49 protein-coding genes and 1 pseudogene (1 of these 50 cut by a window edge) are annotated in these 50,004 nt (G+C 60.8%); 9 read left to right on the top strand and 41 right to left on the bottom strand.

The features are described from left to right. Positions 1 to 508: 508 nt before the first annotated feature. The 3 genes from ASD02_RS12530 to ASD02_RS12520 all read left to right on the top strand — a co-directional run bounded on the left by ASD02_RS12530 (position 509) and on the right by ASD02_RS12520 (position 2,233). Entirely contained in the window at positions 509 to 802 is a 294-nt protein-coding gene (locus ASD02_RS12530; RefSeq protein WP_200951689.1) for a hypothetical protein, read from the top strand. Positions 803 to 1,170: 368 nt separating this feature from the next. Continuing rightward, on the top strand, positions 1,171 to 1,635 hold the full coding sequence (locus tag ASD02_RS12525; RefSeq protein WP_025429754.1) for a mobile mystery protein A: 465 nt from the start codon (positions 1,171 to 1,173) through the stop codon (positions 1,633 to 1,635). Positions 1,636 to 1,639: 4 nt separating this feature from the next. Further along, positions 1,640 to 2,233 carry a mobile mystery protein B gene (locus tag ASD02_RS12520; protein ID WP_025429755.1) on the top strand — a complete coding sequence of 198 codons (594 nt, stop codon included), beginning with the start codon at positions 1,640 to 1,642 and terminating at the stop codon, positions 2,231 to 2,233. Positions 2,234 to 2,765: 532 nt separating this feature from the next. Here the strand turns inward: ASD02_RS12520 and ASD02_RS12510 are convergent. The 17 genes from ASD02_RS12510 to ASD02_RS12430 form a co-directional block, all read right to left on the bottom strand. Further along, the gene (locus tag ASD02_RS12510; RefSeq protein ID WP_025429757.1) at positions 2,766 to 3,044 is read right to left on the bottom strand and encodes a type IV secretory system conjugative DNA transfer family protein; all 279 of its coding nucleotides are present in this window, start codon (positions 3,042 to 3,044) and stop codon (positions 2,766 to 2,768) included. 152 nt (positions 3,045 to 3,196) lie between these two features. Next, positions 3,197 to 4,354: an iron-containing alcohol dehydrogenase gene (locus tag ASD02_RS12505; protein ID WP_057213354.1), complete on the bottom strand. Its 1,158-nt coding sequence runs from the start codon at positions 4,352 to 4,354 to the stop codon at positions 3,197 to 3,199. A 38-nt stretch (positions 4,355 to 4,392) separates the two neighbouring features. Further along, complete coding sequence (locus tag ASD02_RS12500; protein ID WP_057213325.1) at positions 4,393 to 4,692, bottom strand: putative quinol monooxygenase; 300 nt, start codon at positions 4,690 to 4,692, stop codon at positions 4,393 to 4,395. Between the two features lie 3 nt (positions 4,693 to 4,695). Further along, on the bottom strand, positions 4,696 to 5,301 hold the full coding sequence (locus tag ASD02_RS12495; protein ID WP_198956874.1) for a glycerol-3-phosphate responsive antiterminator: 606 nt from the start codon (positions 5,299 to 5,301) through the stop codon (positions 4,696 to 4,698). A 4-nt stretch (positions 5,302 to 5,305) separates the two neighbouring features. Then, complete coding sequence (locus ASD02_RS12490) at positions 5,306 to 6,856, bottom strand: FAD-binding oxidoreductase (protein WP_025429761.1); 1,551 nt, start codon at positions 6,854 to 6,856, stop codon at positions 5,306 to 5,308. Positions 6,857 to 6,858: 2 nt separating this feature from the next. Further along, positions 6,859 to 8,538: a glycerol-3-phosphate dehydrogenase/oxidase gene (locus ASD02_RS12485; protein ID WP_057213323.1), complete on the bottom strand. Its 1,680-nt coding sequence runs from the start codon at positions 8,536 to 8,538 to the stop codon at positions 6,859 to 6,861. A 67-nt stretch (positions 8,539 to 8,605) separates the two neighbouring features. Beyond that, entirely contained in the window at positions 8,606 to 10,129 is a 1,524-nt protein-coding gene (locus tag ASD02_RS12480) for an FGGY family carbohydrate kinase (RefSeq protein WP_025429763.1), read from the bottom strand. Between the two features lie 14 nt (positions 10,130 to 10,143). Next, the gene (locus tag ASD02_RS12475) at positions 10,144 to 11,559 is read right to left on the bottom strand and encodes an MFS transporter (RefSeq protein WP_057213321.1); all 1,416 of its coding nucleotides are present in this window, start codon (positions 11,557 to 11,559) and stop codon (positions 10,144 to 10,146) included. Between the two features lie 572 nt (positions 11,560 to 12,131). After that, a complete protein-coding gene (locus ASD02_RS12470; protein WP_025429806.1) occupies positions 12,132 to 13,259 on the bottom strand; it encodes a saccharopine dehydrogenase C-terminal domain-containing protein in 1,128 nt (375 codons plus the stop codon). A 6-nt stretch (positions 13,260 to 13,265) separates the two neighbouring features. Next, positions 13,266 to 14,039 (bottom strand): amino acid ABC transporter ATP-binding protein, encoded by a 774-nt coding sequence (locus tag ASD02_RS12465; protein WP_081788989.1) that lies wholly within the window; start codon positions 14,037 to 14,039, stop codon positions 13,266 to 13,268. A gap of 17 nt (positions 14,040 to 14,056) precedes the next feature. Continuing rightward, positions 14,057 to 14,722 (bottom strand): amino acid ABC transporter permease, encoded by a 666-nt coding sequence (locus tag ASD02_RS12460; RefSeq protein WP_025429808.1) that lies wholly within the window; start codon positions 14,720 to 14,722, stop codon positions 14,057 to 14,059. A 190-nt stretch (positions 14,723 to 14,912) separates the two neighbouring features. Beyond that, the gene (gene dapA / locus ASD02_RS12455; protein WP_025429809.1) at positions 14,913 to 15,830 is read right to left on the bottom strand and encodes a 4-hydroxy-tetrahydrodipicolinate synthase; all 918 of its coding nucleotides are present in this window, start codon (positions 15,828 to 15,830) and stop codon (positions 14,913 to 14,915) included. 22 nt (positions 15,831 to 15,852) lie between these two features. Next, on the bottom strand, positions 15,853 to 16,596 hold the full coding sequence (locus tag ASD02_RS12450) for a dihydrodipicolinate reductase C-terminal domain-containing protein (RefSeq protein ID WP_057220876.1): 744 nt from the start codon (positions 16,594 to 16,596) through the stop codon (positions 15,853 to 15,855). 12 nt (positions 16,597 to 16,608) lie between these two features. After that, on the bottom strand, positions 16,609 to 18,006 hold the full coding sequence (locus ASD02_RS12445) for an aldehyde dehydrogenase family protein (RefSeq protein WP_057220875.1): 1,398 nt from the start codon (positions 18,004 to 18,006) through the stop codon (positions 16,609 to 16,611). Further along, positions 18,003 to 19,358 (bottom strand): FAD-dependent oxidoreductase, encoded by a 1,356-nt coding sequence (locus ASD02_RS12440; protein WP_057220874.1) that lies wholly within the window; start codon positions 19,356 to 19,358, stop codon positions 18,003 to 18,005. The genes ASD02_RS12445 and ASD02_RS12440 overlap by 4 nt, the downstream gene beginning before the upstream one ends. Next, complete coding sequence (locus ASD02_RS12435; protein ID WP_057220879.1) at positions 19,351 to 19,608, bottom strand: 2Fe-2S iron-sulfur cluster-binding protein; 258 nt, start codon at positions 19,606 to 19,608, stop codon at positions 19,351 to 19,353. The genes ASD02_RS12440 and ASD02_RS12435 overlap by 8 nt, the downstream gene beginning before the upstream one ends. A gap of 5 nt (positions 19,609 to 19,613) precedes the next feature. Continuing rightward, a complete protein-coding gene (locus tag ASD02_RS12430; protein WP_057213311.1) occupies positions 19,614 to 20,795 on the bottom strand; it encodes an FAD-dependent oxidoreductase in 1,182 nt (393 codons plus the stop codon). Between the two features lie 151 nt (positions 20,796 to 20,946). Here ASD02_RS12430 and ASD02_RS12425 point away from each other — a divergent pair, with 151 nt between their 5' ends. The 3 genes from ASD02_RS12425 to ASD02_RS12415 all read left to right on the top strand — a co-directional run bounded on the left by ASD02_RS12425 (position 20,947) and on the right by ASD02_RS12415 (position 24,103). Beyond that, complete coding sequence (locus tag ASD02_RS12425; RefSeq protein WP_057220873.1) at positions 20,947 to 21,876, top strand: LysR family transcriptional regulator; 930 nt, start codon at positions 20,947 to 20,949, stop codon at positions 21,874 to 21,876. 146 nt (positions 21,877 to 22,022) lie between these two features. Continuing rightward, a complete protein-coding gene (locus tag ASD02_RS12420; protein ID WP_057213309.1) occupies positions 22,023 to 22,847 on the top strand; it encodes a transporter substrate-binding domain-containing protein in 825 nt (274 codons plus the stop codon). A gap of 323 nt (positions 22,848 to 23,170) precedes the next feature. Further along, positions 23,171 to 24,103, top strand: coding sequence for a nucleotidyltransferase and HEPN domain-containing protein (locus ASD02_RS12415; protein WP_244494211.1), 933 nt, complete (start codon positions 23,171 to 23,173; stop codon positions 24,101 to 24,103). 225 nt (positions 24,104 to 24,328) lie between these two features. Here the strand turns inward: ASD02_RS12415 and ASD02_RS38180 are convergent, their stop codons facing one another. The 10 genes from ASD02_RS38180 to ASD02_RS12370 all read right to left on the bottom strand — a co-directional run bounded on the left by ASD02_RS38180 (position 24,329) and on the right by ASD02_RS12370 (position 33,835). Then, positions 24,329 to 24,496 carry a hypothetical protein gene (locus ASD02_RS38180; RefSeq protein WP_156407930.1) on the bottom strand — a complete coding sequence of 56 codons (168 nt, stop codon included), beginning with the start codon at positions 24,494 to 24,496 and terminating at the stop codon, positions 24,329 to 24,331. A 24-nt stretch (positions 24,497 to 24,520) separates the two neighbouring features. Continuing rightward, positions 24,521 to 24,736, bottom strand: coding sequence for a hypothetical protein (locus ASD02_RS12410; protein WP_038578024.1), 216 nt, complete (start codon positions 24,734 to 24,736; stop codon positions 24,521 to 24,523). A 75-nt stretch (positions 24,737 to 24,811) separates the two neighbouring features. Further along, positions 24,812 to 25,561 (bottom strand): helix-turn-helix domain-containing protein, encoded by a 750-nt coding sequence (locus ASD02_RS12405; RefSeq protein WP_057213307.1) that lies wholly within the window; start codon positions 25,559 to 25,561, stop codon positions 24,812 to 24,814. Between the two features lie 33 nt (positions 25,562 to 25,594). Beyond that, a complete protein-coding gene (locus ASD02_RS12400; RefSeq protein WP_063978366.1) occupies positions 25,595 to 25,996 on the bottom strand; it encodes a hypothetical protein in 402 nt (133 codons plus the stop codon). A gap of 107 nt (positions 25,997 to 26,103) precedes the next feature. Then, the gene (locus ASD02_RS12395) at positions 26,104 to 27,609 is read right to left on the bottom strand and encodes a tripartite tricarboxylate transporter permease (RefSeq protein ID WP_025429897.1); all 1,506 of its coding nucleotides are present in this window, start codon (positions 27,607 to 27,609) and stop codon (positions 26,104 to 26,106) included. A 10-nt stretch (positions 27,610 to 27,619) separates the two neighbouring features. After that, positions 27,620 to 28,081, bottom strand: coding sequence for a tripartite tricarboxylate transporter TctB family protein (locus tag ASD02_RS12390; protein WP_057213301.1), 462 nt, complete (start codon positions 28,079 to 28,081; stop codon positions 27,620 to 27,622). A gap of 239 nt (positions 28,082 to 28,320) precedes the next feature. Then, positions 28,321 to 29,298 (bottom strand): tripartite tricarboxylate transporter substrate-binding protein, encoded by a 978-nt coding sequence (locus ASD02_RS12385; RefSeq protein ID WP_025429899.1) that lies wholly within the window; start codon positions 29,296 to 29,298, stop codon positions 28,321 to 28,323. Positions 29,299 to 29,554: 256 nt separating this feature from the next. Continuing rightward, the gene (locus ASD02_RS12380) at positions 29,555 to 30,298 is read right to left on the bottom strand and encodes a pseudouridine synthase (RefSeq protein WP_057220872.1); all 744 of its coding nucleotides are present in this window, start codon (positions 30,296 to 30,298) and stop codon (positions 29,555 to 29,557) included. A gap of 110 nt (positions 30,299 to 30,408) precedes the next feature. Next, on the bottom strand, positions 30,409 to 31,971 hold the full coding sequence (locus ASD02_RS12375; RefSeq protein WP_057213297.1) for a D-aminopeptidase: 1,563 nt from the start codon (positions 31,969 to 31,971) through the stop codon (positions 30,409 to 30,411). Between the two features lie 145 nt (positions 31,972 to 32,116). Further along, entirely contained in the window at positions 32,117 to 33,835 is a 1,719-nt protein-coding gene (locus ASD02_RS12370) for an ABC transporter ATP-binding protein (RefSeq protein ID WP_057220871.1), read from the bottom strand. A 234-nt stretch (positions 33,836 to 34,069) separates the two neighbouring features. Here ASD02_RS12370 and ASD02_RS12365 point away from each other — a divergent pair, with 234 nt between their 5' ends. Then, a complete protein-coding gene (locus ASD02_RS12365) occupies positions 34,070 to 34,369 on the top strand; it encodes a DUF6074 family protein (protein ID WP_025429903.1) in 300 nt (99 codons plus the stop codon). An 82-nt stretch (positions 34,370 to 34,451) separates the two neighbouring features. Here ASD02_RS12365 and ASD02_RS12360 read toward each other — a convergent pair whose 3' ends face one another. Genes ASD02_RS12360 through ASD02_RS12350 form a run of 3 tightly spaced genes read right to left on the bottom strand, consistent with a single transcriptional unit; the run spans position 34,452 to position 36,691 of the window. Further along, complete coding sequence (locus tag ASD02_RS12360; RefSeq protein ID WP_057213293.1) at positions 34,452 to 34,952, bottom strand: DUF1097 domain-containing protein; 501 nt, start codon at positions 34,950 to 34,952, stop codon at positions 34,452 to 34,454. A 50-nt stretch (positions 34,953 to 35,002) separates the two neighbouring features. Then, on the bottom strand, positions 35,003 to 35,899 hold the full coding sequence (locus ASD02_RS12355; RefSeq protein WP_057220870.1) for an SDR family oxidoreductase: 897 nt from the start codon (positions 35,897 to 35,899) through the stop codon (positions 35,003 to 35,005). 51 nt (positions 35,900 to 35,950) lie between these two features. After that, positions 35,951 to 36,691 carry an SDR family oxidoreductase gene (locus ASD02_RS12350; protein WP_057213287.1) on the bottom strand — a complete coding sequence of 247 codons (741 nt, stop codon included), beginning with the start codon at positions 36,689 to 36,691 and terminating at the stop codon, positions 35,951 to 35,953. Between the two features lie 114 nt (positions 36,692 to 36,805). Between ASD02_RS12350 and ASD02_RS12345 the strand changes: the two genes are divergently transcribed. Next, complete coding sequence (locus tag ASD02_RS12345) at positions 36,806 to 37,702, top strand: LysR family transcriptional regulator (protein ID WP_057213285.1); 897 nt, start codon at positions 36,806 to 36,808, stop codon at positions 37,700 to 37,702. A gap of 6 nt (positions 37,703 to 37,708) precedes the next feature. On the opposite strand, the gene ASD02_RS12340 is transcribed toward ASD02_RS12345, so the two are convergent. From ASD02_RS12340 to ASD02_RS12315, 6 genes and pseudogenes are all read right to left on the bottom strand, one after another. Continuing rightward, complete coding sequence (locus ASD02_RS12340; protein ID WP_057213282.1) at positions 37,709 to 38,929, bottom strand: adenylate/guanylate cyclase domain-containing protein; 1,221 nt, start codon at positions 38,927 to 38,929, stop codon at positions 37,709 to 37,711. Between the two features lie 91 nt (positions 38,930 to 39,020). Continuing rightward, positions 39,021 to 39,923: an AraC family transcriptional regulator gene (locus ASD02_RS12335; protein ID WP_025429909.1), complete on the bottom strand. Its 903-nt coding sequence runs from the start codon at positions 39,921 to 39,923 to the stop codon at positions 39,021 to 39,023. Between the two features lie 118 nt (positions 39,924 to 40,041). Continuing rightward, positions 40,042 to 40,287, bottom strand: a complete 246-nt coding sequence (locus ASD02_RS12330) for an Atu4866 domain-containing protein (RefSeq protein WP_057213279.1) — start codon at positions 40,285 to 40,287, stop codon at positions 40,042 to 40,044. A gap of 112 nt (positions 40,288 to 40,399) precedes the next feature. Further along, positions 40,400 to 41,134: an SDR family oxidoreductase gene (locus tag ASD02_RS12325; protein ID WP_057213277.1), complete on the bottom strand. Its 735-nt coding sequence runs from the start codon at positions 41,132 to 41,134 to the stop codon at positions 40,400 to 40,402. A 166-nt stretch (positions 41,135 to 41,300) separates the two neighbouring features. After that, positions 41,301 to 43,361, bottom strand: a pseudogene (locus tag ASD02_RS12320) (pyridoxamine 5'-phosphate oxidase family protein). A gap of 59 nt (positions 43,362 to 43,420) precedes the next feature. Beyond that, on the bottom strand, positions 43,421 to 44,032 hold the full coding sequence (locus ASD02_RS12315; protein ID WP_025429913.1) for a glutathione S-transferase: 612 nt from the start codon (positions 44,030 to 44,032) through the stop codon (positions 43,421 to 43,423). Between the two features lie 225 nt (positions 44,033 to 44,257). Between ASD02_RS12315 and ASD02_RS12310 the strand changes: the two genes are divergently transcribed. Then, positions 44,258 to 45,151, top strand: coding sequence for a LysR family transcriptional regulator (locus ASD02_RS12310; protein WP_025429914.1), 894 nt, complete (start codon positions 44,258 to 44,260; stop codon positions 45,149 to 45,151). A gap of 37 nt (positions 45,152 to 45,188) precedes the next feature. Here the strand turns inward: ASD02_RS12310 and ASD02_RS12305 are convergent, their stop codons facing one another. From ASD02_RS12305 to ASD02_RS12285, 5 genes are all read right to left on the bottom strand, one after another. Next, a complete protein-coding gene (locus ASD02_RS12305; RefSeq protein WP_057220878.1) occupies positions 45,189 to 46,136 on the bottom strand; it encodes a DUF817 domain-containing protein in 948 nt (315 codons plus the stop codon). Between the two features lie 258 nt (positions 46,137 to 46,394). Continuing rightward, positions 46,395 to 47,675: a TRAP transporter large permease gene (locus ASD02_RS12300; RefSeq protein WP_082555532.1), complete on the bottom strand. Its 1,281-nt coding sequence runs from the start codon at positions 47,673 to 47,675 to the stop codon at positions 46,395 to 46,397. Beyond that, positions 47,675 to 48,196: a TRAP transporter small permease gene (locus ASD02_RS12295; RefSeq protein WP_025429917.1), complete on the bottom strand. Its 522-nt coding sequence runs from the start codon at positions 48,194 to 48,196 to the stop codon at positions 47,675 to 47,677. The genes ASD02_RS12300 and ASD02_RS12295 overlap by 1 nt, the downstream gene beginning before the upstream one ends. Positions 48,197 to 48,367: 171 nt before the next feature. Continuing rightward, entirely contained in the window at positions 48,368 to 49,342 is a 975-nt protein-coding gene (locus tag ASD02_RS12290; RefSeq protein WP_057206047.1) for a TRAP transporter substrate-binding protein, read from the bottom strand. A 60-nt stretch (positions 49,343 to 49,402) separates the two neighbouring features. Further along, a protein-coding gene (locus ASD02_RS12285) for an amidohydrolase family protein (protein ID WP_057213273.1) crosses the window boundary here: on the bottom strand, positions 49,403 to 50,004 show its 3' portion. Its footprint extends 280 nt past the window's final position; only the last 602 of its 882 coding nucleotides appear in the window; its start codon lies beyond the right edge, outside the window; it ends in the stop codon at positions 49,403 to 49,405.

Genomic DNA, 50,004 nt, shown 5'->3' with positions numbered 1-50,004 from the left:
TCGAAGCGATGAAGATGGAAACGGCCTTGCATGCGGAGAAGGACGGCACGATTGCCGAAGTTCTGGTGCGCGCCGGCGACCAGATCGATGCCAAGGACTTGCTGATCGTCTTTGGAGGCTGAGGGAGCAGTTCGAACAAACAGAAGTGGCGAGCCTTTGCCCGACCGTTTTTTTTTGAGGGCGCGAGGAAGATTCCTTCGGCCTCGGACTTGGTTCGCGACGTTCTTTTCTAGCCGACCCATCTCGCTAAGGGCATGGATCGATCTTCATACGATCAAATCCGACCCATGAAGTGTCGCTTGTTCATGCGGGCATTGACAAGGCTGTTGGCAGCACTTTCGGCTGGACAACTCGATATCGGCTGACCTGACCAATATCGTCGATAACGATCGACAATCTGGACTGCGCCCCTGAGGGTGGAGATATCGGCTTGGTGAATTGACCTGTGGCCCTCGGCATCGTGGATGGACGCCGACGGTTGTGGCATTTGTGACGAGTGCCTGGCGCCATGACGCAGTCGGCGTCCGAGCTGTCGTCTGCGTTTCTGGTTAAGTTCGAGAAGGCGCTTGCGGAGCTTCCCGAGGGCTACGTGCACGGAATTTTCCAGGGCCGCCGATGGAGTGCAACCGTCAGGCGCTCGGCCGATTGGAGGCGAGTGTGGCGGTATGGCGAAGAGCTGGGCGGAGCGGATGTCGTCAGTTTCAACCTCTATGTGCTCTCTGACGCGCGCACCATCCTGAGGCCCTGCGAAATGTCATCGTCGAAGGTTGTCGATTTCGTGCTTGGCTTTGAACGCACCTGAACTGGTGACCTGCTCATCGGCTCCGCGACCTCTCATGACCCGGATGTAGTGATTTCCGACAGGCGTGTCGTTGTAATCGCACCAGTCCTAGAATTGTACCATGCTGCCTCTCCTCAATTCGCGACATGCCGGTTTCAGCGGCTCGGCGCAAGGGTCTCATCGTTCGCCTCTCTGGCGGCGGTGCTTCTCCAACGACAGCTCGGCCGATTGTCCATCGCTGGAAACTCGCGGCTATCAGGACCTAGCTGCTGAGCTATTGCGCATATATTTGTGATCGCTCTAACTCAAGCTGAATACTTTTAAATGCTCAATACGGATATCTTTGCTCATTTTTATATGCTATTTTGTTCGAAAATGGACATAAATAGATGAACAAAAAACAAGCGGCCCTCGCTCGAAAGCAGTTGGAACGACGTCTGGCGCCGGTGCGAGACCTAGAGCTCATTTCGCCGCCACGTGGTTGGATGAAGGCCATCCGCGAGGCCCTCGGCATGACTACGCGCCAGCTCGCCATGCGCATGGGTGCCGCTCCGTCCCGCATACCGGCGATCGAGAAGGCTGAAGTTTCGGGAGCGACAACGATCAGGACGCTACGGGAAGCGGCCGCGGCAATGAATTGCACCTTTGTCTACGCTTTCGTGCCGATCAAGCCGCTTGACGATATCCTTCGCGAGCGCGCGGCCGAAAAGGTCGGTGAGGAGATGACGCGACTCGATCATACGATGCGTCTGGAAAACCAGGCGTTGATCAAGTCGGACCTGGAGGACGAACGTCGCCGGCTTATCGACGCTTTGCTTGCAGACGCTGGGCGACGCCTGTGGGAAGAGGATTGACTCTATGGAGGAGGACCCTCTTTTCCAGGACGACGATGAAGCAAATACGCCGCTAACCGTTGAGGAACGGGAGCAGCTCATTCCCTCCTACATCACCTTGCGGCACGAATTGAACGAGGCCGAGCAAGTTAACATCGGCGAAGGCTTGCGATGGGCGACGTCGCGAAAAAGGGACCTGCTCGACCAGGAATTCCTCAGTGAGTTGCACCGCCGCATGTTTGGGGACGTTTGGCATTGGGCTGGCCAGTACCGGACAACACCTAGAAACATCGGCGTCGATGCCTATCGCATTGCAATGGATGTCAGGCAGGTGGCTGACGACGTGCGCTATTGGGTCGAACACGAGACCTTTCCACCCGACGAGATCGCTGTCCGGTTCAGCCACAGGCTGGTGGCAATCCATCCCTTCCCAAACGGAAACGGCCGATTTTCTCGCCTGGCGGGCGATCTGCTCGGGCGCCAGCTTGGACGACCGCCATTTAGCTGGGGCCGGGCAAATCTGGTCGATGCGGGCAAGACCCGAGCCCGTTATGTTGCTGCACTTCGGGCGGCCGATAACCACGATATCGGACCCTTGCTGGAGTTCGCGCGCTCATGAGTGTTTCGAAAATGGTAGGTGAGCTTCTCAAACTGGAAGCGAGAAAGGACTGACATGAAGACATTCACGCAGTCGCAGTTGCAGTTGCAGGCCATTGCGGATGCGGAGCGCTCCATCCCCCGAGTGAGGGATGGCGACGAAATCATGCATATCAAAAGCGGCCCGCAGCTGGGCTGCGGACCGATCTTCGGACAAGTCCTCAGAGCACGCGAACGTTGCGCGCGCTCCATTGCAATGAGGGCCGGACAAGCCCTTGTTCAAATCGTTGGCCACGCCCCAACGATCAAGCGGAGTGACTTGCCGGGCCTAGGCTTGCCGGATCCCGGCCGTTGGCCGCCGCGATGCTGATCCTCCGAAACGAGGCTCTTAACCGGTCAAGCCACGCGCGAACTGGCTCTGGCCGCGAGGCTGCCGGCGCCTGGTGCGTTCTTTTTTGCTGGCCTCTCGAGGACAGCATTCCGGCGATGTCACGGCCGATGATATCTCGGACCTACAAGGAACAAAAGTTGGCGACGCCGGTCTGTCCCGTCATTCATGACGGATCATACGGGCCTGTGATTTCCGGGTCGTCGTAATATCGAAGCTTCTTGGCCCAGGCCGGCCGCTGCCCCTGTCTCAGCAGGATCATCCTGCCTTCCGGTACGCGCATGATCTCATCCGCGTTGATGAGGTCACTAGGCGAGATGTGTTCGGACGACGAGTTCTTGCCTTCGCTCCATGGCCGGGTGATGTAATTGACATCCGTCTTGCCGACCCTGCGCGCGATCAGCTCGGCCGTCTCGATATCGTTGACGCCGAAAACCTGTAGCACGCCAGGTGGCTGACCGTATTCATCTGGTCCAAAATCTCAGGGCGGCGATCAAGGAGAACTTCGGAAGCTCGCGTCAGGTGCTTTGCGACTGCGCATTTTTTCGATCACTTCGCTTCTCGAGAAAATCGAACTTCTAGGCTTCGAAGTAACTGCTAAAAAGCAGCCTCATAGATCGCCAGCGCGTTAGCTTCGGTAACATCTCGAGGGTTGTTCACGAGCAAACGGGTCTGCTTCATCGCCTCGCGCGCAAGCATAGGTAAGGCATGTCTTGGAATGCCCACCTCCCGCAGTGTCCGTGGAATGTTCAGCTCTCTGCCAAGCTGATCGAGCGCATCGATGAAGGCAGTCGCCCGCGTTTCGAAGGGCAGTTGCGCCAAATCAGGGAAAGCGTAAGCCGCAATTTCAGCGTACGCATTTGCCGCCCGCGGAAGATTGAAACGAAGCACATGCGTTAGTACCAATGCGTTGGAGAGCCCGTGAGGTACGTGAAAATGCCCGCCGATTGGATAGGCTAGCGCATGCACGGCAGCGACCGGCGAGTTAGCAAAGGCTTGTCCTGCAAGCAGCGAACCGAGAAGCATCGCGCCGCGTGCCACAGTATTATGACCATTGAATACAGCTTCGCGAATGTGGGCACCAAGCAATTGCAGTGCCTGTTTGGACAGGCCGCTGGAGATCGGATTGTTCGTGGGGGAAGCAGACGCATAGGATTCGATGGCATGCACCATAGCGTCGATGCCAGTCGCCGCGGTCACCGTCGGCGGCAGGCCAAGTGTCAGTTCGGCGTCGAGAATCGCAATGTCCGGAAGCAGGAGTGGGGAGACAACTCCCTTCTTTTCAGCTCCGTTGGTCGTTATGATCGCGATCGGCGTAACTTCGGAACCGGTGCCGGCTGTGGTCGGCACAAGAACCAGCGGCATGCGCGGTCCCTTCGCAACGTTTACCCCGAATACCTCGTTGAGCGATTGGCCGGTCTTGGCGACCAGTGACGCCACCTTGGCCACGTCCATCGGCGAGCCCCCTCCGATGGCAATCACGCCGGTTGCCCCCCACGCCGTGATGAAGGCCGCGAGATCCTGGACGTTGCATTCTGGTGGGTCGACAGCGATGTCATCGAAAATAGCGACCTCAATTCCAGCTTTCGCGAACGATGCCAGCGCGGGATCGATGAGGCCAAGGCGGCGCAGCCCCCTGTCAGTCACGAGCACGACACGTGGACCAAGCGTCAGTCCGACAATCTCGGCGATGCGCGCATTGGCGCCCGCCTCAAAAACAATTGATTTGGCGGTATTGAAGACAAAGTTTTTCATGATGGTCATTCCATTCGTGTAGACTTGGTCACTGACCGTCAGCGCGAACACACAAATCCCTTGACGTTTCGTGTCTCGAGCATTGGCACGATCTTCTCCAATGCAATCGTTTGGAAATGCGCGCTGCAGCGGTGAGCGCCGAAGGCAGCTTCATCGACGTATTCTTCGAGAATCGCGAAATGATCGGTGTTCTCCGGCGACCGATAAAACGCGTAGGCGATGTTCCCACTCTCGGCTCGGCTGGCCATCGCCAATTCGTGAAGTCTGGCCTCCACAGCATCGCCACAACCGGGTTTGGAGTGATAGTACGCGATTACCTGATAAAAAGTCTTGGGCATGTCCTACCTTTGGCGACCATGAGGTGGCATCTTCGAACGCTTGAAATTCCAGATCGCCTTGTTACTTGAAGAGACGGCGACCGCACCGCGCGATAGAGCGGTCTCGACGTCGGCCTCGTTACAGACGAAGCCGGATGCTACGATCGGCGGCAGCTTCCGCTTCTCATCCATCCCTAGGTAGTCGAGCATCGGCGAGGGCATCAGCTGCACCAAGTTGGGGGCGCTTTGCGCAATCGCTTTAACACTACGAGGCCAGGTGGAGCGGTCTGTCACAAAGACCTTTTGCATGGTGAGAAGGCCGCATTGCGCAGCCTTCTGGATTGTTGGGACGCGGGTCGAAAGCAAAATCGAAATGCCTATGTCGGCAAGGAATTCGATGGCTCCTTTGTCCTGTGACAGGCCCTCGCAACTGTCGATGTTCAGAACGATCAGCTTGTTGCTTTTCTTAAGCGCACTCAGCACCTCCGCAACATGTCGCAAAGCGATGTTGGCGACGATGCCTACCTCCGCCTTGCTGTCCAGAAAAGCCTGAACATTATCGACACCATATAGCGTTGCCATGACTGGCGCCCGCAAAAGCCGCTCGCCAATCGTCCTGTCCAATGTCATTCCGTTAATTCCCGTCTCTTGGCATGTCGAGCGAAAGTCCGAGCTTGCCGGGGTTGAGCAGATTGTCCGGATCGAGTGCCTGCTTCACGGTCTCCAGTAGCGGAAATGCTGATCCCAATGCGTCCTTCATATAGGGCGCTCGCAGCATCCCAACGCCGTGATGATGGCTCAATGCCGCACCATATTTGATGAGTACAGCGTTGGCAGCATCCCATGCAGCTCGATACCACTCGGCTCGTTTTTCCACATCCACGTCGCCGCGCAGCGAAAAGTAGAGGCAGGCACCATCGACATAGGCATGCGACTGGTGCGCCGAACCAGCAAGTGTGCCCGGGACTGCGTTAATGGCGGCAACAACCTCGTCGTAGATTGCGGGAAGATCTCGCCAGCAGCCGGTCATTTCCAGCGTATCTGCAACAAAGCCTCGGCTGCGCTTGAAGCCCTCGGCGCTCTTGCCGGTGAGATAACGCGTATCGAGCCACTTCTCGAAGATAGTATCGCCATCGAGCTTGTCACCGAGTTCGGCGCACACTTTTTCGCTGATCGCCATCACGGCATCGACCATTTCCTTCGCGCCTTCATCGGCAATCAGCAGCACGTTGCTTTCCGGCAAACCGAACTGCACACCGCTTTCCAGCTCGTCATAAAGACGCAACGCTGCCGGATTGGCGCCGCCCTGCATGATACGGCGGCAGGCTTCCAGACCGATGGCAAAGCTCTTGAAGCCAAATGCGATGGCGCGGGCATAGTCCGGCAGGCGATGCAGTTTCAGGCGCGCCCTTACGATGATGCCGAGCGTGCCTTCCGAACCGATGAAGAGCTGCTGCAGATCCGGCCCGACGGCCGCGCGGGCATAGTTTCCGACGGTCACCAGCGAACCGTCGGCCAGCACGACTTCCATGCCGTAGACCATGTCTTCAATCTTGCCGTAGCGAGTGGAAAGCTGGCCCGCGCCGCGGCAGGCGATCCAGCCTCCGACAGTGCTGATACCGAACGAGGACGGCCAATGTCCCATGGTCATGCCGTAGTCGCGCTGGATGGTTTCCTCAAAAATATCGCCGAACATGCCAGCTTCAACTTCAACGATCTGGCTATCGGGATCGAAGCTTACAAGGCGATTGAGTGCGCAGACATCGAGCACGATGCCGCCGCGCAGAGGCAGGGCCGCGCCCGTGACGTTGGAGCGCCCGGCAGAAACCGTGACAGGCACCTTGGCTTCATGCGCAAGGTGCATGACAGCCTGCACCTGCTCAACCGTCGAAACACGGACGAACACGCCATCAACCGTCGCGGGCTTTCCACTCGTTTCCGCGATCATCGTACGGGCCCACCAGTCCCGAGTGTTCACGACGAGATCATCCCGCTCGGTCATAACCTCGTCTGCAATCTCGCGCAGTTTCTTCACGAGAGCAGCTTCGACTGAAACGGCATTCTGAGCCAGATCGGCCTTGGTGCCAATTTCGGTGATGTTACCGGCATAGTGCGGTTGGGTCGGGGCACCGACGACATAATTTCCGCGATTGTAACCGCGCTTGATGGCTTCCTTGCTGATCATGTTCAGTTCGCTCCTGTGAGAATGGACTTTTCTTTTTCGGTCGCGGCAATATAGGCGGCGACCTGTTGGTCGATTTCGGCCTGGGGAAGACCAAGTTCCTCCCCCAGCAAGGCGCCCACCTTCGCGGCCGCGCGGGCCGAGGCATCGCGCGCCATCAGACGGGCACGCATACGGCGCGAAAGCACGTCGTCGATTGTCCGGGCAAGCTCGTGCCGCGCGGCGTAGACGACTTCGCCGCCGGTATAGGGCAAGCCATTCACAACCGGCTTGGCCAGTTCCGGGCGCGCCGCGATCAGATCGCTCACAAAGCGCGCTTCCGTGCCGTAACGCTCGCCCAGATGCGCCTCCATACCGCCAGACGCCACGATTGCTTGCGCGTCATAGCCGGCAGCGCCCAACAGAAATGCCTTCTTCGTGGTACAGCGGCGGCGGTCGCCGAGAACTCTCGCGGCGGCGTCCACCGTCTGTTCGGCCATATGGCGAGAGGTCGTCAGCTTGCCGCCCACGATCGTGACGAGGCCGTCAGGCGCAACATGCACGGAATGGTCGCGTTTGACGTCCATGGTGCTGCCACCTGATGAAGCGGCCACCAGCGGGCGGCACCCGGCAATGCTGCCGACGACATCTTCCGGCGTCAGGTCAATATTGAGCGCGCTGCAGGCGCCTTCGATCAGGAAATCGAGTTCGCGACGCGTGCAATGCACGTCGTCAAGATCTCCCTGGTAATCCTCGTCGGTCGTTCCGAGATAGGAGACATTGCCCCAGCGCGTGATTGTCGCACGGCGGCTGCGACCCGGCACCGGCACCGTTACAGTGCAGTCATTGCGAATCTTCAACCAAGGGATCGCCACGTGAACGCCTTTGGCTGGGCGCACATGCAACGGCTTTTCGCCGTCCTTGCCAAGCCCCATCCAGTCTCGTAGCCACACCCCCGTCGCCATGATGACGGTCTTGGCGTGCACCCTAATTTCCTTGCCCTCAACGGTGTGAACGATTGCACCGTCGACCCGCCCCGAACTGCGGGTAATCTCGGCGACCTTCGAGTGGTTGAGAACCGTAGCTCCATGGAAGCCGGCAGAGCGGGCAAGCGCCAGCGTCAAGCGTGCATCATCAACGCGGGCATCGAAGTACATGAGCCCACCGCGCAGATATTCGTCCTTGAAAGTCGGGCAATGCGCCAGCACTTCGGCGGCGGTCAGCTTCTGGTGCAGAATGCCTTCGCGCCAGCCTCCAGCCAGGTCATATGTCCAGAGTAACCCTTCAAACGCCTTGGCGAAGCGCGCATCGAACACGCCATCCCGTTCAAGAATAGGGAACAGAAAAGGCAAGCGCTGAACCAGATGGCCTGCATTACGCCTGAGGCGCTGGCGTTCAAGCAGAGAATGGCGCACGAGCCCAAGATTACCCTGTTCGATATAGCGCAAGCCGCCATGCACCATCTTGGATGATTTTGACGATGTACCTGATGCAAAATCATCTTTCTCGATCAGCGCGACACGAAAGCCGCGCAGACTTGCATCGAAGGCACAGTAGGCACCGGTCACGCCGCCGCCTACGATCAGAATATCGTAGGTTTCAGCGGCAAGACGGTCTTCCTGTTCCGACCGGTTCAACCTTAGTGGTTCGGTGCGGATCATCCGGGCGCGTTCCTTGTCCGCGCGCCGGGAGCGCAGATTCAGCATTTCAACTCCTGTTGGAGCGCATTCCGAAAAGTGTGATCGTTCCTCGGAAAAATGCGCGTTAAAAAAACTAGCGGTAGTGACCGGATTGAACGCGTGCGACTTCCTCATCCGTAAGGGAATGCCATCGGGCTCGACGGTCCTGTCTTTCCGCTTCGCTGGCCTTGGGGATGAAAAGATTGCCTTCGGGTAGCGTGGCGCGAGCCTCCGCAAGGTCGCTCCAGAGCAATCCCTCGCTGCCAGCCAGAAACGCGGTGCCACGTAGGCTGGCACGATCCTGATCCGCCATGCGCCGCACCGGAACCCCGCTCAGATCAGCCTGTAGCTGCAGCAGCGCATCACTCGAGGAAAGCCCTCCGCCAGCCACTACTTCCCGAACCGGAACGCCTGCTACCTCCGAGCTCGCCTCAGCACAGGAAACAACCGAATGTGCAATGCCCTCCAGAATGGCATGCGCGAGATGCGCCCGGCTGTGGGCCAAAGAAAGCCCGGTCAGCGATGCTCTGCCATCCGGCACGATGTTCGGCTGGCGCAATCCCGTCAGCGTCGGCATAAAGAAGAGACCATCGGAAGACGAAACCGTCGAAGCCAGTTCGCTAACCTCTTTGGCATTCTCGAACCAGCGCATTTCATTGCAAAGCCAGTTGAGCGCCGATCCGGTCGTGGCGGCATAGGTCTCGACCGCGAAATGCGAGAGATTGTCGCTCCGCCAGGCCGTCATGGTGAACGTCGCCTCATAGAGGCCGGGATTTTTGGGCGTCTGCTTTCCGATCACAAGATCGACGAAACTGCCCGTACCGTGCACGCACATGGCCAGACCGGCATCGTGGCAGCCAAGACCGACAAGTCCGCCCAACTGGTCGCCGCACGACGCCTTGATCGGCACGCGAATACCCAGGACTTCCTTTCTCGTGTAGCCGAAATCATCGGCGTCCTGCTTCAGTTCAGGCAACAGTTCCACCGGAAAGCCCTGCGCCTCTATCCAGTCGGTGAAATAGCGATGCTCACCGAGGACATAGGCGCCGGCGGATGTGGCGTTGGTCGGTGTTGTGACGGCTTTCCGTTCTTCAGACAGGTTCCAAAGCAGCCAGCTGTCGACAGTGCCGAAGGCAAGCCTTCTTGCCTTCCATGCCTCACGCACGGCGGGCGTCTTTTGCATATGGCGCGCAGCCCATAGATAGATCGCTCGTCCACCAACCGGGCGCCCTGCGAGCGCCACGAGTTTCGCATCCCAGACAGCTCCAAGCGGCTTCAGCTCGTCGGCATAGCGGGAATCCTGCCAGACCATGGCTGGAACCAGCGCCCGGCCGGACTCGGTATCCCACAAAACACCGGTTGCGCGTTGCGTGGCGATTGCTATTGCTGCAATTTCTAGGCCCGTATCTCGAGCCGCGGCAATCGTTTTGCCGCAGACGTCGATGGTCTTTTGCAAAAGAACATCAGCGTCCTGCTCCACTACGTTGTGACGCGGCGAAGATACGGCAAGCGTAGTGTAGTTGACGGCGGAGACCGAACCGTCGGCCGCGACAAGCGCGGCCCGGGTTCCGGACGTTCCTTCGTCAATGGCCAGAATGACCTGTCTGCGTCCGTTCACATTCCCCTCCCTTGTTACTTGTCGCCTTCGAACTGTGGTGCATCCGGTTCGGCGTCCGGGCTGACCGTGGTGCGGGTCGGATCCCATTGAATGACCGAGCAGATGATGCAGGCAATCAGCGGAACCACCGAAAGGATCAGGAAGGTCGTGCCGAGACCATAGGTCTCACGGAAGATCGGGAAGACCAGCAAGCCGAGGGCCGCCCCCATGGCGCCAAGCGCACCGATAACGCCGTTGGCACCTGCGCGCAGCTCGCTGCGGAACGACAGCGACGACAGGCTCTTGCCATTTGCGCCTGGACCACCGGAGTGGAAAAGGATGAACAGCGAAGGCACGATGATCGCGAGCCAGATCGGCATAGTGTCGTGGAACAGGCCCATGATGACCAGCATGACGAAAACCGCACCAAAGCCGATGGCCGAAGCCTTGCGAAGGCCGAGTACGCGGCCGATGACCGGCGAAGAGAAGCCGCCGATGATGCCGAATACGTTGAACACCAGCGTACCCGTCATGGCATAGAGGAAATCCTTGCCGAAGAGCGCTGCACTGATGAGCGGCAAGTACCAGCCCACGGCAAAATACTGAATCGACTGTCCGATCTGGACGGTCGCGGCAAGAATGGTGCGCGGCAGATAGATGCCACGGAAAATCAGGGCGACATTGGCAATGCCGCGACGGGCCTGATTCAGAACCGGCAAACGGTCTTCGGGCACGGCAGCAATGAAATCACGACGATAGATGCGGGTCATCGCGCGGGCAGCCTCTTCCAGCCGCTCCTTGCGGGCAAGCCAGATCGGGCTTTCAACCATGAACACCAGTTGCAGCATCATGATCGCAAAAGCAAAGACGCCGGTTGCAGCGACGGAATAGCGCCAGATCGAGTCGCCCACGTCCCAGCTGTAAAACAGCATGGCGAGAAGCACATTTGTGCACACGGCGGTGTACCAGATGCCCTGCCAGGTATTGAGGCGACTGCGCAGGCGCGCCGGCGTGAATTCGGCAAGCACAGCCATGGCGATAGCAAAATCGATACCGTAGGCGGCGCCAACAAAGAACCGTCCCAGAAGGATGACTTCATAGGAGTGGGCCGTCATCACCAGTACCGCCCCAATGAGCGCGATCAATTTTGCGAGGATCAGCGGGCGCATGCGGCCCCAGCGGTCGGCCATCCAGCCACCGATCGGATTGAACGCAATCGACACCCACGAGGCGAAGGACGTCATCAGAGCGACCTGCGCCGCATCCAATCCTAGATCGCGTGTCATTGGTCCAAGGCCGGCACTCAGGGCAGAATTGGCAAAGGCATCAAGGAACAGGCCACCGAGGGCGAGCCACCAGATAACACCGGCGCGGCCTCGAATACCGTCATTCGCATCAATGTGGGAAATAATATCTGGAACGCCCCTAAGGGCTATCTTGCTTCCGTGCATTACGGCGTCCTCCCAACGTCGCTATGACATCTGCAAGAGGACACTTTGCCAGGAACCAGACACAGTAAGACCATCTTGCAGATAGTCTTACATCTTTAGTCTGCAAGCGGAATAGAACGCGTCTCGATTGCTTTGTCAAGCGACTACAGATTCAGCCAAACAAATTCATGCGTCGACGGATGCTTTCGCCAGTGTGAACGATATGGCGACGATGTTGCCGCAACAAAATCGCGTAATGTATCAAGGGGAACGCCCTTGTTCGCGCAGAATTAGCTGGGCCGACCTCGACTTATCGCGCGAAGCGCGAATTCGCGAAAGCGAGCGGACCGAGTGGCGAGGTGCCCGGATGGAGCAAAGCAAATTGCGTAAAATCGCATATCCGACCACGGGTCTCCGCATTGGCTGCAGGATTTCGCGATAAGAGCGTTTCCAATCGCGGTCTCGATAAAGGTTCGTCCAATCGAGTGGGGGCCAGAACAAGAACTGTTCCTGCAGGTCTCGCAAAATCGTGCTTAGCAAGTACCGGCTGGGTTCACGGCCAGCTCTGACGACAGACACGCCATCCTTGCGCGTTAGCTAAAGCCGCATGGTCGCATCAAATAGGCTAGTTGGTCTGCAGCAATGCCGGGGTGTATCAATGGCTTAAGAAACGGACTCGACAGGAGTGTCTCGGTATTGATCGCGTGGTGAGGGACGAAGCCGACGGGCGGAATTTCTCCTCTGTACAACATTGCCAACAACGTTGCGGCATACCCCGTGGCAACCGACGTCAATGCGTTCAATCTGCCTGACACCGGAATTGGCGAAAACCGGTGGCAAACAGTGCGTTCGATCGGCCGTTGCCGCTGATATCCACTTGCCGTCACGACCAGCAAGAGCACGTCGTCTTTGACGATCGGCAAACCGTTGTAAAGGAGTGATCTTAACGCGTCGCGACGATTGCGCAGGCCCAGATCATCGAGAAGGAAACGCATGTAATCGAGATGTCCCGGGTATCGGATCGTCTTGAACGTGACGTTCTTCGGACCCGGATCACCGAAGATCGATAGATCGGCAAGACCACCTGATGTCACGAATTCTTCGTAGCGCACTCCATCGATGCTCAGATGCCCGTAGTTCTCGAGCGGCGATAGCATGACTGCCTTGCCGTCGCGAACGGCCGCACTTGGTTGCGTATATTCATCGATGAGGCCATCGACGTTCCATATTTGCCCATAGCCTATGCGGTTTGTGGAAACCTTTGGTATGGCTCCGACCCGAATTGTCAGATCGGTGACTGGCGCAAAGGCCTCAAGAAGGCCGTAGGCGACATTTCCGATAATGCCTGGCGAGACCCCGCACCCCGTGAAGACGGCTCGGTGTTCGGCCAGAGGAGCCAGAATGGATAGCGTCTCCGGCGTCGCGCAAACGAAATCGAGATAGTGCGTGTCCGAACGAGCCGCAGCCGTTGCGATCTGCGGCACAATGCTTTGCGGGACGGCGGCGACAGCCACATCCTGGTCCGAGAGGATTTTCTGCAACTCTTCGTCATGCGTGTAGGTGCGCAGCTCCGCCGCGATGTTCAGGTCTTCCAACCTATCCAGGGCCTCTTCGGAACGGTCGAGGACCTGTATCGAAAATTCCTCAGGTCCGGCCAAGATCGACGCCAGGGCCGACCCGATATTGCCGGCGCCGACGATGGTCACTTTCATTTTGGGCATGGCACCTTATCCCTTGAACCGCGACACGAACGCTTGCAGCCGTGGATTCTGCGGATTGAGAATGACTTCATCGGACGTGCCGGTCTCGGCAATAACTCCCTGATCGAGAAAGAGAACCCGGTCGGAAACATCAGCCGCGAAGGCCATTTCGTGCGTCACGATCGCCATGGTCATACCCTTGTCGGCAAGATTGCGAATGACCGCGAGAACTTCGCCGACCAATTCCGGGTCGAGCGCACTCGTCACCTCGTCGAGCAGAAGAACTTCCGGCTCCATGGCAAGGGCACGGGCGATGGCAACACGCTGTTTTTGGCCGCCCGAAAGATGGTTGGGATAGGCGGCATGCTTGTCGGCAAGGCCGACCTGGCCGAGAAGGTCCATCGCCAGCTCTCGGGCCTCCCGCGGCGGGCGTTTGCACACGATAATCGGCCCCTCGGTCACATTCTGCAGGACGGTCTTGTGGGGAAACAAGTTGAAGTGCTGGAAAACCATGCCGACATGCCGGCGCAGCTTGCCGATGCCGATCTTTGTGCCCCGGTCGTTGAAACGGTCGCCGACTTGTTGCTGGCGGAAGCGGATCTCGCCGGCAGTCGGCGTCTCCATCATGTTGAGGCACCGGATGAAGGTTGACTTGCCCGACCCGGAAGGGCCGATCAATGCCACGACTTCCCCGCGTGCAAGACTGAGGTCCAGCCCCTTGAGGACCTCAAGAGCTCCGTAGTTTTTTCTGAGGCCGCGGGCCTCGAGGATAGGGTCAGATGTTTGGGAGTTCGCTATCATGTTCGGGCTCTCTTCCTTTAGTCGCTGACCCTGAGGCGTTTTTCGATCCAGTCCGCTGCCTGCGTCAAAGGCAGGAGCATGGCGATGTAGAGTGCGGCCATCACGGTGTAGGATTCGAGCGGACGATAGGTCTGGCCGTTCACGACCGCGGCCATATAGGCGAGATCGGCGACGGAGATGACCGAGACCAGCGAGGTGTTCTTGAACTGAATGACTGACTGGTTGATGAAGGAGGGCAGAACGCGTTTCAGCGCCTGTGGCAGGATGATCCGGCTCATAGACTGCATCGGGCTCATGCCGATCGCGGCGGCTGCCTCTCGCTGCCCCTTGTCGATCGAAACGATGCCGCCGCGGAAGATTTCCGCATAGAACGCACCGACATAGAGCGAGAGCGTCAGCATGGCCGCGACACGATTGTCAACGGAGCCCCCGATCAGCAGCGGGAACGCATAGTAGAACCAGAGCAACTGAACCAAAAGCGGCGTGCACCGGAAGATTTCCTGGTAGGCACGGGCCGTGAGGTTCAGGAGTTTCCAGCCAGACAGCCGTGCCGCGCAGGTTATGAAACCGATGATGACGCCGAAAAAGATCGAACTGAAAGTGTAGACAACGGTGATCCAGAGCCCCCAGAGGAAAAGATCGTAATACTGCCAGACGGAATGAAAGTCCCAGTTATAGCTCATCTCGTTCTCCTGTCTGGCCGCCGCGGATGCGTTGAGTTGCCGCGGTCCAAGTCAGGACACCGGCTATCAAGTGGGCTCGCAAACATAGTGTTCCCCTGGTCTGTGGTGTGGGTTCCTGAGATCGGCAGGGACCGACACGCGATACTCGTCTGTCCATTTCGTAGGGACAATGCAAAGCTGATGGTGAGCCTTACCGCATTTCTTGGAAGGCGGTAGCTGCGGACCCGAAGCGATTGAGAATGCCGGAAAGCTTGTTCCGGTTTGCATCTGAAATGGGAACCATCGGCAATCGCATTTCCGGACCTGCGAGATTGGCGAGCGCAAGAGCAGCTTTGACAGGGCCCGGGTTGGATTCAATGAACATGCCGTCCGTCAGCTCTGCGATCAGTTCGTGAAGCGCCAGCGCCTTGACGGTTTCGCCCGCATGCCAGGCATCGACCATCGCCACCATCTCGCGGGGTGCGATGTTGGCAACGACACTTGTCACCCCCACGGCGCCGAGCGAAAGGAAGGGCAACGTCATGCCGTCGTCACCGGAATGAATGACAAGCCGGTCGCCGCAGGCTGTACGCAGCTGGGTTACCCGAGCCGCCGTGCCGCCGGCCTCCTTGATGGCGACGACATTCTCGTGCCTTTCGACAAGCGTTGCGCAGGTTTCGGGCGCGATTTCCACGCCGCAGCGGCCGGGCACCGAATATAGCATCATCGGCAGTGAGGTTGCTGACGCGGCAGCACCATAATGCGCGATCAGTCCAGCCTGACTCGGCTTGTTGTAGTATGGCGTCACGATCAACACGGCATCTGCGCCTGCGGCCTCTGCACGCTTGATCTTGTCGACCGTCTTGGTCGTGTCGTTGGCGCCGGCGCCGGCCATCACCATGACCTGGCCGGCCGCGATCCGAACAGTGCGAGCGATGACTTCGACGGCTTCGTCATCCGAAAGGGTCGCTGCTTCTCCTGTTGTTCCAACGGGAACGAGGCCGGATACGCCGGCAGCAATCTGTCGTTCAACAAGCGCGTCATACGATGCGTAGTCGACGCCACCGTCCCTAAAGGGGGTAACCAGGGCGGTAAATACGCCTTTGAAGCGATCTGAAAGTGCTGTCATTTCGGTTTCCTCTCTCAAATTGTCAGTCGTTCAAGCTGTCTGCCAAAGTGTATCGGCCACGGGAAACGGCGCTCGAGACCAGCCATTGTGCGGCCGCAATGGCCCCTTCGGCGTAGGCAGCGACCGTGTGCACGCGATAGGAGAACACCGCCTCGGCCGCGCCCATGTCGAAGCGAACTTCGTTGATGCCGACGGTGTCGCCCTCGCGGTTAACCGCGATCGGCGGCTCAGGTGCATCGAAGCCCATGACGCGGCTACGCTCGGCTCGCAACTGTGCCGACAGAAGGCGGGATGTTCCCGAGGGATCGGTTTTCTTGCGGGCGTGGTAGGTTTCCAAGACCGTTATCTCTGCGCCCGGCATCCTGGAGGCAAACGCCAATGCCGATCGCTTGAAGGCTTCAAAGCCACATGCGAAGTTGGCGCTGATCATCATCGGGCGATGCATGCTGCATTTGTCCAGCAGTGCATCGTCTTCTCTTGAGAAGCCCGTTGTCCCGATAACCATGGGAATTGCCTTGGTCCCGATGTCTCGCTGCAGCGCCATGCTTGCAGCAGGCGTGGAGAAGTCGATCATGACGTCGCAATGACTTTTCATCGCTGCTTCGGCGGGACGATACTCGATGCTGCCGCCAGCTACAGGGACCCCGACGAGTCGAGATCCCGGTGACACCAGGGCCGCTGCCAATTCGAGCCCGGGACTTTCAAGAACCGCTTCGACGAGCCGTGTTCCCACCCGTCCAGAGGCTCCAACGATTCCGATGCGCATCGCGGCTGTTCCTCAGTCGATGACCACTTTTTGCTCCGACATCTCCCGAAGGGCGATACGAACGCCCTCACGGCCGAGACCGCTGCGTTTGACGCCGCCGAACGGGACGTGCTCCGCGCGGAAATCAGGGCCTTCGTTGACCATGACACCACCAACCATGAGTTCGCGGGAGAACGTCTTGATTAGCGCATGATCGTTGGTGAAAACGCCGGCCTGCAGGCCAAAGGCTCCTGCGTTGACTTCGGCAATTGCAGCGTTTGGATCGGTGAAGCTGCGGATGGCGATAACAGGACCGAACGTCTCGTCGGCGATAACAGCGGAATTCGGTTCGACGTCAGAGATTACGGTTGGCGAAAAGAGCGTGCTTTCGTGATTGCCGCCGGTCAGCAGCTTCGCGCCACCGGCAACGCTGGCCCTGACGCGTTGTGCCACCTCCTGGGCCGCCGGCAGATCGATAACCGTCCCCATGTCTGTGTCGTCGTTCGACGGATCGCCGAACTCGATGGCATCGACGGCGGCGAGGAGGCGTTGTGTGAACACCTGCTCGATGTCTTTATGGAGGTACAGCTTCTTCACCGCTGCGCAGCTTTGGCCGGCGATTTCGAACCGGTGGCCGACCGCAGTCGCGACGGCCTTGTCCAAATCAGCATCGGGTAGCACGAACAGCGGGTCGTTGCCCCCGAGCTCCATCAGGCAACGGATGAGACCACTGGCATTCTTGAGCGCGAGGCCGGCGCGCGGGCCCCCCGTGAAAGAAAGCAGATCAATAGGAGCACGGGCAAGCGACAGGGCGCAGTCCGCGCCACCATGGATGACCTGGAAAAGATCGCGCGGCCAGTTTGCCTTCTGCGTGAGTTCGAAGAGGCGAGCCGCAGCCAGCGGAGCCTTCGGCGAGGGTTTGGCGACGACGGCATTGCCGGCGGCAATGGCCGGTCCGAGCTTGTGGCACAAAAGGTTGAGCGGGTAATTGAAAGGCGTGATGGCGCCGATGACCCCAACGGGCTCGTATGTGATTGTGGCAAGACGATCGGCACCACCTTCAACGATCGCGCAATGCAGTGCCTCACCGTCGAGAAACGTTGCCGCATCTCCCGAGAGCTTCAACGTGTTCTGGGCGCGACGCACCTCGTTGCGCGCTTCGCGGATCGTCTTGCCCATTTCCGATGAAATGATCCGGGCCAGGTTCTCTGCGTCCTTGGCAATCTCGGCTGCCAGGGCGTTCAATAGTGCCCGCCGAACCGCAGGCGTGGAGTATCGGAATTCGCGCTGCGCCGTCTTGGCGCGCAAAACAGTGGCGGCGACCTCCGCTCCGGAATGCTCCGCAATCTCGCCGACGATCTGCCCGTTGAAAGGATTACGGACCATGATCGGGCGAGCTGGGGTGGGAGCGATTTTCTGCAGGGACGTCATTTGGAACCTCGTTCATCGTTCGAATTGTGTTGGGAAATGGCGCGCGTCAAAGCGCCGATGGATACTGGGCGGATGGGCCAGCGCTGGCCCGTCAAATCGTTGGCCGCTGCTGGCGCCTGCAACGGGCTGATGAGGTTCAGCACTTCGGCAACGTTTGCGGCGCAGAAGCGCCCTTGGCAGGCCCCCATCGAAAATCGGCCGTTGTGTTTCACTTCACGTCCGGAGAGGCCATCGCTCCGTTGTGCAAGCAGCCGGAGATCCCCAATCGTGCGGCCTTCGCAGCGGCACAAGATAGTCTCGTCAGGAAGGGTGGCCAGCGGGGAGGTGGGGTCGACCGGCGCAAACAGCGCTGAGAGCAGGCTCTGAGCGCGACGCTGTTGTGCGATCGCGGCCTCGACGTCCTTGAGTGCGCGCGTTTTACCGGACAATAGGTTCACCACCTGGCGCCCCACGCGCCTGCCATCGGCTTCTGCTGCGATCGAACCGAGCGCTTCCCGGCAGTCGCCAGCCCTCATGATGATTGGTCGGGCGTCCGCCTTCGTAGCGGCATCGGGAAGGCCGAAGTGGTTTGATCTCACGCCGTCGTGGAGGCCGACACGATCGACTATGATCGTCTGTGATTGACCTCTCCGATCACGCAGCGTCGCCTCCAGGCCCGTGTCGCATCGCCGAACCCCTGTGAGGACACAGCCTCGCAGCCAAGGGGTTCGGTTTGCCGTCATCTCGCACAGATAGGAAAATGCCTCGCTCAGAAGTCTGGGGTAAGCAAACAGGCCAAAGGTGACCAGCGGGTGCCGAATGGGATCGCCCGCTTCAACGACGGCGACTGGCGGGTTTCCCAACTTGGCCATTTGCGCGGCGACTGCGATAAGAAGCGGGCCGCCTCCGGCAAGTAGGATTCTGCCGTTCGGCGGTCGTCCTGTTTCCTTCATCATGACTTGCAACCCGCCGGCGGTGGAAACGCCCGAAAGTTCCCAGCCTGGACGAGGCAGTATCTTTTCGATTGCCCCTGTTGCGATCACGACCGCGCGCGCCTTGAGATGCACGACGGCGCCGTGAAGGCGATCCTCGACGAGGACGAGCCCATCACTGTCGATGCCGAGAAAGACACAGGAGTGGCGCAGTCGAATGCCCGATTGTCGATAGGCGGAAAAAAGGGCCTTCCATCGAGCCCGTGCCGTGCGGGGCTGAGGTACGGCTTCAACGCCGTCGATCGGTTGGCGATATATCGCGCCGCCGACATTCGGTCGCTGCTCGATGATCTCGACTGAGAGGCCAGATCCGCTTGCCTCTAGGGCGGCGGAAATCCCGGCAGCCCCGCCTCCAACAACGATGATGTCCAGATCAGTCAAGGTCCGCCTCCAATCCAACAATCACCATCCCATCCCATGCCGGGGTAAGGCAGGCTTCCGTAGCGACGCCATTGATGCTGACGAGGCAACATTGGCAGGCACCGATGCCGCAAAAATATCGGGTTTCGCGGTCAACGGCGTCGCGGCCGAAGCTCGTGATCCCGGCTGCCTCCAGTGCTGCCGCGACGCTTTCACCTTGGCGAAACGGGATATCCTGCGACATCCAGCGCAACGTTCTGGGACCGTTCATGTCATTCACGCCCATGCGACGGTCTCACTTTTCCCGAACCGTGCAGGGTCGAATGCCGCAAGCGACATATCCGGCGTCTCCCCGCAGACCATCTGCGAAATTGCCTTTCCGGTGATCGGCCCGAGGCAAATGCCGTCGCCCTCGAAGCCGGTCGCGACATAGGCATTTATGAGATGCGGTAATCGCCCGACCAGTGGCAGCCCATCGATCACCGCCGTGCGGACTCCGGCAAAGCTGCGCAGAAGCCTCACATCGGCAAGGCCCGGCACAAGGGCGACGGCATCTCGCAAGATCCGCGATACCGCGTCGATGTCATTGTTGCGGCGGTCCCCATGATCTTCGCGTGTTCCTCCAATCAGGAACTGCCCCGTTTGCAGGGGGTCGATGACAAGCCCCAGTCCCTTCGGGAGTTTGGCTTGTGGGGCATTTTGGCTGCCCTTGCTGAGCAGATATCGCCCTGACATGATCGCCCCGGGCATGGCCGCGTTCAGTGCGCGCGCCCTTTCGGTGATGAGAAGCTGACCCTTGCGTGGGATAAGGGCGTGTTCAATACCGAGCAATCGGGCCGATCCGGTGCCAGCTGCAACGACCACTGCGTCGGCTCTGACGTCGCCTTTCGCCGTGGCGACACCCTCGACACGGCTGCCGTCACTCGCAAGAAGCAGGCTCTCAACAGCGTGGCCGCGGTGAACAACGACACCGGCAGCTGTGAGGAAGCGGTGCACGATTTGATAGCCGATCGCGTGACCCTCATCATGCACCTCGACGATCATCAACGCGTCCGGCGACAGTACGGGAAATCGATTGCGGGCAGCCTGCGGGGCAAGTGTCGCCGTCCGCACGCCAGCACCTACAAGTGCCTTCGAGTGGGCTTCAAGGACATCGCACTCCGCCTTGGAGGTTGCGACGATGAAGGTCGATCGGCTTTTGAAGCAATCTGCAAACAGACCGTCTCGCGCCAGCTGGCGATAGAGCGCGATGCCGCAAAGCGCCGCCTCCATCATCGGACCGGGGCGTTTGCTCGCCACGGAAACCGCACCGTCGGCTGCTCCCGTGGCCTGCGATGCCGGAACATCCGCATCGAACAGGTCGACCCTCACTCCGCGGCGCGCAAGAAAATAGGCCGCCGCCGCACCGACGATTCCGGAACCGGCTATGACGACGGAAGATGGCTGTGCAAATGGCATCGTTGTTGAACCGGCACTGTTTCTAACTCGCCCTATGTTGCGGGCTGCCGGCGGCTGGCGTCGATACAAGAAGACGCCGTTGCTTGTTCACGAAATTTGTATCGGCTACTAACGAAGGGCCCCTTAATCCTCAGGGCGGGGGAATACAGTTATGGCCAAAATCAGCCTCACGCTCATCCAGACGTTCTACCAGGTCGCCAGATACGGGTCATATTCCGGTGCGGCGCGGGAGCTTAACTTGAGCTATCAGTCGGCCTCAAACCATGTTCGACGGTTGGAGCAATTGCTCAACGGAAAGCTCATAGATTCCGAGCAGGGTGCTAAGCGGATCACGCTGACCCCGAGGGGGCGCGCACTGTACAACCTGCTGCATCCCGAGCTGGACATCATGCTGGAGCGGCTGAGCAAGCTGATCGAGAGCCAACGGTCATCGCTGCGTGTGGGAATGCCGCAAGCAATTTTCTTCTACCTTTTTCCAAAGGTGCTTTCGAAATTTCGCGAGAGTTTTCCAGACATGGAGTTCGCCGTCTATGAGCGCGACACGGTCTTGGCGGAGCTTGTCAAGAACGGAAGCCTGGATGTGTGTATTTCGGAGCGGTACTTCGGTGACCCGGTCGTGCCGCAGCGGCTGTTGGGTAGTTATCACCTCAGCCTTGTCTATCCTTGTCAATGGGGAGCGCCACCGGAGCAGAAGGACATCCCGTTGTGGGCGAAGGATCGGCCGTTCATCACCTATGAGCCGGGTCAGACTTTGCGCAATCTTGCGGTCGACTTCCTCGGTCGCGATGGAGCCGTCGTCCAGCCCGTGATTTCTACCTCGGGAAGTTCCAGCGTGAAACGCTGCGTCGAGGAGGGTATGGGCTTTTCAATCATCCCGTCCTGGTGCGTCCTGCCGGAAGACAAAACCATCGTCAGCACGAAGCTGGCAAACCTGCCAGAGGTCCGCGTGTACTTCGGTAGTGCAGGCTTTCTGCAAAAGCATCCGGCGGTACAGCAGCTTTTTGCGGAATGTCAGTCAGAGCTGGTCGGCCCCGTCCTGGATCCTCCGCGCAGCGGCGAACTCACTCCTGCAGCGCCGTAAACCGGCAACCTACAAAAAACGGGATAAGCGTGGTCGATTCTCTAGCATTGTCCCCGGCTGACTGCGCGGTAACCTGCTCGCGGTCGCAAGGACCAAAGAAGGCGCATGACTGATAAAATCAAACAGGGGAATATGGAGAACCGAGAATGAATGTTATTGCGAAAATCTGTAGTTGCGCCGCCGTCGCCCTGTCATTGCTGGGAACGACGGCGTCTGCTGGTACGATCGAGGATATAAGGGCGCGTGGTGCTCTTCGTATCCCCGCGATCCTCAATGAAGTTCCCTATTTCAACAAGGATCCGCGCACAGGAGAGTGGCAAGGATTTGTCATTGATATGGCCACCGACATCGCCAGAACGCTTGATGTGAAGCTTGAAGTGGTCGAGTCGAGTTGGTCGAATGCAATCCTCGATGTGCAAAGCGGCAAGGTCGATATGGCTTTTGCGGTCACCGCAACCCCTGTGAGGGCGATGTCCGTGTCGTTCTCCGATCCGACCTACTACAACAGCTTTGTGGTCGTGTCGTCCAAGGATGAAGTCAATAACAAGACCTGGAGCGAACTGAACGATCCGAAATACACCTTCGCCGTCGACCTCGGCTCAGCTCAGGACTTGATCACGCAACAGTATCTGCCGAAGGCAAACATCCTTCGCTTCAAGACGCGTGACGAGGCGATCGTCGCTGTGACGACGGGCAAGGCCGACGGTCTCGTCAACACTATGCTTAATGGCCTGGTGATTTCCAAGAAGGCCCCGGCGGTTGGAGGCGTCAACGTGCCAACCCCGGTTCTGGCCACGCCTTCGGTCATCGCACTTAACTACGGTTCCGACGAGACCTTCAAGTCCTTTGTGTCGGCCTGGGCTGAGTACAACCGCCGCATCGGCAACAATCAGACATGGATCGTCAAGAGCCTTGAGCCTTTTGGCATTGCCCTTGAAGATATGCCAGTCGGTTTCGGCTTCGGCGGCTGACGACGGTGACCCTGCTCAGTTACACCAGTACTGAGCAGGGTTTTGAGTTGGTGGGTCGATTGCGAGCGACGGTGCAAAATTCGTCCACGTCAAGTGCTGACCGCCGATTGTGAAGCTAATGCGAAGAAATCATTACGGTTGCTTCGTTGAATTCGCCGGCACTTTTGGGCAAGTTATCACCAACTTGACCGACGGATCCCCACGCGAAGGACTGACTGTTTGTTGATGACGGCGGGAACTCGACCCGTCTGGGTTGCGCACTACGTTTGACCGGCTAAAATCGGGTGGGCCCATCGCCCGCGAAGCGAAAGTTCTTTTCGACAATGATGAAATCCAGCCTCGATCACTTGCCTGATGCCAAGAGGCGGGAACTCGCGCGTGCGGTCGAAATCCTGCGCGAAGAGTTCGAGGATGCGTTGAGGGAGGGCACGGCGGAGTTCAAGAAAAAGGGGCGGATCCTCAAGGTCATTCTCTTTGGCAGTCATGCGCGCGGCGATTGGGTGGATGAGGAGCACATTGGCAAAGGCTATCGCTCCGATTACGACCTGCTGGTGATCGTCAACAATCGAAAGCTGACGGATTTCACCGCATACTGGAACAACGCTGCTGACCGGCTTCTGAACGACCGCATCCTGAAGGGCATGCAGGTGTCCTTCATCGTGCATTCTCGCCGTGAGGTGAACGAGGAGCTCAGGCGCGGAAAGGACTTCTTCTGCGACATTCGCCAGCAAGGCATTGTGCTTTACGAGCTCGATAGTGAGCCGCTGGTGGAACCGAGGCCGATCAGCCTTGAACAGCAGTTCAAGATCGCACGCGAACATTATGAAAGCCGACTTCCGCATGCCATAGGCTTCCTCAAGGTTGCGCGGTTTTGCATATCCGAAGGCGACGTCGCCCTCGCTGCGTTCCAGCTCCATCAAGCGATCGAGCATGCCTACTCAACTGTGCTTCTCGTGCTGAAAAACTACGGTCCACCGACGCACAACCTGCGGTCCCTGCGCGGTTTTGCCGAAGATCTGGACCGGCGGCTCGCAGACGCCTGGCCACAAGACCGGCAGCGCTATTCGGCCTGGTTCAATACAATCAATGAGGCCTATGTGAAGGCGCGGTACTCCAAGCATTACCAGATAAGCGAAGAGGCGCTTTCTTTCCTGATTGAGCGTACGCAGGTTCTTCACGGGCTGGTAAAAGCGGTCTGCAAAAGTCATCTGATCACGCTGGATGGCGAAATCGCCGAGGAAAAGTCAGGGCGTTGATCCGTTGTCGGCTTTTGGGTCTGGAAGCAGACATGCAGCGTTTGACATGAAGGGCGGCCGCAAGTGGGTAGAGCCGGCCCTGAGTGTCCCCTCGATGGAAGTGTTTTGCCTCGGGTTCGTGGCAAACCACTTCGATGTTATGCCCGCCCGGACCAATGACATGTCTCTCAGCCATAATGGCACCCCCCCTCGAGCAACTGCGGCTGTCGCCAAAGGGGAGACAATTTATCGCTTCGCCGTGGCGTCCGTTGCGGATGCATGCGCATGAGCCGAAAGTACGGTCTCGATGATCACGCCCGCCAGGTGCGTGTCGAGCAGCGAATTCCACGCCCCCGGCGCGCCGAATTGGTCGCAATCCACGATCATGTCGCGTGTCTTTCTCGCAACAGCCACAGGCTCTCATGCGATCGGCGCCCGCTAGCCTGTGGTGATCAGGATCAGGAGTACGAAGACCGTCGGCACCAAGGCGAGCGCCGGAATGATGATGGCAGGATAACCGAAGGCAATGATCGCCAGCAGCCAGATCAGCATACAGTTGATGAGGAACAGCACCTTGGCGGTGCCGGAGCCGTGCGCCGCTTCCTTGAGCATCCAGCCGAACACCGGCACGTGATAGACCATCTTCGCAATCATTGTTTTCAAGCCTTTCTTTCGGGGCGGGCGCGAAGCCCGCTGTGATCTGTTGGGATAGCTGGTTTTGCGCGAGTGTCAGTCTCTGCGCACCAGCCCTGCCATCGTCCGCAAGTGCAGTTCTTCGAGGATGCGCACCGTCTTCGGGTGGCTGAAGTCGATCAGGCCGTCGCGCTTGAAACGGTTGAGACAGCGGCTGACGGTCTCGACCGTCAGGCCCAGCCAGTCAGCCAGGTCGGCGCGCGAGAGATAGAGGTTGAAGCTGAACCGGGCGGCGCTTCCGGCGCGACCGCGCCATGCGAACTGGTCGGCAAGATCGATGAGCGCGGTTGCAACCTTCTCGGTTGCTGTCTTGCGGCCAAGCAGGGTTGCGTGTGCCTGCATCCGGTGCAGCGTCGCCTTGAGCTCGGCGGCGACACCTGGCCCGTGGTCGCTGTCTTCGATCTGGCTGCCGGCAAGCGTCTCTATCCGGGCGAAGGTCAGCGTTTCGGCAGTGGCGATATTGCGGCCGTCATGGGTGAAGCCGAAGAGCCGTCCCGGGCCGAGCACGTCGGTGATCTGGCGACGGCCGTCGTCGAGCAATTGCGACAGCGCGACACAGCCGTCGACGACGCGATAGAGATGGCGGTTTCGCCCTCCCTGGAAGAGCAGAGTGGCGTGCTCTCCTACCAGTCGCTGCCGGTTGGGCGAGAGCTTGGTCGTCGAAAAGGCCGCCGTGGGCGGGGGCGGAAGTGTTGTTTCCGCGAAAGTGATCGTATCGGGCATGGTGGCGATCCGTATTGCGATCTCGTCGGCATCGTCGCTGAGCGACGCGTGGAGATCAGACATCAGCGTTCGGTCACGATCGGTCGTGACAGGGGCTCAGGCGTGGGAGCTCGATGCTGGCGGCCCGCGTGGGCTGGCATTGGGCGGGAGCTGTGACCTCGCGGATGCAATCGGCTGTTCCGGCGGCAGTACCGTCTCGGACTTGCGCACGATGGTGCGCGCAGCATCGGCAGGTGCGGGCAAGTGAGCCCAGAAGATGCGACAGGCGCCGCAGAAGTGGCTGTGGGAGAGTTGTTTGCCGTTGCCGTCGTCGTCGGCGGCTGTGGGCAGGCAGAGGTCGGGCAGGGAACCGTCGGGCAGCGCGAACTGTGCCCGCGCCGTCGCGGAAAGCGCCGTTGCCCCTGCGGGCGCCTGGTGCGCGAAGCCGAGAAGCAGCACGGCCATTGCGCAAAACATGCGCGTGACCTGCTGCATTCTGATCCTCGTGCGAGGCTTCATTCGGTTTGCCTATCCCCGTGCCAATCTGATGGCTCAGGGATAGGCGACGTTATTGACAAACCTCAATGTGGCAAACCGCGCAGGGGCAGAATGCCGCATCCCGTCGATCATTCTTCCTCGACGAAAACCTCCTCGCGCTTGGCCTTGACGCTCGGTAGGAACACCACCACCAGCACCATGGCTGCGATCAACAGCAGGATCGCGCTGATCGGCCGCGTGACGAAGGTGGTCGGATCGCCGCGCGACAGGATCATCGCCCGCCGCAGGTTTTCTTCCAGCAACGGACCAAGCACGAAACCGAGCAGCAGCGGAGCCGGTTCGCAGCGCAGCTTCAAGAGCAGGTAGCCGACGAGGCCGAAGAAGGCGACGGCGTAGAGGTCGTAGACGTTGGAGTTGACGCTGTAGACGCCGATCGAGCAGAACGCCATGATGATCGGGAAGAGCACATAGTACGGGATCTTCAACAGCCGCACCCACAGCCCGATCAGCGGCAGGTTCAGCACCACCAGCATCAGGTTGCCGATCCACATCGAGGCGATGATGCCCCAGAAGAGCGCCGGCTGTTCTGCTGCAACGTTGGGCCCGGGTACGATGCCCTGGATGATCATCGCGCCGATCATCAGCGCCATGACCGGGTTTGCCGGGATGCCGAGCGTCAACAACGGGATGAACGAGGTCTGGGCACCGGCGTTGTTGGCGCTTTCCGGGCCGGCGACGCCGGCGATGGCGCCGTGGCCGAATTCTTCCGGTCGGTCGGAGACGCGCTTTTCGACGGTATAGGAGGCGAAGGCCGCGAGGATGGCGCCGCCGCCGGGCAGAATGCCCAGCGCCGAGCCGATCGCGGTGCCGCGCAGAACCGGGCCGACCATACGCTTGAAGTCGTCGCGCGTCGGCATCAGGTCCGTGACCTTGGCCATCAGCACTTCGCGCGTGCGCTCGTTTTCGAGGTTGCGCAGGATTTCGGCGATGCCGAAGACGCCGACCGCCAGGGCGACGAAATTCAGGCCGTCCGAATATTCCCGGATCCCCAGGGTGAAGCGTGGCGTGCCGGTGTAGATGTCGGTGCCGACGAGGCCGAGCAAGAGGCCGAGCGCCACCATCGCCAAGGCCTTGACGATCGATCCGTGCGCCAGCGCGACCGACGACACGAGGCCGACGATCATCAGCGAGAAATATTCTGCCGCGCCGAACTTCAGCGCGATCTCGGTCAGGGGCGGGGCGAACACCGCGACCAGGAAGGTCGAGACCGTGCCCGCGAAGAACGAGCCGAGCGCGGCGATTGCCAGTGCGGCACCGGCGCGGCCCTTGCGGGCCATCTGGTAACCGTCGATCGCGGTGACGGCAGACGAGGATTCTCCCGGCATGTTGATGAGGATCGCCGTGGTCGAGCCGCCGTATTGTGCGCCGTAATAGATGCCGGCGAGCATGATCAGCGAGGAGACCGGCTCCAGCTGAAAGGTGATCGGCAGCAGCATGGCGATGGTCGCCGTTGCCCCGATGCCGGGCAGCACGCCGATCAGCGTGCCGAGCAGAACGCCGATCAGGCAGAAGAGCAGGTTTTCCGGCGAGGCGGCCGTGGTGAAACCGAGTGCAAGATTGCTGAATAGATCCATCATCCCTCTCCTAGAACTGGGTCCAGGGGCCGAAGCGCTGGAAGGGCAAGCCGAGGCCGTAGCTGAAGACCGCGACGGAAAAAGCCGTCAGTGCCAGCGATAGTGCGAGTGCGGTCAGCGGTTTCATGCGGCCGGAGGCAAAGCAGGCGATGAGCGCTGTAAAAAACAACGACGGGACGAAGCCCAGTCCACGAACCGTCAGGCCGAAGAAGATCGGTGCCGGCAGGATGAACAGCATGCCGCGCACGGCGATAGCCCCGATCGGCTCTCCCTGGACCCGGGTCGACTGAACGAGGATCACGATACCGAGAAGCGTCAGGATGACGGCCAGCACCAGCGGAAAATAGCCCGGCCCCATGCGGAATGCGGTGCCGAGTTCGAGGTTGAACGCCTGCCAGGCGAAGAACAGCCCGACGGCCGTCAGGAGGCCGCCACAGAGCGCATTGGTGGTGTCGAAGGAGATTGATTTCATCGTGTCCCCATTTGGTTTTTTTTGGCTGAGCGCCGATCGGGAAGGGTCGAACTCAAGCTCGGACTGCCAGTTGCCAGTGACGTCTTGCGGCTGACGATCGGATGACACCTTGAAGTGTAACCGAAGCCGACGGCCGGCGCGATTACCCTCCGGCGATGCCTTATGCCCTGCCTCAGGCGACAAACCCGCCACGATCCGGGCCGCTTGGGCTTAAGGATCGTGGCGGGCAGCGTCTCAATTTAGTCGGCGTACTGGCCGGCGGCTTCGATGACCGGCTTCCAGCGGGTGATTTCGCTTTCAAGCTTGGCCTTCAGCGCTGCCGGGGTGGCGTCGGCTTCGCTCGACGGTACCGTGCCGAGTTCGCCGAAGCGGGCAACGACGTTCGGATCCTTGAGAGCCACCTGCAGCGACTTCGACAGCCGCTCGTTGACTTCGGCCGGCGTGCCCTTCGGCGTATAAACACCGTGCCAGATGCCGACCTGCAGCCCCGGAAGGCCGCCTTCCGTTGTCGTCGGCAGGTCCGGGAAGACCTTGAGACGTTCAGGCGAAGTGACGGCATAGGCCTTGATCGTGCCGCCCTGGATCTGCTTGGTGGTGTTGGTGGTCTGGTCGCACATGATGTCGACCTGACCGCCGAGCAGATCGGTCATTGCCGGACCGGTGCCTTTGTAGGGAACGGTGGTGAGCGGCGTTTCGATGGCGCTCATGAACATCATGCCGCAGAGGTGCGAGGCAGCGCCGATGCCGGCATTGGCAACGGTGACCGTGTCCTTGTTGGCCTTTGCGTATTCGACGAGGCCCTTGAGATCGGTCGGCTCGAGATCCTTGCGCGCGACGATCGTCATCGGCACTTCGGTGACAAGACCGACATATTCGAACGCGTTCAGCGTGTCATAGGCGAGCTTGCGGTAGAGCGTGGCGCTGGTTGCCATGCCGATATGGTGGAGCAGGACCGTGTAGCCATCCGGATCGGCCTGGGCAACGCGACCGGCGCCCAACGTGCCGCCGGCGCCACCGACGTTTTCGACGATGATCTGCTGGCCGAGATCCTTCGACATGGATTCGGCGACGAGGCGTGCGACGGTATCCGTCGGGCCGCCGGCCGAGAACGGAACGACCATGGTGATCGAGCGTTCGGGATAGGTCTGCGCATTGGCGGAAGCGGCAAACAGGGACAGCGCGGCAACGGCGCCAAGAAGCGCATTCAGGGTTTTCATCTTTTCCTCCCGGATGAAACATCGACCAGCCGGCAAGGCTCCTCCCATGCCGATTCTGGTTGACCCATTTGCAGAGGCAATCTTAGCACAGACAACGGGTTCGCCGTGCGTTGCCGTGCATTTCTGCCGCCGGTTGTCTGGTTTTGGGTGGATTCGGAAACAAGAGGCTCGCTTGGTGGGTGGATTTCCACCCATTGCGGGCGCCGTGGATCACCCGTGGTCGTGGCGACGCTGCCCGCGTACGACCGTTCGGCGGCTATTGCTGTCCCGTACGCTGCCTCAGATACTGCACTTCGTCTGTTGTCAGCGGACGCGTCGCGCCTTTCGCAAGCTTTCCGAGCGCGATGTCGCCGATCGAGACGCGCACGAGCCGCAGCACCTCGAAGCCGAGGACGTCGAGCATGCGGCGGATCTGGCGATTGCGCCCTTCGTGCAGCTCGACCTCGATCCAGCTGTTCTTCTCGCCGCCTCTTAACTGTTCGGCACGCCCGGCGCGCAAATGCTCGCCGCCCTCGTCGATGCCGTCGACCATCGACCGGAGCTTGGCGTCGCCGATCTCGCCCGAGACCTGCACATGATAGACCTTGCCGAGATGGGTTTCCGGGTCGAGCAGGCGCTGGGCGAGCACGGTGTCGTTGGTGAAGAGCAGCAGGCCCTCGCTCGCCTTGTCCAGCCGACCGACCGGCGAGAGGAACTGTGCATCGCTCTCGCTCAGGCAATCAAAGACGGTTGGGCGCCCCTCCGGGTCGTGCCGTGTCGTCACCAGGCCACGCGGTTTGTTGAGCATCAGGTAGATCTTGTCTTCCGCCAGAACGGCCTTGCCGTCGACGGCGATGCGGTCTTTTTCGATATCGACCCATTGGGCGAGATCGGTGGTCTTGCGGCCGCCGATGCTGACCCGGCCCTCAAGCACCAGCTTTTCCGCCTGCGTCCGCGAGCAGTAGCCAAGCTTGGAAAGGGCACGGGCGATGGTGACGCGCTTGCCGATGTCGCCGGTCATGCGTCCAGTGCCTTCGCCTTGTCCTGCTGCCGGCCGTTTCTGCCTCACTTCGGGTCGTCTCCATCTATCTCTGGCTGCCGGCGCCTGTCGCGAAGCCTCGGAACCGTCGTTCAGTCGACCTTGATATAGTCGATCTGCCGGGCAAGCCAGCATCCGATCGTCAGGCCGGAAATGACACCCTGTCCGTTGCGGTGGATCCGTACGGTCCAGTCCCCGGGCGCCGGCGCGTCCATTGAGCGCTTGCAGCTGAGCAGCCAGACATCATCGGCAAACGGCCGCATCGCATGCATCGCACCCTTGCCGAGCATGCCATTAAAACCGGCAAAGAAGATGCCGCTGGTCGAGACGATATCGATGTCGGCGTCGAGTTCTGCGGAGTGGTAACGACCGGCTATGTCAGGCTTTGCCTTGCCGGCAACCCTCTCGGCCGTCGTCTGCAGGTTCTCGCGCTCACGCGCCATGTGCAGGCCGGTGCCGTTCGGCGTCAACGAAACCGCTCCGGAGCGGGCGATAGCGTCCGCTGCGATCTGCAGCGATTCTCCTGCCGTCGCGAAGCGCAGTTCAAGCCGCCCCGATCCCAACGGCCGCGTCGACAGCGCCAGGCCGGTCTCCGGTTCGAGATAGGTGCCGAACTGTTCGCTATTCCAGTCGCCGGCTGCCGCCTCGGCATCGCGGTGACCGAGCGCGGCCTTCATCAGTGCCGTCGCCGCGGCATGGGCGTCGGCCTCGTGGTTGAACATCACGACGATCGAGAGGCGCTCACTGGCCGCATGAAGGCGACGGCTGCGAAAGCCGCGCAAGGCGCCGCCGTGGCCGGTGATCGCGACGTCGCCGATCCGTTCGTGGGCAAGGCCGAAGCCGTAAGTTGCTGCCCGCCCGTCCGCATAGGTCTGCGGCGCGGAAAGCCTGCGGTAGAGGCCGGCTTCGTCGTCACGCGTACGATCGATGAAGCGCTCCCAGGCGAGCATGTCGTCAAGCGTCGCCGAAATACCGGCATCCCCCGCCCAATAGATCCGGTTCGCGGCCTCGAAATAGCCTGTGGTCTCATTGCCCTCGTAGCCGACGACGCCGTTCGGCGAGATACTGGTATCGGGGGTGAGGGCGGCCGTGGTCATGCCGGCCGGACCGAAAGTGCTGCGGTCGTAGAGCTCGGACAACGATCGACCCGAAAAATCTTCGATGAGGTCGGCCAGGATACGGTAGTTGCCGTTCGAATAGGAATAGCGCGTGCCGGGCTCGAAATGCGTCGAGCGGGCGCGCGACAGCAGCGGCCGGGCGTGCTCACGGCGGAAGACGCCGTCGGCCATGGCGCCCTGCAGCACCGTCAGGGCCCAGTAGTCGCGCAGGCCAGACTGGTTGTGGCAGAGATGCGCCACGCTCGGACGTTTGCCTTCGATCAGCGGCAGGTACGCATCGAGTGCGCCATCGAGCTTGGCGGGATCGCCGACCGTGTCGAGCAGCACCGCGCAGGTGAACTGTTTGCTGATCGAGCAGATCGGCAGCAGCGTGCCTGCCGTCATCGGCTTGCGCGCCGTAAGATCGGCATAGCCCCAGACGTGCTTGAGGATGACCTCGCCGTCCCTGACGACACCGACGACGCCGCCAGGCCCCCTGTATTGCTGCGGCAAGGCGAGGACGGCTCGTTCGAGGGCGGGAAAATCCAGGGTGTTCATGGTGCGCAATGCCAGTCGGTGGGGCCAGTCGGTAGGCCCAGTCGATGGGGCCAGTCGGTCGGGAAGGAAACCTGCCGCCCGGACGGGCGGATCGGCTTCGTACCTACCGCTCCGTCAACGCAAGTGCAACCGCGCTGCGCCGGCCTCAACGCAATCCGGCTTGCGCGTGATAAAGCCGGCTATAGGTGCCCTTGGCGGCGAGCAGCGTGTCGTGTGGTCCTTGTTCGCTGATGCCGTTCGTGTCGACGACGATGATGCGGTCGGCATCGCGGATCGTCGCCAGGCGGTGGGCGATGACCAGTGTGGTTCGACCTTTGGAAAGTTCGGCAAGCGATTGCTGGATCGCCTTTTCGGTTTCCGTGTCGAGCGCCGACGTCGCCTCGTCGAGGATCAGGATTGACGGGTTCTTCAGGAACATCCGGGCGATTGCCAGGCGCTGCTTCTGACCGCCGGATAGCTTGACGCCGCGCTCCCCGATGACCGTGTCCATGCCGTCGGGCAGAGCCGCGATCATGCCGTCGAGTTTGGCCCGGCGAGCGGCATCGAGGATATCGGCTTCGCTTGCGCCGAGACGTCCATAGGCGATGTTGTCGCGGATCGTGCCGGCGAACAGGAAAACATCCTGCTGCACGATGCCGATCTGCCCGCGAAGCGAGGCGAGCTTGATGTCACGAATGTCGACGCCGTCGACGGTGATGCTGCCTTCGGCGACCTCGTAGAACCGCGGCAGCAGCGAGCAGATCGTCGTCTTGCCGGCGCCCGAGGGGCCGACAAAGGCCACGGTTTCTCCGGCTTTGATCGTCAGGTCGATGTTGGCGATGGTCGGCTTGTCGGGGCTGTAGCCGAATGAGACGTTGCGATAGGTGATGTCGCCGCGCAGGCCGGACACGTCGACGGCGCCCGGACGATCCTCGATGTCAGGCTCGGTCTCCATCAGCTCGATGAAGCGTTTGAAGCCGGCGATGCCCTTGGGATAGGTCTCGATGACCGAATTGATCTTCTCAACCGGGCGGAAGAAGACGCCGACCAAAAGCAGGAAACCGATGAAGCCGCCGTTGCTCAATTGTCCGGTCAGCACGAAGTAGCTGCCGGTGATCATCACGATCAACTGCGTCAGCCGCATGCTCATGTAGCTGAGCGAGGTACTGGCGGCCATGATGCGGTAGGCCTCAAGTTTCGTTTGGCGGTAGTTCTGATTGTCGGTCTCGAACAGGCTGCGCTCGTGCTCTTCGTTGGCGAAGGCCTGGACTACACGGATGCCGCCGACATTTTCCTCGATGCGGGCGTTGAAGTCGCCGACGCGGCCATAAAGATTGCGGAAGTTGCTGGCCATGCGGCCGCCGTAACGGCTGGTGACCCAGGCAGTGATCGGCACGACGGCTGCCGTGATCAGCGCCAGTTGCCAATGCACGGTCATCATCAAAAGCAGCGCGCCGATGAAGGTCATGATCGCGATGAACAGGTCCTCGGGGCCGTGATGGGCGACTTCGCCGATCTCTTCCAGGTCCTTCGTCAGGCGCCCGACGAGATGGCCGGTCTTCTGGTTGTCGAAGAAACTGAAGGAAAGCTTCTGCAGATGATCGAAAGCCATGCGGCGCATATCGGTTTCGATGTTGATGCCGAGCATGTGTCCCCAATAGGTGACCGTCGCCATCAAGCCGGTATTGACGAGATAGACGACGAGAAGGCCGACGGAGGCGAGCAGGATCAGCGTCCATTCCTGGCTCGGCAGCAGCTGGTCGACGAACAGCTTGACCGCGACCGGAAAGCCGAGCTCCAGCAGGCCGGACAACACCGCGCAGGTGAAGTCGAGAATGAAGAGGCCGCGATAGGGCCGGTAGAACGCGAAGAAGCGCTTCAACATGACAACCGCACTCACATGGGCAGCCGCTTGCGAACGGCCGTAAAATCTGAGTTCAAATGTCATGTTTTTACCCGGATGCCAACAGATATGCGACCGAAAAAGCGAATCAATGCTGTCACAAAGCGCACCAACCCGGGCATGTAATCCCCGGATGAGACGGAACGTGGGAAAGGGAAGAAAACGTTAACCATAAGCTCCGTAGAAGAGGGAATCAGCAGGGGAGCGAATGAAGCAATGGCAGGCGATAGATCAGATGAAGCGGCGGTGTTTGGCGGACGTGATGTCGTCCCGTTTCCGATGGCAAGAAGACTGAGCACCATTCGCATCTGTGCTGCCGAACTCGAAGACCTCCATGGTGACGACGCCGTGCAATATTGGCGGCGGGAATGCCGGGCACTTGCCGACGAGTTGCTTGCGCTCGGCTGCTCCGACGCGGAAATGCGTGAGCAGGTCATGGCATTTCAGGCCGAGGTACAGGCCGAACTCTGGCAGCGCCACCAGTCCCGGCTTTCCGCCGGTGCAGTAAGCCAGTAATTCGAACGGACGGTTCGACCTTTCGTATTGATCGCTCGGCCAGCAAGGGAAAGCCCCGGCGCTTGCGCCGGAGCCGTGGTGGTCAGCGCCCGATGGCCCCCTGCAGACGATGCGCCGCCCATGCGGCCGCGCAGCCGAGGCCGGCGACACCAGCCAGTTCGCAAAACGCGAACCATCCCGGTTCCAGATGCGCCGCGAAGAATGTGATCAGGCCAAGAAAATAGGCAGGCACGTTGTTGACGGGGGCGGTTGCACGCAAGGACACCACAATCATCGCGACGACAAAGACGACCGGCCCGAAGGCCAGCGCCCCCATTGCAGGCATCAAAGCCCGGAGCGCGAGGGTCGCAGCCATGCCGATGGCGATGCCGACGGCAAGGCAGATGTAGCTGGTCAATGCCTCACGTGCCATGTGACCGCGGGTAAAGAACGCGACCCACCCCATGAACATCGCCCAGACGGGCCAGCCGACGCTTGCTGAAGTCGTGGCAGCGACAGCGGCCGTTGTTGCCGCTACGAGCGTCAGCAGATTGAATTTCCAGGCGAAGGGCACTCGGTCGGTTGGTTCTGTTTGTGCGGTCATGACATATCCTCGAAATGGGTTTAATGGGCGCTTTCACCGGACAGCCAAGGTCAGGCTTGGGTCTTTTCGATCGACAGCAGGTCGGCGATGCCGATGCGCCGGGCGAAGTCGATGCGCATGCGCTCGGCGACCTCGATCACTTCCGCAGCACCGTCTCCGACGAAATCGATGACCGATCGCGCGGGGCGCGAGCCCTCCGGCAGGCCGACGATGCGCACGACTTCGTCGGCAACGGCCCGTGGATCGGCATGAGCAGGCGTCAACTCGCTCAGGCGCTCGCCGACCTGGTCCAGGAGACCTTCATAGCGGGCGTAGGCCGCGACCGTTTCCTCGTCCGCCGGGCGCCCGGCGGTTGGGAAATGATTGGTCCCGCGGGTAAAGGCGCCCGGCACGACGATCGAGGTCTCGACGCCGAAACGCGTCAGTTCGTAGGACATGGTAACGGCAAGAGAATCCATCGCCGCCTTGGCAGCTGCATAGGGTCCGAGGAAGGGCGGGAAACCGCCTTTGGTGGTGGTGCTGCTGATCCACAGGACAAGCCCGTGTTCACGCTTGCGCATTTCCGGCAGTACGGCACGGTTGACCCGCTGCACGCCGAAGAGGTTGGTGTCGAAGACCTTGACCAGCTCTTCCGGCGTGAACGCCTCGGCCGGACCGATGACGAGATGACCGACGTTGTGCATGACGACGTCGATGCCGCCCTTCTCGGTGATGATCGTCGCAACGGCGGCGTCCGCGGAGGGCTGCGACAATACGTCGAGTTCGAGCGGGCGCAGATCGTATCCGCCGCGCTTGGCGGCGGCGCGCATCTCTGAAGCGCGGTCGCTGTTACGACCGTCGATGCCGCGCATCGAGGCGTAGACGGTATGTCCGGCGCGAGCAAGTGCTTCGGCGGAAAGCCTGCCGATGCCGGAGCCGGCGCCGGTGACAAGAATGACTGAAGACATGGTTCTGCTCCTTCGTTCGAAAAGGGGTACGGGAAGGGATGGGCGCGGATGTCAGGCAACGCCGCCGTTGGCGCGCAGGATCTGACCGTTGACCCAGCCAGCATCGGGACCGACAAGGAAGGCCACGACACTGGCTATGTCGTCCGGCTGACCGAGCCGCTCAAGCGGCGGCATCTTGGCAAACTGGGCGACAAGCTCTTCGCTCTTGCCCGACAGAAACAGATCGGTTGCAATCGGACCTGGCGCCACGGCGTTGACGGTGATGTCGCGGCCGCGAAGCTCCTTGGCAAAGACGTGTGTTAGCGCCTCAACTGCCGCCTTGGTGGCGTTGTAGACCGCATAACCCGGCAGGTTGAGGGCGAGGGTCGTCGAGGAGAAGTTGACGATGCGGCCACCGCTGCGCATGCGTTTTGATGCTTCTCGCAGGGTGTTGAAGGTGCCCTTGGTGTTGATGGCGAAGTGACGGTCGAATTCCTCGTCGCTGGTTTCGGCAAGTGCCGCGGTCTTCAGCACGCCAGCGTTGTTGATCAGTATGTCGATGCCGCCGAAAGCAGCCTCGGTTGCGTCGAACAGGCGCTTCACCGCTTCCGGATCGGCAACATCGGCCCTGGCGGTCAGGGCGCGGCCGCCCTTTTCCTCGATCTTTCGTGCCAACTTCTCGGCGGAGGCGGCGTCACCGGCATAGTTGATGACGACCGTGAGGCAGTCGGCGGCCAGGCGTTCGGCAATCGCCGCACCGATGCCGCGCGAGGCGCCGGTAACGATGGCGACCCTGTTGGTGTGTTCCTGCATGATGTTTCTCCTTCGTTGTGAAGCGCTTGGCTTGTTGGTGAGGAGAAGATGACGTCTTTCGTGACTCGGATAATCATGCATAATCCGGCAACATAATCCGGAGATTACGAACAAATGGACAGGTTCGATGCCATGCGCGTGTTCTCGCGCGTCGTCGAGAGGCGCAGTTTCACGCAGGCCGCTGATGATCTTGGCCTGCCGCGCTCGACGGTGACCGATGCGGTTAAGCAGTTGGAAGCACGGCTGGGTGTTCGCCTGCTGCAGCGCACGACGCGCCATGTTAGCCCGACATTGGACGGTGCTGCCTATCACCAGCGCTGCATCTCCATTCTCGACGATATCGAAGATGCCGAAGGCGCCTTTGCCGGCGCCAGGCCCAAAGGCCTGCTTCGCATCGACGTGCATGGAACGCTGGCACGCCACTTCGTGCTGCCGAGCCTGCCCGCCTTTCTCGCGACCTACCCTGAGATCGAACTCTACATGAGCGAGGGCGACCGTTTGGTCGATCTCATTCGGGAAGGCATCGATTGTGTGCTGCGGGTCGGCGAGCCGCAGGACAGCGAGATGATCGGGCGGCGCATGACGATGCTCGATGAGATCACCTGTGCGTCACCCGACTATATCGCCCGCCACGGCAGGCCCGAAAGGTTCGATAGCCTGGAAGGGCATCGCATGGTCGGCTTTCGTTCGTCGACTTCAGGCGCTCCGATACCGCTCGAATTCCAGATTGGGGGCAAGGTCGAATATGTCGCACTGCCGGTGACGGTCGCGGTTAACGCCGCCGAAAGCTTCGTTGCTGCCGCAAGGCTGGGGCTCGGGCTCATTCAGGTGCCGCGTTACCATGTCGAGCGAGATCTCCACGAGGGTACGCTGGTCGAGGTGCTTGAAAACTGCCGTCCGACGCCGACGCCGGTTTTCCTGCTCTATCCGCGCAACCGCCAGCTTTCGCCGCGGGTGCGCGTCTTCATCGACTGGCTGGCTGGCGTGTTCGCCGAGGGTCGCGATCGATAATGTGCATCAATCCGTCGGCAGTTCTGGATCCCAGGTGAACAGTTCCTTTGCTCGGGCAATCCCCCGCAGGGCAAAACGTCCGAGCGAAACAGCGTCTGCCTGAAGCTCAGGCGGGCAGGCCTCGACGAAATCCGCCGACATGATCACCTGTCGTTCGACCGAGCGGCACATCGAGGCGATACGGCTGACTTCGTTGACCGCGGGGCCGACGACGGTGAAGTCGAGACGGTTCTGGCTGCCGATATTGCCGTAGAAGACCTCGCCGATGTGCAGGCCGAGATAGACGTCGGTCGTCGGCTTTCCCTCCTCCTGCCGGCGCGCATTCAACGCCACCAGCATGCGCCGCAATTGCCGCTCGGCGGCGGTTGCGTTCGCGCAGGCAGTCGTTGGCTCGTCGGCATTGAAGATGGCAAGTACGCCGTCGCCGATCAGCTTGAGCACGCTGCCGCCGTGATCGTGGATGGCTGAGATGACCATCCCCGAATAATCGTTGAGGAAGGGGATGATGTCTTCCGGGGCGGCTGCGTCGGAGATCCGGGTGTAGTTGCGCAGGTCCGAAAACCACATGACGGTTTCGATGCGCTCGGCCTCGCCGCGCACGATGCTGCCTTCGACCACGCGCCGGCCGGCATCGGCGCCGAGATAGACATCGGCGAGTGTGCTGATGATCCGGACGCAGGACGTGGTCTTTACCGCCAGCGCAAGGGTCGGCAGGAGAATGCGAAGGGCGGCGATTTCTTCTTCGGCAAAGCCGCTTTGCCGGCGTGTGGTCCAGTAGGAATAGAAGCAATCCATCTCGCCGACGCGGCCCTGGTCGGTGAAGTGATGGATCATGTTGATGCAATCGGTGTGGCCTTCCGCCTTCAGGCGGTCGAGCACATGATATTGCACCGAGCGCTCGTCGGCGAGGCGCACGCGCCGCTCCGGCTCGCACGCCGTCAGCATGTGGTAGAAGATCGAGCGATGCCAATTCGCCTGCGCTTCTCCGCCGGTGGTCGAGGAATATTGCACGACCTCCGGCGCCACGTCGCTTTCGCGGTTCCACTGGAAGGCCCGGCCCTCGAATTCCGGATGCAACGTGTCGATCAGCCCCTGGCCACGGGCAATGTCCATGCCCGCGGCAATGCAGCGCTCGCAGAAGCCGGCAAGCATCTCGGGTTCTTGCAGGCCCTTGAGGCCCTCTTCCGACAGCCAGAGGATGATGTCGCGGATCTGTTGGTCGTTCATAACGGGTCCCGCTCTGGAGCTGCCGGTGGCTTGGCGCAGTCTGCGTTATCAATAGCCAAAGTGCCGGCGCGGTTCCAGCACCTGAAGCGATTCAGGCCTCAAGCAGATAGGAAGGTGCAGCCCGCAGCCGCGCGATGTCGCGTAGCGGCGGCGCACCGAAAAGGCGGGCGTATTCGCGCGAAAACTGCGAAGGACTGTCGTAGCCCACATGATGCCCGGCCGTGGCCGCATCGATCGCCTGGCTGAGGATCAATCGTCGAGCCTCCTGCAGCCGGAGCTGCTTTTGATATTGCAGCGGGCTCATCGCCGTCACCGCCTTGAAATGCTGATGAAAGGACGAGAGGCTCATATTGGCTTTTGCTGCCAGATCTTCGATGCGCAGCGGCTTGCGGAAGTCGCGTTTGATGAGGTCGATCGCGCGGTTGACCTGGGTCAGCTTGCTCTCGGAGCGGGCGATCTGGCGCAGTCGGTGACCCTGCTCACCCATCAGCAGACGGTAGAGGATCTCGCGTTCCGCCAGCGGCGCCAGCACGGCGATTTCCTCCGGCCGGTCGAGCAGGCGCAGCAGCCGGACGATCGCGTCGAGCAGCTCGGCGGTGGTGTCGCTGAGGAACAGCCCGGGTCCGGGCACGCCGCCATCGATCGGCGAGTGGCCAGCCTCGAGCACCAATGCGCTCAGCATCGTCGGGTCGAGGTCGAGGCGCAGGCAGAGATAGGGTTTTTCCGGTGACGCGTCGATGACCTGGCCGATGACCGGCAGGTCGACGGAAACGGTGAGATACCGGTTTGGATCGTAGGTGTGGACCGTCTCGCCCAGCATCACCTGCTTGGATCCTTGCGCGATGAAGCAGACGGCGGGTTCATGTAACGTATGGATCGGCTCGGTTGGGCTCGACGATCGGATCAGGATGAGGCGCGGTATCGCCGTCGACAGCACGCCGTCGATGCCGCTGTTGCGCTCCATCAGGTACTGGAATTCGTCGAGATCGCCCAAGGACGTTTTCCTTTATGCGGGATTGGCGTCCGGCAGAGGCTGACCTTTTCCGGGCGCAAGTTCAACGGGATAATTGGTGCGGCAGCGGCGGATGCCGCCAGCCGCCGCTCTCTTTGGCCTAATCTTCCCGGCGCAGGATCATGCCGGCATGATAGAGCACACCGTCGATGAAATCGCCGTCGGCGGTAAAACCGGTATCGTCGACATAGTCGATATGATTGCCGGTCACCCAGTAACGGCCCTGATAGGCGCTCTGCCTTTTGCCGCGCGCTTCGTCATAGCGGCCGTCAGGCAGCAGGTGGTGACGGATGCGGCCGTCTTCGGTAACCCACATGCCGACATAGGGATGCGGCGCCTGTTGCATGGTTTTCTCCTGTGCGGATGGCGGATCTGGCGACAGGGCGGAAAGGACAAGGCCCAATGCCACCGATGTTCGAGAAGTGCGGTTCATCTGCGGGCGCTCCACTTGTACCTGATTAGTGCGGGCTTGCCGTCGGGCGCACGATGATTTCGCTGACATCGACATCTGAGGGCTGTTCGATGGCATAGGCGATTGCCCGGGCAATTGCGGTGGCCGGGATGGCGATGCGCCGGAAGTCGCGCATTGCGCCGCGGGCAGTCTCGTCAGAGATGCTGTCGGCCAGTTCCGATTCGGTGACGCCGGGCGAGACCACGCTGACGCGGATGCGATCGGTTTCCTGGCGAAGGCCATCGGAAATCGCCCGGACGGCGAACTTCGTGGCGCAATAGACGGCGGCGGTCGGCGAGACGGCGTGACCGCCGATCGACGACAGGTTGACGATCTGGCCGTTGCCCTGCTCGGTCATCACGGGCAGGCTGGCGGCGATGCCATTCAGCACGCCGCGGATGTTGACATCGATCATCCGGTTCCACTCGTCGACCTTGAGGGCCGAAAGTGGCGACAGCGGCATGACGCCGGCATTGTTGACGATGACGTCAAGCCGTCCGAACTCGGAAACGGCATGGGCTACGAAGGCCTGCATATTGGCAAGGTCGGTGACATCCAGCGCCTTGAAGCTGGCGGTGCCGCCGGCGGCGCGGATTTCACCGGCAAGGGTTTCCAGACGATCGGTGCGGCGGGCGCCAAGAATGACGCGGGCACCGGCGGCGGCCAGATATCGGGCGGCCGCCTCGCCAATGCCGCTGCTGGCGCCGGTGATGGCGACGACTTTTCCTTGAAGCTCGGACATGCTTGGTTCCTTTCGCGATGGGCCGGGGCGTCCCCGGTTCTGAAAGTCACCATGCGCTCTCCGGTCGATGGAGCGGTAGAACAGCACTCCGGCATTCTTGCACGATTCTCCGAATGGCCCGCCGCTACGGTCCTGACCCGTCGTCGGGCGCCCCGGTGCCGCGGGTCTAGACGGCCAACTGGAGCGCCTGCCCGTCATTTTCCGCCGGAACGGCGCAGCAGATCAATGCCTCGCCTTGGCCGACCTCGAAGGACGGTTGCTGGGGATAGGCGACCTCGCCTTCCAGAACCCGCGTGCTGCAACTGCCGCAACTGCCGTTGCGGCAACCATATTCGGGCGAAAGGCCGCGGGCTTCGGCCAGCTCGAGCAGGGTACCTTCGCCCGGTTGCCAACGGGCTTCCTTGCCGGAGTCGGTAAAAATCACGCGGACCGACGTGTTGGCAGGCGGCTTCTACACCGTCGGCAATCCTGCGTCGAGGTTGCGGGTCAGCGACGACAGGCCGAATGTCTCCGCATGGATGCGGGCGTCGGCGACGTTCAACGCACGCAGTCCGTCATAGAGCGATTGCATGAAAGCCCGCGGGCCGCAGAGATAGAAGTCGTAGTCGTCGAAGGGCAGGGTGGATTGCAGCAACGGGATGTCGATGCGCCCGGCTGTGTCGTAATCCTCGCCCTTGCGTGCGCCATCCGTTTGGCTGAACACGCGCGTCAGGCGGATTTTGCCTTGGCCGGCATCGACGAGGGAGGCGATCTCCTGGTTGAAGGCGCGTTCATCGAGACTGCGGGCGGATTGGAACAGCCATGTCGGGCGGATACGCCGGTTGCGTAGCCCGTCGTAGAGGATGTGGCGCAACATCGCGATCATCGGGGTGATGCCGACACCGGCGGCAAGCAGCACGGCCGGCCGGCGTTCGGTCGGGTCGATCACGAAACTGCCAGCCGGTGCGCGCGTCTCGATGACATCGCCGGGGCCGAGGCCATGGAGGAGGGAGGAGACGGTGCCGTCGCGCTTGACGCTGATGCGGTAGGCAGCGTCTGAGGGGGCGGCCGAAAGCGTGTAGCTTCGGACGATCGGCTTGCCTTCCGTCTTGAGCCGGATCGACAGATGCTGACCGGCCCGGAACGGTGCTAGACCCGCGTCATCGGCAGGTTCCAGGTAAAGCGAGCGGATGGTCGCACTCTCATCCTCTGTCCGCACGATCCGAAATGGCCGCCATTCTCCGGCGCGGGCAGTGGCGTGCAGGCGATCTTCCGTCTGCTGCCAATCGCCTGTCATCAGCGAATTGGGCGACCAGCCTGCTTGTTCGAAAGACCAGCGAAGCGGCGAGCCATCAGGCCGATAGACCACTTGCCGCGGTCGAAAACGCCAAAGGCGTTCGGCGCCCTGGAATGCGTCGATTTCGGGCGAGGTGAGGATCACCTCAGCTTCACCTGTCATCTGCAGCATGTCACCGGTCGCAAAATCGACGAAGAGCAGGCCCGCCCTGGGGTTGAGCATGAAATTGCCCAGCGTGTTGAAGAACTTGTTGCCGGCGAAATCGGGGATCGTCAGCACGTCATCCTCGCCGACGCGGACAAAGCCGGTCTTGCCGCCGCGATGCGAGACGTCCACCTGGCGCAAGCCATTGTCGCGGTCGACATAGGAGGCGACGAAGAACGCATCGGCGTTGGTGATGATTTCTTTCGCGCGCGCATCGAGACCGTCGAGGTGAACGGGGGGCGCCTTTGGTGGAGCGTTCGGTTCCCGCGTGAATGAAAAATCCCGCAGCTGGATATATTGCGGACAGTTGCCGAAGCTCTGGCCGACAGCGACAACAAAGCGATCGTCCGCTGTCCGTCGGATGGTGCCGTTCAACCGATTCCGGCGCCGCGTTTCCAGCTGGATGCCGAGCATGGCAATGGCGGCGCCATCCTCCATGCCCCCGTCGGCCGGGTCGTTTCGGTCGCGTGGCAGCTGGACATTGAGGGCATGTGCGTCCGGCGCCTGCATGAAGCCCGGTTCACCCGCCCGCAGGCTTGCCCAGACATCGCCGGCGGGATCGACGGCTCCAAGCACGATGAAGGGCAACATCGGAAAAAACTGCTGGTGCTGCTCGGGCATGAAGGAACGAACGAAATTGCGGCCCGGCGCGTCCATGCGGTCGACAACGCCGAGGCTGCGTTGAATGGCAAGTTCGCCCTCATGCCAGGGGGACGCGGCGTGGGTCGGCTCGATCTTCTCCGGCATCGGTGGCTTCCTTTCTGATGAGAAAGGCCAGGGCGGAGCAGTCCGCCCTGGCAGGACAATCATGCGGCAAGGCCCGCTGCGGTTTTCTGGAAGCCGACGAAACCGGGCAGGGCTTCGATCCGCCCCAGCCAGTTGCGCACGTTGGCATAGTTGCCGAGGTCGACATTTCCTTCGGGCGCGCTGGAGACATAGCTGTAAAGCGCGACGTCGGCGATGGTCGGCCGGCTGCCCAAAAGGAAATCACGCTCAGTGAGTTCTGCGTCGAGCAGTTCCAGGATGCGATGCGCTCGGGAGATCACCTCTTCGGGGCGAAGGTTTGCGCCGAAGACTGTGACGAGCCGTGCGGCGGCCGGTCCGTAGGCGATCTCGCCGGCGGCGACCGAAAGCCATTTTTGCACTTTCGCCGCACCGACGGCGTCTTCCGGCAGCCAGTCGGTGCGACCGAGCTTCTTGGCGAGATAAACGAGGATGGCGTTGGAATCCGTCACGATGGTGCCGTCGTCGTCGAGCACAGGGACCTGACCGAAGGCGTTGAGCTTGAGGAAATCCGGCGCCTTGTGCGCCCTTGCCATCAGGTCGACATCGACGAGTTCGTGCGGCGCGCCAAGCAGAGCCAGAAAGAGCTGAGCGCGATGCGAGTGGCCCGAAAGCGGGTGGCGGTAGAGTTTCATGGTCATGTTCCCTTTGGTAGCGGCGTCCGTCGATCTGGAGCGTCGGCGGATGCATGATGCGGTCACTCGGCAGCGTCTGGCGATTGCGAAAGCCGGATCATTGCAGCTCGTTCGGCGCTTCCGGGCAGTTCGGAATGAACTGCCTTCTTCAGCAATCTATGCCCTTCCAGATTTTGGCTGTAGAGTGCCTTCGTGATAGATGGTCTCTCGATTATTGGAAGGCAGATGGATCGACTGGATGCAATGACCGTGCTTCTCGGTGTTATCGAGGGCGGGAGCCTGTCTGCCGCGTCGCGGCAGCTGCGCATGCCGCTGGCGACGGTCAGTCGCAAGGTTTCGGAGCTTGAAGCCCACCTCGGTGCGCAATTGCTGACCAGGACGAACCGCAGGATCCAGCTGACCGAGGCAGGGCGATCCTATGTCGAAGCGGCGCGGGAAATTCTTGCTCGGGTCGACGAGGCGGAGCGGGTAGCGGCCGGCGAATACTCGACGGTCAAGGGCGATCTGACGATGACGGCGCCGATCGTTTTCGGACGGCTGCACGTGTTGCCGGTCGTCGTCGATTTTCTGAAAGCCAACCCTGAGGTCAACATGCGCTTGTCGCTTGGCGACCGGCTCGTCAACCTCATCGACGATCACATCGATGTTGCGCTCAGGATCGGCAACCTGCCGGACAGCAACCTGATCGCCACTAAGCTCGGCACGATACGGCGTGTCGTCTATGGGAGCCCGAGCTATGTCGCCAGACATGGCCAGCCTGGCCATCCGCACGAACTTGCCGACCATGATTGCATCACGTTCGAAGGTTTGATGTCGAACCGCAGCTGGAGCTTTGCCGATGAGAGGGGCGAGATGGCCACGCCGATCCACTCACGCCTCGTGGTCAACACCGCGGAGGCTGCCGTCGACGCGGCGGTTGCCGGCCTCGGCCTGACGCGTGTTCTGTCCTATCAGGCGGCACGCGCCGTCGCCGATCGTTTGCTTGTGCCGTTGCTGGAACCCTTCGAACATCCGGCGCTGCCGGTTCAACTGGTCTATCTGCCGCAGGGTCTCGTGCCGATGAAACTCAGGGCATTCGTCGATTTCGCCGCGCTCCGGCTGAGAGCAGTGCTGAAATGACGACGGCCGCACCTTCTTTGCGGATCTTACGCTGATATCACGAGCTGATCTGCGGCGCCTCGCGGATGACGACGCCCCCTTCAGCGGTCACCGCTTGCGGGTCACGGGCCGGCCGAGGCTGATGCATTGCCTGTAGCGATCGCGGCCGGTGGACGAGCGTGACCAGAACGAAGGACAGGATCATCAGCAGATACCAGGCGCCTAGCTTTTGCAGCGATACCGGTGTCCAGCCGGCGTGCTGCGAGGGATAGATCCAGGCGCGCGACCAGGTTCCGATATTTTCGGCAAACCAGATGAACAGAGCGATGAGCAGAAAACCGATGAGCAGCGGCATGCGGTGGCGGAACCGGAAGACACGGTAGTGCACATTCGTGCGCCAGAACAGGATCGCGATGATTGCAAACAGCAGATAACGCAGGTCGATGACGAAGTGGTGCGTGAAGAAATTGGCATAGATGGCGAGCGCCAGCAGCACCGTCGCAGAGCGGGGCGGATAATGGGTGTAATGCAGGTCGAGAATGCGGGTCACGCGCGCCAGGTAGGAACCGACGGCGGCATACATGAATCCTGAAAAGAGCGGCACGCCGCCGATGCGAAAGAAACTGGGCTCCGGATAGATCCAGGAACCGACGGACGTCTTGAAAATCTCCATGAGCGTACCGACGATATGGAAGATCAGGATAACCTTGGCTTCGGCAATGGTCTCGAGCTTAAAGGCCAGCATCAGAAGCTGAATGCCGAGTGCGGCGAGGAAAAGGAAATCATAGCGGGCAAAGCCGATTGCGTCCGGCCAGAACAGCTTGGTTGCAATCATGAGCGTCAGCATGGCGCCGCCGAAGAGGCATGCGAAAGCCTGCTTGATGCCGAAGACCAGCAGCTCCGTCAGGCCGCCAAGCAAGCCGCGGTCAGGAAGCCGGTCGAGCAACCGGTGGGCGGCCGCATCGATGCGCGCTTCGCGCGAGGTGAACCGTTTTTCGTCCGACAGCCGAGCCACGCGATTCGCCTCCTTGCCAGTGCCGATGGAGCGATGCCGAGGCAATGCGGTCGAATTGTGGATCAGTCGGAGCTGGACGGTTCCGGCTGATCCACACGCTTGTCTAGATCATTTCACTGTTTCACCGAAACAGTGAAATGATCTAACTCGTTGAAATAACGCAATTCCGGACGGAAAACCGTTTCACACTTTTCCTGGAATTGCTCTAGGCGCCGACGCATTGATCGCCGTGGCTTGAGAGCGCCTGCGCTATCGGAACAGGCTTGGCAGCCAGAGGGACAGGCCGGGGATGTAGGTGACGAGCATCAACACGGCGATGCTTGCGCCGAAGAACGGCCAGATGGTGCGCATCGCCTCGCGGATCGAAATGCCGCCGACGGCGCAGCCAACAAAGAGCACGGTGCCGACCGGCGGCGTGTTGAGGCCGATGCCGGCGTTGAGGATCATCACCACGCCGAAATGCACCGGGTCTATCCCGAACGCCTTGACGACAGGAAGAAGCACCGGTGTGCTGATGATCACCAGCGGCGCCATGTCCATGAACGTGCCAAGCAGCAGCAGAATGATGTTGATGAGCAAAAGCACGATAACAGGGTTGTCGGAGATCGCGCTGATCGCCGCGACCATTCCCTGCTGGACCTGCAGGAACGCCATCAGCCAGCCGAAGGAGGCGGCGGTGCCGATCACCAGCAGCACCATCGCGGTGGTGCGCACCGCCTGCAGCACCGCCTCGACGAAGCCGCTCCAATCGAGTTCGCGGTAGACGAGGATCGCAACGAGCAACGCATAGAACACGGCGATGCAAGAGCTTTCCGTTGCCGTGAAGATGCCGGAGCGCACGCCGCCGAAGATGATGGCGATCAAGAGTAGCCCCGGAAGCGAAGCCAGCAGATAGAAGCCGAGGCGGCGCAGGCCAGGGAAGGGTTCCGACGGATATCCTTTCTTCCGCGCCACCACATAGGCTGTGACCATCAGGGCTGCAGCCAGAAGCAGACCGGGCAGGATACCGGCGGTAAAGAGATCGGCGACCGAGACGTTGCCGCCCGCTGCGATCGAATAGAGGATCATGTTGTGGGAGGGCGGGATCATCAATGCGATGATCGCCGCATTGACCGTGACGTTGACGGCGTAGCTGCGGTCATAGCCGCGCGCCGCCATCTGCGGGATCATCAACCCGCCGACGGCGGATGCGTCGGCGACGGCGGAGCCGGAAATGCCTCCGAACAGCGTCGAGGCGACGATATTGACCTGGCCTAGACCGCCGCGCAGATGCCCGACGATGCCGGCGGCAAAGCGGATCAGGCGGTCGGCGATGCCGCCGCGCACCATCAGGTCGCCGGCGAAGATGAAGAACGGGATCGCCATCATCGCAAAGACGTTCATGCCGGAGTTCATCTGCTGGAAGACGACGATCGGCGGCAGCCCCATGTAGATGACGGTGGCAAGCGACGCGATGCCAAGGCAAAAGGCGATCGGCATGCCGATCATCATCAGGAGCGTGAAGGTGCCGAAGAGAATGCTGTAGGCCACTATGCTGCCTCCTGAATGACGACATCGGCGACGGGCGCTTCGCCCAGCACAACGTCGGCAAGACGCTCCGCCGCAAACAGTGCGATCAGCAGGCCGCCTGCGATCATCGGGAAGAAATCGACGCCGCCCGGCCAGCCGAGCACGGGGATGGTCGCCGCCCAGGTGCCGGCGGCAAGCAGGGTCGAATAGAAGCTCATGGCCAGGCCAAAGAGCACGATCAGCGAAAGGCTGACGATATCCATCAGGCGCTGCGTCGCAGGCGATGCCGAATGGCGCACGAAATCGAGCCCGAGATGCACGCTCTCGCGCACGCCGACGGCCGCGCCGAGCAGGATGAACCAGGACATCAGATGCAGCGACAGGGGTTCCGACCAGCTGGGCGTGTCGTTGAGGACATAGCGGGCGAAGACCTGCCAGCCGACGATTGCCGTCATGGTGACGAGGCCGAGGCCTGAGATGTAAAGCGAGAGCCGGCTGAGCCGGGCTAGCACAGGCCTGACAGCCTGCAAGAAACGCCACATTGCCTTTATCCTCCGTTGGCTGCCGGCGAGTGGAGTGTCCAACCGATCGGGCCGGACACTCAGGCGTATCGGATGCCGCTAAAGCGCGTCGCGATCTCCAGGATTCGCTAAGCTCTTGATTTTTCGCATCTCGGCATCGCAAAACCGCTGCACACTTTTACGCAGCTTGCTCTAGTTGATGGCGCGGATCCGCTCGAGCAGGTCCTTCATCTGTGGGTCGGTGACGAAGCGATCGTAGACCGGCTTCATCGCCGCGGAGAATTCGGCCTTGTCGACGGTGATGACGTTGGCGCCGGCTGCACGAACCTTTTCCTCCGACGCCTTTTCCCGCGCCGTCCAGAGCTCACGCATCTTCACCACCGATTCCTTCGCCGATTCCTTCAGGACCTTCTGGTCGTCGGGCGAAAGCTTGTCCCAGCTCATCTTCGAGATCACCAGGATTTCCGGATTGAGGGAATGTTCGGTCAGAGTGTAGTTCTTGGCAACCTCGAAATGCCTGGAGGATTCGTAGGACGGCCAGTTGTTTTCCGCCGCATCGACGACACCGGTCTCAAGCGACGAATAGACCTCGCCGAAGGGCATCGGCGTGGCGTTCGCGCCGAACGCTTCCATCATTGCAATCCACAGGTCCGACTGCTGGACGCGAACCTTCATGCCCTTGAGATCGGCCAGCTTCTCGATCGGCTTCTTGGTGGAATAGAACGAGCGCGCGCCGGAATCGTAGAAGGCAAGTCCGATCAGGCCGTGCGGTTCGAAGGCGGCAAGCACTTCGTCGCCGATCGGCCCGTCGACGGTCTTGTGCATGTGCTCGGTCGAGCGGAACAGGAAGGGAAGCCCGAGCACGACGGTCTGCGGCACCAGGTTGTTGAAGGGTGCTGCATTGACGCGGTTCATGTCGATGACGCCGAAGCGCGTCTGCTCGATCGTGTCCTTTTCGCTACCAAGCGCTGCATTGTTGGTGACGTCGATCTTGATGCGGCCATTGGTGCGCTTGGCGACCAGTTCGCCCATGTATTTCACAGCCTCGACGGTCGGATAACCGTCCGGGTGGATGTCGGCCGAGCGCAGCGTGATTTCCTGCGCCTGCAGGGTGCCGGCGCTGAGGGCAACGCCCAGGGCCAGGCAAAGCGTTTTTGCGATGTTCATTTTGTCCTCCTCCTTCTTGTAGCGCCGAAGCCTCCTCGCTTCGGACGAATGCGGGTGGCTTCAGGCACCTCTGTCCGTGAATGGCTTCAAGCCAAAGAGCCGTTCAGGATTTTCGACGAGCACGCGATGACGGGCGCCGGCGTCCGGCAGCCAGCCCAGAACTGTGTCGGTCAGTTCGGCATCGTCGGGATAGTCGGCGTTGGTCTTTGCAATGTTGTGTGGCCAGTTGCTGCCCCAGACCACGCGTTCGGGCGCATGCGCGACAACCGCGCGCGACAGTGCGGCGACGTCGGCAAAATCGGGGCCGCCGGTCTTTGAGGATTCGTAGACGCCGGCGAACTTGAACCAGCAGTTGCCGCCATCGATCAGCCGCTTGACCGCGGCGACTTCGGGTCCATCTGGTGCCGCGCCGGAGAAGAACTTGCCGTGATGGTCGAAAACCCAGCGGGATTTCAGTTTCTGCAGTCTTGGTTCGTGCTGAAGGATGTTGCTGCCGTCGAACTGGATGGCGACCATCCAGCCGCGGGCTGCCGCGCGGTCATCCACAGCTTCGAGTTCGTCAAGGCCGACGGCGCCGCCGGGCAGATCCATGATCCTTGCGCCGATCACGCCAGCATCCGACAGGGTATCCAGCTCACGCTCCGAAGTCTCCGCGCCGAAGG

Source organism: Ensifer sp. Root1252 (assembly GCF_001425885.1).
Lineage (GTDB): Bacteria > Pseudomonadota > Alphaproteobacteria > Rhizobiales > Rhizobiaceae > Ensifer > Ensifer canadensis.
The sequence above is the reverse complement of the archived record's forward strand: the minus strand, read 5'-3'. Positions and strand labels throughout refer to the sequence as shown.

Bases quoted from the DNA above. Each gene is read 5' to 3' on its own strand.
- ASD02_RS12415 (WP_244494211.1), top strand. From the start codon at position 23,171: ATGATGAAATCCAGCCTCGATCACTTGCCTGATGCCAAGAGGCGGGAA.
- ASD02_RS12495 (WP_198956874.1), bottom strand. From the start codon at position 5,301: ATGACATTGGACAGGACGATTGGCGAGCGGCTTTTGCGGGCGCCAGTC.
- ASD02_RS12405 (WP_057213307.1), bottom strand. From the start codon at position 25,561: ATGTCTGATCTCCACGCGTCGCTCAGCGACGATGCCGACGAGATCGCA.
- ASD02_RS12505 (WP_057213354.1), bottom strand. From the start codon at position 4,354: ATGAAAAACTTTGTCTTCAATACCGCCAAATCAATTGTTTTTGAGGCG.
- ASD02_RS12410 (WP_038578024.1), bottom strand. From the start codon at position 24,736: ATGATTGCGAAGATGGTCTATCACGTGCCGGTGTTCGGCTGGATGCTC.
- ASD02_RS12400 (WP_063978366.1), bottom strand. From the start codon at position 25,996: ATGAAGCCTCGCACGAGGATCAGAATGCAGCAGGTCACGCGCATGTTT.
- ASD02_RS12435 (WP_057220879.1), bottom strand. From the start codon at position 19,608: ATGAACGGTCCCAGAACGTTGCGCTGGATGTCGCAGGATATCCCGTTT.
- ASD02_RS12445 (WP_057220875.1), bottom strand. From the start codon at position 18,006: ATGACGTCCCTGCAGAAAATCGCTCCCACCCCAGCTCGCCCGATCATG.
- ASD02_RS12360 (WP_057213293.1), bottom strand. From the start codon at position 34,952: ATGACCGCACAAACAGAACCAACCGACCGAGTGCCCTTCGCCTGGAAA.
- ASD02_RS12350 (WP_057213287.1), bottom strand. From the start codon at position 36,691: ATGCAGGAACACACCAACAGGGTCGCCATCGTTACCGGCGCCTCGCGC.
- ASD02_RS12500 (WP_057213325.1), bottom strand. From the start codon at position 4,692: ATGCCCAAGACTTTTTATCAGGTAATCGCGTACTATCACTCCAAACCC.
- ASD02_RS12345 (WP_057213285.1), top strand. From the start codon at position 36,806: ATGGACAGGTTCGATGCCATGCGCGTGTTCTCGCGCGTCGTCGAGAGG.
- ASD02_RS12465 (WP_081788989.1), bottom strand. From the start codon at position 14,039: ATGATAGCGAACTCCCAAACATCTGACCCTATCCTCGAGGCCCGCGGC.
- ASD02_RS12390 (WP_057213301.1), bottom strand. From the start codon at position 28,081: ATGAAATCAATCTCCTTCGACACCACCAATGCGCTCTGTGGCGGCCTC.
- ASD02_RS12485 (WP_057213323.1), bottom strand. From the start codon at position 8,538: ATGCTGAATCTGCGCTCCCGGCGCGCGGACAAGGAACGCGCCCGGATG.
- dapA (WP_025429809.1), bottom strand. From the start codon at position 15,830: ATGACAGCACTTTCAGATCGCTTCAAAGGCGTATTTACCGCCCTGGTT.
- ASD02_RS12470 (WP_025429806.1), bottom strand. From the start codon at position 13,259: ATGCCCAAAATGAAAGTGACCATCGTCGGCGCCGGCAATATCGGGTCG.
- ASD02_RS12330 (WP_057213279.1), bottom strand. From the start codon at position 40,287: ATGCAACAGGCGCCGCATCCCTATGTCGGCATGTGGGTTACCGAAGAC.
- ASD02_RS12395 (WP_025429897.1), bottom strand. From the start codon at position 27,609: ATGGATCTATTCAGCAATCTTGCACTCGGTTTCACCACGGCCGCCTCG.
- ASD02_RS12520 (WP_025429755.1), top strand. From the start codon at position 1,640: ATGGAGGAGGACCCTCTTTTCCAGGACGACGATGAAGCAAATACGCCG.
- ASD02_RS12450 (WP_057220876.1), bottom strand. From the start codon at position 16,596: ATGCGCATCGGAATCGTTGGAGCCTCTGGACGGGTGGGAACACGGCTC.
- ASD02_RS12430 (WP_057213311.1), bottom strand. From the start codon at position 20,795: ATGCCATTTGCACAGCCATCTTCCGTCGTCATAGCCGGTTCCGGAATC.
- ASD02_RS12310 (WP_025429914.1), top strand. From the start codon at position 44,258: ATGGATCGACTGGATGCAATGACCGTGCTTCTCGGTGTTATCGAGGGC.
- ASD02_RS12425 (WP_057220873.1), top strand. From the start codon at position 20,947: ATGGCCAAAATCAGCCTCACGCTCATCCAGACGTTCTACCAGGTCGCC.
- ASD02_RS12525 (WP_025429754.1), top strand. From the start codon at position 1,171: ATGAACAAAAAACAAGCGGCCCTCGCTCGAAAGCAGTTGGAACGACGT.
- ASD02_RS12490 (WP_025429761.1), bottom strand. From the start codon at position 6,856: ATGATCAGCAAGGAAGCCATCAAGCGCGGTTACAATCGCGGAAATTAT.
- ASD02_RS12340 (WP_057213282.1), bottom strand. From the start codon at position 38,929: ATGAACGACCAACAGATCCGCGACATCATCCTCTGGCTGTCGGAAGAG.
- ASD02_RS12380 (WP_057220872.1), bottom strand. From the start codon at position 30,298: ATGACCGGCGACATCGGCAAGCGCGTCACCATCGCCCGTGCCCTTTCC.
- ASD02_RS12420 (WP_057213309.1), top strand. From the start codon at position 22,023: ATGAATGTTATTGCGAAAATCTGTAGTTGCGCCGCCGTCGCCCTGTCA.
- ASD02_RS12385 (WP_025429899.1), bottom strand. From the start codon at position 29,298: ATGAAAACCCTGAATGCGCTTCTTGGCGCCGTTGCCGCGCTGTCCCTG.
- ASD02_RS12460 (WP_025429808.1), bottom strand. From the start codon at position 14,722: ATGAGCTATAACTGGGACTTTCATTCCGTCTGGCAGTATTACGATCTT.
- ASD02_RS12355 (WP_057220870.1), bottom strand. From the start codon at position 35,899: ATGTCTTCAGTCATTCTTGTCACCGGCGCCGGCTCCGGCATCGGCAGG.
- ASD02_RS12475 (WP_057213321.1), bottom strand. From the start codon at position 11,559: ATGCACGGAAGCAAGATAGCCCTTAGGGGCGTTCCAGATATTATTTCC.
- ASD02_RS12530 (WP_200951689.1), top strand. From the start codon at position 509: ATGACGCAGTCGGCGTCCGAGCTGTCGTCTGCGTTTCTGGTTAAGTTC.
- ASD02_RS12375 (WP_057213297.1), bottom strand. From the start codon at position 31,971: ATGAACACCCTGGATTTTCCCGCCCTCGAACGAGCCGTCCTCGCCTTG.
- ASD02_RS12295 (WP_025429917.1), bottom strand. From the start codon at position 48,196: ATGTGGCGTTTCTTGCAGGCTGTCAGGCCTGTGCTAGCCCGGCTCAGC.
- ASD02_RS12370 (WP_057220871.1), bottom strand. From the start codon at position 33,835: ATGTTGAAGCGCTTCTTCGCGTTCTACCGGCCCTATCGCGGCCTCTTC.
- ASD02_RS12290 (WP_057206047.1), bottom strand. From the start codon at position 49,342: ATGAACATCGCAAAAACGCTTTGCCTGGCCCTGGGCGTTGCCCTCAGC.
- ASD02_RS12315 (WP_025429913.1), bottom strand. From the start codon at position 44,032: ATGAAACTCTACCGCCACCCGCTTTCGGGCCACTCGCATCGCGCTCAG.
- ASD02_RS12365 (WP_025429903.1), top strand. From the start codon at position 34,070: ATGGCAGGCGATAGATCAGATGAAGCGGCGGTGTTTGGCGGACGTGAT.
- ASD02_RS12325 (WP_057213277.1), bottom strand. From the start codon at position 41,134: ATGTCCGAGCTTCAAGGAAAAGTCGTCGCCATCACCGGCGCCAGCAGC.